Annotated in this window: 47 protein-coding genes; 23 read left to right on the top strand and 24 right to left on the bottom strand. The window is 70.5% G+C overall.

Features of this window, described 5'->3' with window-relative positions; all coding sequences use genetic code 11:
* The first annotated feature begins 175 nt into the window (after positions 1–175).
* Positions 176–379, top strand: a complete 204-nt coding sequence (locus tag AB0G15_RS36820) for a hypothetical protein (RefSeq protein WP_362849287.1) — start codon at positions 176–178, stop codon at positions 377–379.
* Here AB0G15_RS36820 and AB0G15_RS36825 read toward each other — a convergent pair.
* Complete coding sequence (locus AB0G15_RS36825; RefSeq protein ID WP_362849289.1) at positions 360–1,472, bottom strand: recombinase family protein; 1,113 nt, start codon at positions 1,470–1,472, stop codon at positions 360–362. The two genes, AB0G15_RS36820 and AB0G15_RS36825, sit on opposite strands and share 20 nt — an antisense overlap.
* A 282-nt stretch (positions 1,473–1,754) precedes the next feature.
* Here AB0G15_RS36825 and AB0G15_RS36830 point away from each other — a divergent pair, with 282 nt between their 5' ends.
* From AB0G15_RS36830 to AB0G15_RS36850, 5 genes are all read left to right on the top strand, one after another.
* Positions 1,755–2,303: an RNA polymerase sigma factor gene (locus AB0G15_RS36830; RefSeq protein ID WP_362849291.1), complete on the top strand. Its 549-nt coding sequence runs from the start codon at positions 1,755–1,757 to the stop codon at positions 2,301–2,303.
* Positions 2,300–3,241, top strand: a complete 942-nt coding sequence (locus AB0G15_RS36835) for a hypothetical protein (RefSeq protein WP_362849293.1) — start codon at positions 2,300–2,302, stop codon at positions 3,239–3,241. The genes AB0G15_RS36830 and AB0G15_RS36835 overlap by 4 nt, the downstream gene beginning before the upstream one ends.
* A 483-nt stretch (positions 3,242–3,724) precedes the next feature.
* On the top strand, positions 3,725–4,336 hold the full coding sequence (locus AB0G15_RS36840) for a type IV secretory system conjugative DNA transfer family protein (RefSeq protein WP_362849296.1): 612 nt from the start codon (positions 3,725–3,727) through the stop codon (positions 4,334–4,336).
* 6 nt (positions 4,337–4,342) lie between these two features.
* Positions 4,343–4,870 (top strand): hypothetical protein, encoded by a 528-nt coding sequence (locus tag AB0G15_RS36845; RefSeq protein WP_362849298.1) that lies wholly within the window; start codon positions 4,343–4,345, stop codon positions 4,868–4,870.
* A 54-nt stretch (positions 4,871–4,924) separates the two neighbouring features.
* Positions 4,925–5,146, top strand: coding sequence for a hypothetical protein (locus AB0G15_RS36850; RefSeq protein WP_362849301.1), 222 nt, complete (start codon positions 4,925–4,927; stop codon positions 5,144–5,146).
* Positions 5,147–5,348: 202 nt separating this feature from the next.
* Here the strand turns inward: AB0G15_RS36850 and AB0G15_RS36855 are convergent, their stop codons facing one another.
* Positions 5,349–6,821, bottom strand: a complete 1,473-nt coding sequence (locus AB0G15_RS36855) for a hypothetical protein (RefSeq protein ID WP_362849304.1) — start codon at positions 6,819–6,821, stop codon at positions 5,349–5,351.
* Positions 6,822–6,907: 86 nt separating this feature from the next.
* On the opposite strand from AB0G15_RS36855, the gene AB0G15_RS36860 reads away from it, so the two are divergent.
* The 5 genes from AB0G15_RS36860 (at position 6,908) to AB0G15_RS36880 (ending at position 10,485) form a co-directional block, all read left to right on the top strand.
* Positions 6,908–8,038, top strand: coding sequence for a HAMP domain-containing sensor histidine kinase (locus AB0G15_RS36860; protein ID WP_362849307.1), 1,131 nt, complete (start codon positions 6,908–6,910; stop codon positions 8,036–8,038).
* Positions 8,035–8,691, top strand: a complete 657-nt coding sequence (locus AB0G15_RS36865; protein WP_362849310.1) for a response regulator transcription factor — start codon at positions 8,035–8,037, stop codon at positions 8,689–8,691. The genes AB0G15_RS36860 and AB0G15_RS36865 overlap by 4 nt, the downstream gene beginning before the upstream one ends.
* 124 nt (positions 8,692–8,815) lie before the next feature.
* The gene (locus tag AB0G15_RS36870) at positions 8,816–8,971 is read left to right on the top strand and encodes a hypothetical protein (protein ID WP_362849313.1); all 156 of its coding nucleotides are present in this window, start codon (positions 8,816–8,818) and stop codon (positions 8,969–8,971) included.
* Positions 8,972–9,662: 691 nt separating this feature from the next.
* The gene (locus tag AB0G15_RS36875) at positions 9,663–10,247 is read left to right on the top strand and encodes a DUF6461 domain-containing protein (RefSeq protein ID WP_362849315.1); all 585 of its coding nucleotides are present in this window, start codon (positions 9,663–9,665) and stop codon (positions 10,245–10,247) included.
* 25 nt (positions 10,248–10,272) lie between these two features.
* Positions 10,273–10,485, top strand: coding sequence for a plasmid pRiA4b ORF-3 family protein (locus tag AB0G15_RS36880; protein ID WP_362849318.1), 213 nt, complete (start codon positions 10,273–10,275; stop codon positions 10,483–10,485).
* Between the two features lie 320 nt (positions 10,486–10,805).
* On the opposite strand, the gene AB0G15_RS36885 is transcribed toward AB0G15_RS36880, so the two are convergent.
* On the bottom strand, positions 10,806–11,546 hold the full coding sequence (locus AB0G15_RS36885) for a putative dsRNA-binding protein (RefSeq protein WP_362849321.1): 741 nt from the start codon (positions 11,544–11,546) through the stop codon (positions 10,806–10,808).
* Between the two features lie 340 nt (positions 11,547–11,886).
* On the opposite strand from AB0G15_RS36885, the gene mobF reads away from it, so the two are divergent.
* The 3 genes from mobF (at position 11,887) to AB0G15_RS36900 (ending at position 16,522) form a co-directional block, all read left to right on the top strand.
* Entirely contained in the window at positions 11,887–14,280 is a 2,394-nt protein-coding gene (gene mobF, locus AB0G15_RS36890) for a MobF family relaxase (protein ID WP_362849324.1), read from the top strand.
* A 415-nt stretch (positions 14,281–14,695) separates the two neighbouring features.
* Complete coding sequence (locus AB0G15_RS36895; RefSeq protein WP_362849326.1) at positions 14,696–16,111, top strand: FGGY-family carbohydrate kinase; 1,416 nt, start codon at positions 14,696–14,698, stop codon at positions 16,109–16,111.
* Positions 16,112–16,138: 27 nt separating this feature from the next.
* Complete coding sequence (locus AB0G15_RS36900; protein ID WP_362849329.1) at positions 16,139–16,522, top strand: hypothetical protein; 384 nt, start codon at positions 16,139–16,141, stop codon at positions 16,520–16,522.
* 400 nt (positions 16,523–16,922) lie between these two features.
* On the opposite strand, the gene AB0G15_RS36905 is transcribed toward AB0G15_RS36900, so the two are convergent.
* Together AB0G15_RS36905 and AB0G15_RS36910 are read right to left on the bottom strand one after the other, a co-directional pair.
* The gene (locus AB0G15_RS36905; RefSeq protein WP_362849331.1) at positions 16,923–17,804 is read right to left on the bottom strand and encodes a hypothetical protein; all 882 of its coding nucleotides are present in this window, start codon (positions 17,802–17,804) and stop codon (positions 16,923–16,925) included.
* A gap of 23 nt (positions 17,805–17,827) precedes the next feature.
* A complete protein-coding gene (locus AB0G15_RS36910) occupies positions 17,828–18,760 on the bottom strand; it encodes a SigE family RNA polymerase sigma factor (RefSeq protein ID WP_362849334.1) in 933 nt (310 codons plus the stop codon).
* 403 nt (positions 18,761–19,163) lie between these two features.
* Here AB0G15_RS36910 and AB0G15_RS36915 point away from each other — a divergent pair, with 403 nt between their 5' ends.
* Positions 19,164–19,373, top strand: a complete 210-nt coding sequence (locus AB0G15_RS36915; protein WP_362849337.1) for a hypothetical protein — start codon at positions 19,164–19,166, stop codon at positions 19,371–19,373.
* 296 nt (positions 19,374–19,669) lie between these two features.
* Here the strand turns inward: AB0G15_RS36915 and AB0G15_RS36920 are convergent, their stop codons facing one another.
* The gene (locus AB0G15_RS36920; protein ID WP_362849339.1) at positions 19,670–20,533 is read right to left on the bottom strand and encodes an NAD(P)H-binding protein; all 864 of its coding nucleotides are present in this window, start codon (positions 20,531–20,533) and stop codon (positions 19,670–19,672) included.
* 376 nt (positions 20,534–20,909) lie between these two features.
* Complete coding sequence (locus tag AB0G15_RS36925; RefSeq protein WP_362849402.1) at positions 20,910–21,302, bottom strand: DUF4158 domain-containing protein; 393 nt, start codon at positions 21,300–21,302, stop codon at positions 20,910–20,912.
* Between the two features lie 225 nt (positions 21,303–21,527).
* On the opposite strand from AB0G15_RS36925, the gene AB0G15_RS36930 reads away from it, so the two are divergent.
* A complete protein-coding gene (locus AB0G15_RS36930; RefSeq protein WP_362849342.1) occupies positions 21,528–21,698 on the top strand; it encodes a hypothetical protein in 171 nt (56 codons plus the stop codon).
* Between the two features lie 192 nt (positions 21,699–21,890).
* Here AB0G15_RS36930 and AB0G15_RS36935 read toward each other — a convergent pair whose 3' ends face one another.
* The 3 genes from AB0G15_RS36935 to AB0G15_RS36945 form a co-directional block, all read right to left on the bottom strand.
* Positions 21,891–24,479: an MXAN_6230/SCO0854 family RING domain-containing protein gene (locus AB0G15_RS36935; protein ID WP_362849344.1), complete on the bottom strand. Its 2,589-nt coding sequence runs from the start codon at positions 24,477–24,479 to the stop codon at positions 21,891–21,893.
* Positions 24,480–24,794: 315 nt separating this feature from the next.
* On the bottom strand, positions 24,795–25,013 hold the full coding sequence (locus tag AB0G15_RS36940) for a DUF2277 domain-containing protein (RefSeq protein ID WP_362686632.1): 219 nt from the start codon (positions 25,011–25,013) through the stop codon (positions 24,795–24,797).
* A gap of 251 nt (positions 25,014–25,264) precedes the next feature.
* Positions 25,265–25,612 carry a helix-turn-helix transcriptional regulator gene (locus AB0G15_RS36945; protein WP_362849346.1) on the bottom strand — a complete coding sequence of 116 codons (348 nt, stop codon included), beginning with the start codon at positions 25,610–25,612 and terminating at the stop codon, positions 25,265–25,267.
* Between the two features lie 137 nt (positions 25,613–25,749).
* Here AB0G15_RS36945 and AB0G15_RS36950 point away from each other — a divergent pair, with 137 nt between their 5' ends.
* Complete coding sequence (locus tag AB0G15_RS36950; protein WP_362849349.1) at positions 25,750–26,850, top strand: NADH:flavin oxidoreductase/NADH oxidase; 1,101 nt, start codon at positions 25,750–25,752, stop codon at positions 26,848–26,850.
* A 275-nt stretch (positions 26,851–27,125) separates the two neighbouring features.
* On the opposite strand, the gene AB0G15_RS36955 is transcribed toward AB0G15_RS36950, so the two are convergent.
* A complete protein-coding gene (locus tag AB0G15_RS36955; RefSeq protein WP_362849353.1) occupies positions 27,126–28,433 on the bottom strand; it encodes a glycine hydroxymethyltransferase in 1,308 nt (435 codons plus the stop codon).
* A gap of 162 nt (positions 28,434–28,595) precedes the next feature.
* Here AB0G15_RS36955 and AB0G15_RS36960 point away from each other — a divergent pair, with 162 nt between their 5' ends.
* The 3 genes from AB0G15_RS36960 to AB0G15_RS36970 are packed head-to-tail and all read left to right on the top strand — an operon-like array spanning position 28,596 to position 31,300.
* Positions 28,596–29,666 carry a helix-turn-helix domain-containing protein gene (locus AB0G15_RS36960; RefSeq protein ID WP_362849355.1) on the top strand — a complete coding sequence of 357 codons (1,071 nt, stop codon included), beginning with the start codon at positions 28,596–28,598 and terminating at the stop codon, positions 29,664–29,666.
* A 29-nt stretch (positions 29,667–29,695) separates the two neighbouring features.
* On the top strand, positions 29,696–29,854 hold the full coding sequence (locus AB0G15_RS36965; RefSeq protein ID WP_362686646.1) for a hypothetical protein: 159 nt from the start codon (positions 29,696–29,698) through the stop codon (positions 29,852–29,854).
* Between the two features lie 3 nt (positions 29,855–29,857).
* Positions 29,858–31,300, top strand: coding sequence for a wax ester/triacylglycerol synthase family O-acyltransferase (locus AB0G15_RS36970; RefSeq protein ID WP_362849358.1), 1,443 nt, complete (start codon positions 29,858–29,860; stop codon positions 31,298–31,300).
* On the opposite strand, the gene AB0G15_RS36975 is transcribed toward AB0G15_RS36970, so the two are convergent.
* The 4 genes from AB0G15_RS36975 to AB0G15_RS36990 form a co-directional block, all read right to left on the bottom strand.
* Positions 31,187–31,714, bottom strand: coding sequence for an ATP-binding protein (locus AB0G15_RS36975; protein ID WP_362686652.1), 528 nt, complete (start codon positions 31,712–31,714; stop codon positions 31,187–31,189). The genes AB0G15_RS36970 and AB0G15_RS36975 overlap by 114 nt on opposite strands.
* Before the next feature lie 213 nt (positions 31,715–31,927).
* The gene (locus tag AB0G15_RS36980) at positions 31,928–32,473 is read right to left on the bottom strand and encodes a type 1 glutamine amidotransferase domain-containing protein (protein WP_362849361.1); all 546 of its coding nucleotides are present in this window, start codon (positions 32,471–32,473) and stop codon (positions 31,928–31,930) included.
* A 32-nt stretch (positions 32,474–32,505) separates the two neighbouring features.
* The gene (locus AB0G15_RS36985; protein WP_362849364.1) at positions 32,506–32,823 is read right to left on the bottom strand and encodes a DUF4031 domain-containing protein; all 318 of its coding nucleotides are present in this window, start codon (positions 32,821–32,823) and stop codon (positions 32,506–32,508) included.
* Positions 32,820–33,371 carry a helix-turn-helix domain-containing protein gene (locus AB0G15_RS36990; protein WP_362849367.1) on the bottom strand — a complete coding sequence of 184 codons (552 nt, stop codon included), beginning with the start codon at positions 33,369–33,371 and terminating at the stop codon, positions 32,820–32,822. The genes AB0G15_RS36985 and AB0G15_RS36990 overlap by 4 nt, the downstream gene beginning before the upstream one ends.
* Positions 33,372–33,495: 124 nt before the next feature.
* Here AB0G15_RS36990 and AB0G15_RS36995 point away from each other — a divergent pair, with 124 nt between their 5' ends.
* Positions 33,496–35,070: an MDR family MFS transporter gene (locus tag AB0G15_RS36995; RefSeq protein ID WP_362849370.1), complete on the top strand. Its 1,575-nt coding sequence runs from the start codon at positions 33,496–33,498 to the stop codon at positions 35,068–35,070.
* Positions 35,071–35,197: 127 nt separating this feature from the next.
* Positions 35,198–36,151 (top strand): GNAT family N-acetyltransferase, encoded by a 954-nt coding sequence (locus AB0G15_RS37000; RefSeq protein ID WP_362849372.1) that lies wholly within the window; start codon positions 35,198–35,200, stop codon positions 36,149–36,151.
* A 15-nt stretch (positions 36,152–36,166) separates the two neighbouring features.
* Here the strand turns inward: AB0G15_RS37000 and AB0G15_RS37005 are convergent, their stop codons facing one another.
* From AB0G15_RS37005 to AB0G15_RS37020, 4 genes are all read right to left on the bottom strand, one after another.
* Positions 36,167–37,462 carry an AAA family ATPase gene (locus AB0G15_RS37005; protein ID WP_362849374.1) on the bottom strand — a complete coding sequence of 432 codons (1,296 nt, stop codon included), beginning with the start codon at positions 37,460–37,462 and terminating at the stop codon, positions 36,167–36,169.
* Positions 37,463–37,547: 85 nt separating this feature from the next.
* Positions 37,548–39,017 carry a hypothetical protein gene (locus AB0G15_RS37010; protein WP_362849376.1) on the bottom strand — a complete coding sequence of 490 codons (1,470 nt, stop codon included), beginning with the start codon at positions 39,015–39,017 and terminating at the stop codon, positions 37,548–37,550.
* A gap of 169 nt (positions 39,018–39,186) precedes the next feature.
* Positions 39,187–40,314 carry a hypothetical protein gene (locus AB0G15_RS37015; protein WP_362849379.1) on the bottom strand — a complete coding sequence of 376 codons (1,128 nt, stop codon included), beginning with the start codon at positions 40,312–40,314 and terminating at the stop codon, positions 39,187–39,189.
* A 28-nt stretch (positions 40,315–40,342) separates the two neighbouring features.
* On the bottom strand, positions 40,343–41,119 hold the full coding sequence (locus tag AB0G15_RS37020) for a hypothetical protein (RefSeq protein WP_362849383.1): 777 nt from the start codon (positions 41,117–41,119) through the stop codon (positions 40,343–40,345).
* A 246-nt stretch (positions 41,120–41,365) separates the two neighbouring features.
* On the opposite strand from AB0G15_RS37020, the gene AB0G15_RS37025 reads away from it, so the two are divergent.
* Positions 41,366–41,971 carry a TetR family transcriptional regulator gene (locus AB0G15_RS37025; protein ID WP_362849385.1) on the top strand — a complete coding sequence of 202 codons (606 nt, stop codon included), beginning with the start codon at positions 41,366–41,368 and terminating at the stop codon, positions 41,969–41,971.
* Between the two features lie 94 nt (positions 41,972–42,065).
* On the opposite strand, the gene gndA is transcribed toward AB0G15_RS37025, so the two are convergent.
* The 5 genes from gndA to AB0G15_RS37050 form a co-directional block, all read right to left on the bottom strand.
* A complete protein-coding gene (gene gndA, locus AB0G15_RS37030; RefSeq protein WP_362849388.1) occupies positions 42,066–43,496 on the bottom strand; it encodes an NADP-dependent phosphogluconate dehydrogenase in 1,431 nt (476 codons plus the stop codon).
* Positions 43,497–43,831: 335 nt separating this feature from the next.
* Positions 43,832–45,556, bottom strand: a complete 1,725-nt coding sequence (locus AB0G15_RS37035) for a protein kinase (protein WP_362849391.1) — start codon at positions 45,554–45,556, stop codon at positions 43,832–43,834.
* Positions 45,557–45,622: 66 nt separating this feature from the next.
* Positions 45,623–46,894 carry a glycosyltransferase family 4 protein gene (locus AB0G15_RS37040; RefSeq protein ID WP_362849394.1) on the bottom strand — a complete coding sequence of 424 codons (1,272 nt, stop codon included), beginning with the start codon at positions 46,892–46,894 and terminating at the stop codon, positions 45,623–45,625.
* A gap of 237 nt (positions 46,895–47,131) precedes the next feature.
* Positions 47,132–47,950, bottom strand: a complete 819-nt coding sequence (locus AB0G15_RS37045; protein WP_362849397.1) for an ABC transporter permease — start codon at positions 47,948–47,950, stop codon at positions 47,132–47,134.
* Positions 47,947–48,666, bottom strand: coding sequence for an ABC transporter ATP-binding protein (locus AB0G15_RS37050; protein ID WP_362849400.1), 720 nt, complete (start codon positions 48,664–48,666; stop codon positions 47,947–47,949). Before AB0G15_RS37050 ends, AB0G15_RS37045 begins: the two co-directional genes overlap by 4 nt.
* Positions 48,667–49,109: the final 443 nt, after the last annotated feature.

Here is a 49,109-nt window from a genome sequence, read left to right on the forward strand (position 1 = left end):
GTCTGCCTGGCCGACTGAGCGGCGCCTGGCACGCCGGGGATAACGCGCCTCATCCCAAGTTCACGTCCCGGGTTTCCTCGTCGGGTGCGACTTGGGGTGCCGGTAAGAACGCTGTCATGAGCCCCAAACCAGGGTGATCTTGTTTTGTTGCCTGTTTCGTTAATGCTGAGCGGTCATGGCGCGCGCTCCGACAGACATCGACGAACTGGTCGAGCACTGGACGATCCTGGACGAGGAACGTGATCTGATCACGGGAGAACGTGGTGGACCGGCGAAGGTCGCCGCGTTGTTGGCGACGTGCGGGGTCGAGGTGAAGCGACGCGTCGGCGGACTTGAGGAGGCGCAGCGCGAGCGGCTACTCACAGCGTTTGCGGGGTAGTTCCTGATCCTCCGCCGGGGTCGGCCCGATGGGCAGGATGCAGGACCTGGTCCTGCAGAGGCTGTCGAAGCTCGGCTTCCTCGGGGGTGAGCGGATCGTCCGGGCGCCGGATGCGGGCTCGACGGGGGCGAGGGATGTCGTCGGCGTCGTGGATGCCGGCGAAATCGGCGTGCGCCTGGGTGACGGCCTCGGGGTAGGCCTCCTGCTTCTCGTGCTCGGCGAGCGCGCGGTAGATGCTCGCGACGCTGGGGGCCTGACCCTTGCGCTTGCCGGTGGGGATGATCAGGTCGGGCTGGATCTGCTCGACCGACTCACCGTTCGCGCGGCGCCGGAGCACGGTGTGCAGCATGTCGTCGGTGATGACGGGTGGCCGGCCGCCATGCTTGCCTTTGCGGGCCGCTGCGTCGAGTCCTTCGAGGGTCGACTCGCGGATGTTCTCGCGCTCGGTCTCGGCCATCGCCGCGAAGAAGGCGAATAGCAGGCGGCCGGGCCCGCTGGGGTCGTACATGCCGGGCAGGGGTCCGGCGAGCATTTCCAGGACCAGGCCGTGGACGGTGAGGTGGTCGGCGAGGGCGGTGAGTTCGGCGGCGTCGCGGCCCAGGCGCTTCATCTCGTAGACGGTGAAGATGACCCGGCAGTGCGGGGCGTGGGCCTTGATCTGGCGGGCCGGCGCGAGCGCGGCTTCGAACTGGGGCCGGACGCGCACCCGCGTGCTGATCTTCTCGGAGAAGATCTTCTCGCGGCCGATGCCGTGCGCTGACAGCGTGTCCAGTTGCGATTGCAGCTCCTGAGTGAGCGAGCTACACCGTGCGTAGCCGATGCGGATGTCGGCGGTCGGGGTGTCCGGCGCGAGGGCGGGCGGGACCGGGGTGCCGGGGCGCCACGGCTGGCCGGGTCCACGGTCGGCGGGTGTGGGCACGCGCAGGAGCTTGGCCAGGCGGCCCACCTTGGTGAAGCGGCCGGTGTGGTAGGTGCCGGCGACCGCGCCGGAGCGCGCGCGGCACGGCGAGCCGGGCTCGGCCGTGCAGCGCGGGCAGGGGTGGCGCTCGATGTCGTCGGCGTCGCTCGGGACAGTCTCTTGAGGGACGGCCATGTCTGCGGATGCTGTCGCAAACGATTCTCAGAAGTACTCCGAACCCATCTTTGCGTGAGAACGGGTTCTGCGAACCGATTCAGGACTTCGCGATCTCTGGACCACCCTTTTTGATCTTGCTCTGAGAATGGAGCGTTTCCGAGAACCCGAGGTACACGGCTTCTGTGCTACACCAACACGCTGAAACTTCTTTAGGTTGGCGCGTAATGATGGGCTCGCTCGACACATAGGAGGCATGTCTGTATTTCGTGCTGACTAAGGAATCACTCATGGGAACCGCTCGTGCCTGACGAACGGCTGGCCAGATTCGAGGCCGTCTACCGGGAGACATATGGCCAGATCACAGCGTATGCCGTGCGCCGCTGCGACTCGCCGCAGGATGCTGCGGACGTGGTGGCGGAGACCTTCACGATCGCCTGGCGGCGGATGGACGATCTGCCGTCAGGGGAAGAGGCCACGTTATGGCTCTACGGCGTGGCACGCAACGTGCTGGCCAACCACCACCGTAGCGAGAGTCGCCGCAAGGCCCGCAGCGCCGAGCTCGATGTAAAGATGGCCGACCGTTACGCCGATTCTCCCGATAGCAGGCTCCAACGGGAAGCGATCGCCCAGATCTTTCGGGCCCTGCCCGACGGCGACCGGGAATTGCTGGCGCTGGTCGCCTGGGAGGGCCTCGACCACAAGGACATCGCCACGGCGCTGGGCCTGTCGCGCAACGTCGTACGCGTCAGGCTCCACCGCGCTCGCCGGCGCTTTTCCCGCGCGCTGACCGAGGCGGGCATCCGTTCAACCCCGGAAAGCCGGCTTGCCCCGGCGGAGAGGTCGCTGTGAAGAACACCGACGAGATCGACGCCATGACGAGGGCGCTGGCCCGGGTCGCGCCCGGACAGCCGGGAGGCCACCCTTCCGACGCGGAGGCACAAACGCTACTCATCTTGATCACAGCTGAGGACCCCGCCACAGCCGCTCCCCAAACGCGTCCTGTCCGTCCCCAGGGTGTCCGGCGCCTGCCGTGGCGGGCAGGTGCCGTCGGGCGCCACGGCCGGCTCCTGCCGGTGCTGGGCATGGCGGTCGCCGCCGCAGCGGCCGTCGCCGTGATCGTTACCAACCTGGTTCCGCCCGCCGCCACGCCGCTCTCGGGCAGGGACGTCCTACTCATGGCCGCGGCCAGCGCCGAGCACATCCCCCAGGGCACGGGGACCTATTGGCACATCACACGTACATTCCAGGGCCCGGACGGGCCCCAGATGCAGGAGAGCTGGACCACCCGCGACGGCCACCGCTGGTCCAGGAACGAGCCGTACGCCGCTCCCGGCGCCGTCGTCGAGGACCCGGCCCCGTTCAGGCTCATGGGCGCCGAGATCGGTTTCGAGGAGCTCGAAGGGCTTCCATCGGATCCGGAGAAGCTGAAGGAGCGCATCGCCGGGCTTCCCCGGAATGACAGCGCCATGTTCCCCGCCGATCGGCAAGGCGAGCTCGTCTCCCCGCTGATCACCCTGATCACGGAGCTGCCGACGCCGGCGCAGGTCCGTTCGGCGGCATTCGAGGCCCTCGCCGCGACGCCGGGGGTCAAGAACGCGGGGCCGGTCGAGGGCGGGCAGGAACTGCTGATCTCGCTCTCCGGGAGCCTGGAGATCAAGATGGTCGTCGATCCCGAGGCCGCCCGGGTGGTGCGTGCCAACATCTTGCTGACCGCCGAAGGGGGCGGGACGATAAGCGACTCCTACACCTCGGTGACCACCGAGTGGACGGACGAACTCCCGCGGTGAAAACCCCGCTGGACGGGCCGGGGTACTTGTCGAGCAGGACATGGGCGCGGTCGTAGCCGAGGCGGGCGCGGGCGGTGTGCGGGCCGCAGGAAAGGCAGCGGCCCCTGACCAACGATCGAACCCCCTTAAACGCCGGATTTCGGTCCGACAGTACTGATCCCCGAGATCCCGGGAGCAGTCAGCGGATGCTCGATCGCCACCGCCCTATCCCTGGAAGGCTCCTTCGAGGCCCGCGACCCTCGACGTTTCCTCGCCCGCGTCTTCACGCCCGAGGCCGCTACGTAGACGAATCCCCACCACGGCAGGTGATCACGACCGGCGTGAGAATGGCACAATTCACCACGTAATTAATCATATTGATGCAAACCGATCGAGATCCTCACCCGCCATCAGGCGGCGGCTCAGTTCGCGGCCCGGACACTGCGCGAGTTCTACGACCTCAACCAGCGCACCCGCGACTCCATCGCGACCACCTGCACCCAAGTGCTCGCCTTCATGCTGTCGCCGGACATCGTCACCGCGCTCACGCCGCGCACCCATGATGATGAGTTCCGCATTGTCGACTTCCTGCACTCGCGCGACACGCTCTATCTGGTCGCCTCGGCGGAGGCGGGCAGTACGATCCCGCCGCTGCTGTGCGCGCTGCTGGCCGAGCTCAAACATGAGGCGGTGCTGATCGGCTCGACCTCTCCGGCGGGGCGCCTGGATCCGCCGCTGAGCATGGAGCTCGATGAGGTCGCCAACGTCACACCCATTCCCATTCCGTCGTGGGCGTCGTACGCGGCGGGCTCCGGGATCCGGCTCGGCCTGTACTCGCAGTCCTGGGCACAGCCGATCCGGCTGCCCGGGGTGATCGAACGCGAGATCGCCGTACCGGACCCAAACCTCTTGCGCGAGTCGCGACGGCCAGCGGCCGCGGTGCAGCCGACGCGCGATGAGCTGGCCGCCCGGCGCCGCCAGCCGCCGAACACCGCCACCGCTCCGCCGCTGCCCGGGTTCGCTCGTCCGGCCCGGCCGGCGGCTACCGGCGAGATTCCCCCGATCAAGGGCCGGCCGGTTCGCCCGTGGGACATCCCCCCGCAGGAAGGAAGATAGGTAGCGATGAGACCGGGCAGCGATCGTGACACCCTGGCCGTGCTCGCGGTCGAGATGGGCAAGGTCGCCGAGCAGGTGAGCATGCTCGCGGCCCGGGTCGACGACCTCGGCCCGGCCGTCGCTACGGCGGCCGAACTCGCCGAGCAGGTCACCGGCCGGTCTGATGTGGTCGAGCAGCTGACCGCGCTGCGCACCGCGGCGGGCCCGGTGCCCACCTGGGCCGTGGTCACCGTGCGCGGCCAAGAACGGCACGCCCGGCTGAATGAGTTGCACGGCTGGGTGATGGAGATCCTCGTCGCCGAGTACTCCGATTACCTGCCAGAGGGGCAGATGCCGGACTGCTGGACACAGCACCGGGCGATCATTCACGAACTGGCCTGGCTCTACAACGAGTGGCACAACGCCTACCTGCCCGAAGATCGGCGGCCGCGCGATGCCGCCGACTGGCATGACCGCTGGCTGCCCGGGGTGCTCCGCCGGATGGAAGCGATCGTCAAGGAATGCCCGCACCGAACAGACGAAGAGGATTACTGACCTGATCTACAGCAGTGGGCCCGGACACCGATCGGTGTCCGGGCCCACTGTCATGTGACAGATGACATCGAAGGCGCCTATGAAGAAGCTCGGAAACTCGGCTACGAGATCGTGCACCCGATGACCACTGGTTTTGTTCGCCACGTCCGGCGCCAGATGTCGCGGAGTTCCGGCGCCGGCAAGATCTTGCCCATCCCGATCTTCATGAGCTTCGGTGCCACCCCGGTTGGGACGGCTTACCCGCCGCCGACTGGGCTCTCCATTCACGTATGGTGACGATCCGTGGAGATCCTCGTGGGCGTTGTCCGCGGCATGAGAGTGCCGTGCTCTGCGGCTTGGGTGGCTGGCTCGGACAAGCTCCGCCAGCGGCGCCGCGCGAACCGGTCTGCCCTTGGTCGTGGGTGCCTCCTGACGCTGACGGCGTAGTCGTCCTATGGAGTCTTGGACGCGGTGCGGGGCCTGCTGCCTCGCACGTCCGCTATCGCCAGTCGGTGTCCGCGACTGGTTTCCGGCCGAGGGCGATCCACATGACGATCAGTGTGTAGGCGCCGAGTAGGGCGAGCCCGGCCCACCAGGGGAGCGGGAAGTAGCCTGCCGACAGCGCGTAGTGCGCGGTCACGTGCGGGTACTCTGTCATCGTCTGCTGGACGGCGAAACCGGCGGCGGGGGTGAGCCGCAGCAACCATTGCGAGAAGGGGTCGGGCAGCAGCGGGAGCGTGGCGATCGTGTAGGGCAGGGCGATCAGTGACAGTCCGATGAGGATCGCTGTCCAGCCGCGGCGCAGCCGCAGACCGAGTCCGAAGGTGAGGATCGCGCAGAGGGCGAGCGCGACGGCGAGGCCGGCGACCACGCGGGTGCCGGTCAGGAAGGGCAGCGGCGATACCGCGATGCCGTTGCCCTTCAGGATCGCCATACCCGTCGGCACGAGGATACCGACGGCCACGAGGCCGGTGGCGAAGGTCGCCGCGCCGAGGATGGTCGCCCGTGCGGCGATCACTCGCCGGGATGGCGTCTGGCGGGCTGTGCGGGTGCCGTGGCGGGCCGCGACGATGAGCACGATGATCAGGCCGATTGGGAGCCCGAGCAGGAGGGTCTTGACACTTTCGTCGCTGTGCGGCCTGATGTCGCCGCTGCCGCTGACCGTGATGGCGCCGTCCTTCTCCACGGCTCCCGACGGGTGCTGTCTCTCCCAGTCCGTTTTGATCTCGCCGCCGACCGGTTCGCTGTGCCACTTGCCAGTGGCGGCACCGTCGACGGTGACGTTGTCGAAGACGCCGACGGCTTGGGTGTGCCGGGCCTGCCCCATGGTGGCGCCAAGACCGACCTTGCGGAGTGTGAGGTCGTTGGGGGAGGTGGCGAAGAGGCCGACCTGGACGTTTTCCGGCAGCCCGTGGAGCTTCGACGTGGCGACGTTGTGCCATTGCTTGCCGTCGGTGGACTCGGCGCCGGTGATGTTGTCGCCCGAGCGGGTCAGGCGCAGCCAGCGAGGGGACTGCTCCGAGACGCCACCGGCGCGTCCGGCGAGGTCGTGCGTGTAGTTGTACTGGAACCGTACGCCGTGGCTGCCGGTCATCAGGAGCGCCGCGTACTGCGAGCCCGGCCGCACACCGTCCTTGATGAGGATGCCGGCTTTCGCCCACGGCACCAGCCCGGGCACGATCTGGTCGTGGTTCGGCGGCGGATAGGTGATCGTCCCGGTCATCGAGGTGAGCCGGACCGTGATGCTGCCCTCGCGACCCAGGTCGCGATGGAGGAACGAGAACTTGTCTCTGACGACGACTCCGCCGCCAGAGACAAGTTCCGGGCAGGGACCGCCGCAGTGCGAGCGGTTGCCGGCGGCGAGCAGCAGGCCCACCGCGATCACGATGAGCCCGGCGGCGGCCAGGGCGATCAGCCTGCCCGGGCGACGAAACGCGGTCCACTCGGATCGCATGGGTTGGGTCGTTGACATGGCGTCGGTTCTACAGATCGGCCCATAACGCGGCCCGAAGCGGCGTTGTCATGCTGTTGTTAAGTCCTCCAGGGCATGCTGGAGGCGTGATCGGGCTGCGCAGCGGGACCGTCGGGCTACGGTTCACCATCTTGTACGCCGTCGTGTTCCTCCTTTCGGGCTTCGGCCTGCTGGGCCTGACCTTCCTGTTTTCCCGTGACCGCAAGAGCAACGGCCCCGCTGGGGATCCCTCCGGCCAGGCGCAGCAGCGCATCTGGCAGCTGGAGGAGCAGCTGGCCGCCGTGCACGAGCAGCAGACCCGCCAGCTCCTGGCCGGCGCGTTGATTGCGCTGGCCGTGATGGCGGTCGTTTCGCTGCTGCTCGGGCGAGTGCTGGCCAGGCGCGTGCTGAGGCCGTTGCGACTCATCACGAGCGCCACGCGGCGCATCTCCGCCGACAGCCTGGACCGGCGGCTGGCCGTCACCGGCCCTGCCGACGAGGTGAAAGACCTCGCCGACACCATCGACGAGCTGCTCGAACGGCTGGAGGCGTCGTTCGCCGCGCAGCGCCGCTTCGTCGCCAACGCCTCCCACGAGCTGCGCACGCCGCTGGCGACGATGCGCGCGTCGCTGGACGTCGCGGTCGCCAAACCCGACCCGGCCGCCTCGACGGTGACGCTTGCGGACCGGGTGCGTACGCAGCTGGATCGGGTCGATCACCTGCTCGACGGGTTCCTCGTGCTGGCCCGGGCGCAGCACGGCGCGCTTGCGGACACCGTCCCGGTCGAGCTTGGCGACCTCATCGGCGCGGCGCTGCGCGAAAGGTTTGCCGACATGCGGGCCAAAGGGCTGAGCGTGACGGTGGACGTGCCACCGCGGATGGCGATCCAGGGCAGCCCGGCACTGCTGGCGCGGCTTGTGGGCAACGTCGTGGACAACGCCGTGACGCACAATGAGGACGGCGGATGGATCGAGATCACTGGGTCCGCGGGCGAGGCGCAGAGGGTGTTGGCCGTCGAGACCGGCGGGCGCCTCCTCGACCAGCGGGAGGCCGACCGGCTGACGCAGCCGTTCGAGCGGCTCGGGGTCGAACGTACCGGCTCCTCCGGACTGGGTTTGTCCATTGTGGCCGCGGTCGCCGCCGCGCACAGGGGCCGGCTCGTGCTGCTCGCCCGACCCGGGGGTGGCCTGCGCGTGTCAATCATGCTTCCGGTTGCCAGGGTGCCGGTGGCGGCATGAGGGTCCTCGTCGTCGAAGACGATCACGCCCTGGCCGAGGTGATCGCCGAAGGGCTGCGCGACCAAGGGATGGCCGTCGACCTCGCCCACGATGGGCTGGCCGCCGCAGCCAAGCTCGACCTCGCCTTGTACGACGTGGTGGTCCTGGATCGGGATCTGCCCGGCCTGCACGGTGACACAGTGTGCCAAATGATTACGGACCGGGCGGCCCGGCCGATGGTGCTGATGCTGACCGCGGCGAGCGCGCCCGGCGACCGGGTCAGCGGGCTGACCCTCGGCGCGGACGACTATCTCGCCAAGCCCTTCCACTTCCCGGAACTCGTCCTGCGCGTCCACGCCCTGGCCCGCCGCAAGCCTGACGCGCGGCCCCGGACGCTGCGCGCGGCCGGGATCGAACTGGACCCGGTCCGCCGCATCGCCGTTCGCGACGGGCGACAACTGGTCCTCTCGGTGAAGGAGTTCGCCGTGCTGGAGGCGCTGCTACGGACCAGCCCTGGCTTTCTGAGCGCCGAAACCTTGCTCGAACAGGTATGGGACGAAAACGCCGACCGGTTCACGAACACCGTCGCGGTGACGATAGGCCGGCTGCGGCGCAAACTCGGCGACCCGCCGGTCATCGCGACAACGCCCGGAATCGGCTACCACATCGCCTAGTCGATGCACACTCATCTCGGCAGAAGGGCGCATCGGCCCAGGCTGCGTTGGCGCGACCTCTATCTACGGAGAGCGACCTGATTAGCTGTGCTGACCTCGGCACAACTCCGGCCATGGTCAACAAGTGGCGCTCTTTCCCGCCAACATTCGCGTGCGGCGTGCCTGGGAAGTGGCGCCGGAAGTGGCGAACATCTGGCTCCCGTTCTCGCGAACGAAATCAGATGGCTACGTCACTGACTTCGAGAGCCAGATGTCGACGACTTTGAAAGCCACTTGGTGATCTGCCTCGTTCAGAAATGTCGGTGAGATCGGGAGCCGGCGGCCACTGCCCGTCAGCGGTCGGCGGACGTGGTCGAGCCCGACGTGCTCGACGGACCATGACCGGCGAGCCGGAGACCTGCCGCTCCGCTCCGGCCGGGGCAACGAGTCAACGAGGAGAGACGCGAGCCTGGCGCCGCCGAACAGCTCGGCGAGGTGGCTCCAAAACTCGTCGATACGAGCCCACGCTTCGGCTGAGGTGGCTCTCCGCTCGCGAACATGTGGCTCCGGATCTCACCTACAAAGTCACCAGCGAAGACAGGGACGATGAGAACCGGGATCAGTCGAAAATCTACTGTGCTCAGATGCTCAGGACACTGAATTTGCCCAAGCCGTCCGGTCACGACTGTGACGAGTATCCCTTTGCCGCGACACACGAAGGATCGGCGGGGGACGACACGGATCGCAACGTGGCAGTCGAGTACGTGCTCGCAGGCCACAACCGGTCGGTCGGCAGCAAGCTCGGATGGGTTCTTCCAGGACTTCCGCGTCTTCGGCTACCACGCCGAGACGGGTGCGGATGAGCAGCACCCGTTCGAACGCTTCTATGTAAAGATTCCTGAATAAAAGCCTCGGCGTCGGCCGGTCTTCCGCGAGACATCGGTGTCATTCCCGCGGGAGCCGGCCGCCGCTCCCTTTCATTGGAGGAAGCAGTGCCCGACGCGGTGGAATCCTCCTACCGACACCTGCTCGAATCGTACGACTTCCAGATGCGCAACATCTGTGTCACATGGGTGCCGGGTACGGACGCCGACGAGCTGGCGGAGATCCTCGGCGCGGATCCGTCGACGGCCGCATCGAGAGTCCTTGAGGACGCCTACGACGAGTCCTACGAGCGGACGGTCTCAGGCGAAGGGCCGAATCCGCTGCTCATCGGGCAATCCGGGGCGTGGCTCGTCGTCCTGGAGCCGCTGGCCTCAGCAGGACGCCGCAAGCTCGAAACGCTTTCGGTCGCAGGGGAGGCCTGTTGCCTCACCGTGGGCCACGGGTCGTACTGCTCGTTCTTCTACGCGCGCGACGGCGAGCTCGTGTGCCGTCTCGTCCGGCACGACGACCCTGAGGGGGACACGCGCCCTCTCGAACGGCATCTCGCGGGCCTCGGTCTGCTGGACAAGGTCACGTTCGGGGTCTGGCTGACACATGCCTTCCTCCTGGCCGAGCGGATCACCGGCGTTCACTTGGGAGAGGACTGGTTCACCGACGAGCACACCCGCTACTTCTACCGCGCCGCCAGGTAACGAGGCCAACGCGACCCTGGCCGCCTTGCTGCCGCAGGTCGGAGAACGGCTGGCTTATCGGTATGACTTCGGCGATTGCTGGGAGCACGACATCGAGGTAGAGAAAATTTACCAGGGGGCGCCCACGACGATTTACCCGCGCTGCACGGCGGGCAGCCGGACCTGCCCGCCAGAAGACTGTGGTGGCCCGGACGGGGTCGTCGAGCACCTGCGAGCGCTGAAGCATCTCAAGGGTTGAAAGTACCAGCGGGCCCGTCACCTGTTCGGCTCCGCCACGTGGGACGGCGCCGCGTGGGACAAGGACGCGGTCAACACGGAGTTGGCCGAACTCGCCGTACACCTGGCCGAACGAGCCGTGGCCCGCCGCGCGGAGGAGGAGGCGCTGCAGGAGCGGTTGTGGGCCTTTGCCGCCCGGCAGGCGGCTCCGGCGGACGCCCCGGCCATCGAGGCTGGCGGACTGCCTGTTGTCGACGGCGGGCGCTTATGCGTCGCCGCATGCCGATACGGTGCGGAGCCGGTACATCTTCCCTGATCAGCAGCGTTATCCGGCCACGGCCGTCACATCACGTCGAGGCGGGCCAGCAGCGCGGCCGCAGCCGCCGACCGGGCGGTCGCCTTACTGGCCCCGCTCCCCTCAGCACGCACGGGCGTGCCGGTGGCGAGCAGGCGGGTGGCGGCGGTCGCGGTGAACGCTGGCGCGTGCGACGGGCCGGTCGACTCCAGCGTCCAGGCGACCGCCTCGATGCGGCTCTGCTGGGTCAGCTCGTTCAACACGCTCACCGGATGACGCTCCCCTGAACCCGTCCCAGCCGACGACCCTGGCGAGCCCGCCGTCACCGGCGCGGCCACGGCTGGGCTGATCTGGATGCCGGCTTCCTTCAGCCACGTCTTCAGGGTGAAGGTCTCCACGTTCAAGCTCTCGGCGGCCTGGCGGATCGTCAGCCCCCCTGAGAGCAGCGTCTGGGCGACCTCGACGACGCGGGCGCGTTCGCGGCGCCGGTCTTCTTCGGTGGGCAGGTCCATCCGGGCCGCGTGCTCGGCCGCCCCGGCCTCCAGCATCTCCCCGGCGCGCACCAGGCAGGCGACGCTGCAGTACAAGCCAAGGCGGATGTGGCGGCCCTTGCCGCCCGGCGCGCGCTCGAGGAGATACCAGCCCGCCGGCACCCACACCCCGCGTTCGGCGCGCTGGCAGATCCGGCAGAAGAACGACCGCTCGCTCTCCTGGTGGCCACCGCGGGTGGCGGCCAGGCCGCCGCGGCGACGCGAGGCCGGAACCAGATGCTGCTCGTCACTACTCACGGCCCCCCACCCTGCCAGAGCGGCCCCACCACCGAGCGCCGCACAAGCCCGGCGAGCGGTACGGCGAAGGCAACCAGTCCGACACTCGACATGACAAGAGCCATGACAACGACCAACGATCAAGAGCACAACAACAGCATCAAGCAATCAGTAAAACACCATCAGAGCAGGACAACCCGTAGACACTATATGAACCATTTGTCAGACTCATCGCCACAACACAAAGATCACAGAAAAAAGGATCTTGGGCCCAAGGTATCTGGCGATACGGACGGCCTGCGGCCGCAGGAACCGGCGCCGAGCTGGGCGGACGTGAGGGGGGTGATCCGAGGTGGCGTGGGTGAGCACGCTGGGCCCCGACCAGGCGCAGGTCGACTACCGCCTGCAGGAGGGCGCCGGCTGTCAGAGTCACCACCTCGTGCGCGGTCAGAAGGGCGGGCAGATCTCCTACCGGCTGGCCGGGGATCGTCCCTTGATGTGGATCGGCGACGGGTTGCGCGAGGTCGGCCTCACTCCCGGCACCACGCTCACCGCCGACCAGCACGAGGCAGCCCGCGCCCTCATGGACGGCCGCCACCCGCACACCGGCCAGGTGCTGATGAAGGCCAAACAGGCGGTCGACCCGCGCGCGATGCTGCCCGGCGGCCCGCTGGTCGACGCGCTGGAGAAGGTCGCGGCTGAGCGCGGCGTCGCCGCCCTGGTGGCCGGTAACAAGGAGATGGCCAAGCGCGCGGTGCGGCTGGCGCGCGGGGTACGGCGCAAGGGCGAGGCTTATGTGATCCCCTACGACGACGCGCGCCGCCTGGCCAAGGCCGCCGGGGTGGACCTGGCGGCCGTCTATGACTCCGAGCAGCTGGCCGAGGCGCGACGCTGGCGCGAGGCGCGGGTGCGCGTCGGCAACCGCGGATATGACCTCACCTTGGACCTTGCCAAGAGCGTCAGCGTGCTGCACGGCCTGGGCGACCCAGTGGCCTCCGCGGTCGTCGACGAGGTGTTCACCGCCTCGGTCATCGAGACCGTCGGCGCGGTGCAGGAATGGGTCGCCTACGGCCAGCGTGGCCACCAGGGCGACGGCCGGCTCGCCGACCGCGCGCCCACGGGTGGTCTGCTGGGGTGGATGATGTGGCACCAGACCGCCCGCCCCGTCGGCGACGCCATGCCTGATCCGCACCTGCACGCCCATGTCTCGATCGCCAACATGGTGCGCGGAGTCGACGGCAAATGGTCGGCCATCGCGGCCGGCGGCAAGGACCTGCACCACCACGCCCACGCCGCTGATGCCTTCCTCAAGGCCCGCTTGCGACGCCGCCTGACCGTCGACCTCGGGGTGCGCTGGGAGCGCGACGCGCACACCGGGGCATGGGAAATCGTCGGCATCGACGAGGAGATGCGCACCCGCTTTTTCAAACGCGACGGCCAGATCAAGGAACTGCTCGCCGAACACGGCCTCACCTACGACGAGGCGCACCCGCACGCGCGCAAGGTGGCCAGCGCCACCAGCCGCCAAGCCAAGCACCGGCTACCGGACGGGGACCGGCGCGCTGACTGGCACGCTCAGTGCGCCGCCGACGGCATCGACGCCACCAGCACGCTGGCCCGCTGCATCCACCACGGCGAAGGCCTCCCGCCCCGGCCCAGCGCGCAGCAGATCGCGGAGTGGATCTGGCGCCCCGGCGGCGGGCTGACCGCGCACACCAAGGCCGTCAGCCACGCCGATGTCCTGGCCGCCGTCGCCGACGCCTGCCCTGATGGTGTCGCCGATCTGGCCGACCTGCAGGTGCTCACCGACGCGGTACTGGCCCACGAGCCCGCCGTGCACCTGGCCGACGCGGGGGCGCGGCACCTGGTGAACTCCGCCCGCTACACCTCCACCGACATCCTCGAAGCTGAGCAGCAGGTGCTGGGCATCACCCGGCAGCGCTACGCCGAAGGCGCCGCCCTCCTGGACACCGCGGCGATCGCGTTGTCGCGCGAGGCCTTCGAGGTCGCCCACAACCTCACCTTCTCTCCCTCCCAGCGCGCTGCCCTGGACCGCCTGCTCGGCGACGGCCACGGCGTTGATGCGCTGATCGGTGTTCCGGGCGCGGGCAAGACCATGCTGATGGCCGCCGCGCGGGCCGGGTGGGAAGGCCGCGGCCTGGTGGTAGCCGGCGCCGCGACGGCGGCGGTGGCGGCCGCGAACCTGACCGCCGAATCGGGCATCGGCGCGTACACCCTTGCCACCTGGATGCAGCGCATCACCGACCCCGAGGGTTCCGGCGGCCGCGGCTTGGACGGCGTCGACGTCCTGGTCGTCGACGAGGCCGCGATGGTCGATGACCGCGACCTGGCGGTGGTCTTGGGTGAGGCGCACCGTACCGGCACGAAGGTGGTGGCGATCGGCGACCCGTTGCAGCTGCGCGCGATCGGCGCCGGCGGCACCTTCGCCGCCCTCCACCGGCAAGTCGACGGCCTGGTGCTCGGCGAGAACCGGCGTCAGCGCGACCCGATCGAGCGCCAAGCCCTGGCCCACTGGCGCGATGGCGACCGCGCCGAGGCGCTGCGTACGTGGAGTCGCGGCGGCCGCGTGCACGCCGGACGTGACGCGACCGACACCCTGGCCGCGCTGCTGGCCGACTGGGCCACGGTGCGCACCGGCTACCGCGACGACGTCCACGTGGCAGGACGGGCCGCGCTGGACGCCGCCCGACAGATCCGGGCGCGGTGGATCCCGGACGCAAACGACCTTCCGTAGCCGTGTCCGGTGCGTTCATCTAACGACCGTTAGATGAACGCCCTTGAGCCTGAAGACGGGGAACCCCGGCCGATGGCCGAGGTTCCGTGAGGATCAGGGGCGGTTTTTCGTCGTCAGGAGCAGGGGCCGGGGGGAGCACGGCATGGGGGATGGTGATCGGAGCGCGTCGCTGGTGATCGACTTCGGTGGCCCGCCACGGACTGCGTCGTGATCTTGACAACGCACCTGGCGCAGCCGAGATAATTCAGCCAGTCAACAAATAAATTAAGCGTTCTAGAGTTTCGCCCCTGGACACGGTCGGCGCCGAGGGCCTCGGATTCATCCGCTCGACCGGCTCGCGGCCGGCCATCTGGTCCGCGTCCCCTGCCGGCCAACCGCGCCACCTGAACCGCACTCGACAACCCCTGGAGGACCGGTGCCCCTCGTCGCCGGGGTCGACTCGTCGACCCAGTCGTGCAAGGTCGTCATCCGCGACGCAGAGACCGGGAGGCTGGTGCGCGAAGGTCGCGCACCGCACCCCGTCGGCACCGCCGTGCCGCCGGCCGCGTGGGAGGCCGCACTGTCCGACGCGGTCGCACAGGCCGGCGGACTGGACGACGTGGCGGCTGCCTCGATCGCCGGGCAGCAGCAGGGCATGGTGTGCCTGGACGAGGGCGGCGCGGTGGTCCGGGACGCCGTGCTGTGGAACGACACCCGCTCGGCCGGCGCCGCCGCCGACCTGATCTCGGATCTCGGCGGTGGCGAGGCGGGACAGCGAGCATGGGCGGAGGCGGTCGGCCTGGTACCGGTGGCCAGCTTCACCGTCACCAAGCTGCGCTGGCTGGCCTCGGCGGAGCCGGGCAACGCCGCCCGTACAGCCGCGGTGTGTCTGCCGCACGACTGGCTGACCTGGCGACTGTCCGGCGCGCCGGGCCTCGATGCGCTGCGCACCGACCGCAGCGAGGCCAGCGGGACCGGATACTGGTCGGCCGCGACCGATGAGTACCGCCTGGACCTGCTGCGGCTGGCGTTCGGCCGCGACGATGTGCTGCTGCCGCAGGTGCTCGGGCCGACCGGTCAGGCCGGGCACCTGCGCACCGGCGCGCCGCTGGGCCCCGGCGCCGGCGACTGCGCCGCGGCGGCGCTGGGTGTCGGTGCCGAGTCGGGTGACGTGATCGTGTCGATCGGCACCTCCGGCATAGTGTCCACCGTTTCCGAGGTGCCGGCCGCCGACCCGAGCGGGATCGTGGCCGGGTACGCCGATATGACCGGCCGGTTCCTGCCGCTGGTGTGCACGCTCAACGCCGCCCGGGTGCTGGACGCGGCCGCGACCATGCTGGGAGTGGACCACGCGGGGCTGTCGACGCTGGCGCTGTCCGCACCGCCGGGCACCGACGGGCTGGTCCTGGTGCCCTACCTGGAGGGCGAGCGCACACCGAACCGCCCGCACGCCACCGGAGCCGTGCACGGCCTGACCCTGCGGACCTCGACCCCCGCACACCTGGCCCGTGCGGCGGTGGAGGGCATGCTGTGCGCCCTCGCCGACGGGCTGGACGCGATGATCGCGCAGGGCATGACGGTCAACCGGGTCATCCTGGTCGGAGGCGGCGCCCGCTCGGAGGCGGTGCGCCGGATCGCTCCCACGGTCTTCGGCCGCCCCGTGCTCGTCCCGCCGCTGGGGGAGTACGTCGCCGACGGTGCCGCCCGTCAGGCGGCCTGGGTGTTGTCGGGCGGGCAGCGACCGCCGTCGTGGACGATCGGGCAGGTTGAGACGCACGAGGCGGACGCCGTGCCGGCGATCCGCGAACGGTACGCCGTGGCCTGCGCGAACATCCTCGACCGCGCCAGCTGACGGCGGCGGAGACGTTTTCTTCACCGAATGCTCGGGTTCAGCGCCTGCACGATCACCGACGCCACCGCCGCCGTCTGCGCCGGGCAGATCGGCGCCCTGGACGCCGAGCGCCTGCCCTATCTCAACAGCCCCGAGCGGGTCCGGACGCTCATGGCCAGCGGCAACCAGGACGGCGCCGGCCACGACCTCGCCGACGACCCGGGCGCCCTGGCCGACCTGATCGGCGAGGCGGTCGACGACGACCTCCAGGAGAAGAACGTCTCGGCTTCCCCGGGCCGCGGCCGCGACGGTGCCCGGTTCGCTGTGGTCTGCGGCTGTGAGCCGCCCCGGCGGCTGCAGGTCACCCCGGCGACCTGGGAGCGCGGCACGATCGGCTGCGGCGCCTGCGGTGAGGACTTCACCCGCGCCTGAGGTCTCCCGCGCCCGCGCGTAGGACCCCTCTCAAAACTTTTAAACCGGGGGTCCGGTAGGAGCAGAACGGTGAGCCCGGATTGGCGTCACGTCCGTGGACAGGATCGCCGCGAGCCGGTGTGTCGCCAGGCGCAACAGTCGTGTTTCCGGAAGCTCTCCGTGGGTTCCGCGCTACGTCTTCAGGCGCGTTTCCAGAAGCCGGTGGCTGACCTACTTCCGGAATCGAGTGATTCCGGAAGTAGGTCCTGACGTGCTGACGACGCCTTCACAACCGGCGATCATGCTTTGAGCGTCAACGGATGTGACACCAACCCGGACTCACCGTTCCGTTCCCACCGGACCCTCAGCTTCTGCCGGCGCCGAGAACCGATACGTGGCCAGCGGGTGCCGGACGGGGCGGTCAGGGGTTCTTGACGATCGGCTCATCGGCCGGATTGCGGTCCGGCGTGCCCGCCGGTACCCGGTCCACCTTGTGGTCCTGCTTGCCGGCCGGTAGCTGCTCCACCTGGTCGGCGGGCGGGGCCGTGACCGTCACCGGGGTTCCGAAGTCCTCGAAGTCCAGGACGTTTCGCTGGCCGGTGTCGCCGAAGGCGACTTCCAGACGCCGGACGCGTCCCTGGTCGTCCACGTTCACGGCTCCTGTGATCTCCGCCGACGTGTCCACGGCCTCCAATCCGGGTTCGCCGTCATCCTTCAGCGAGAACGTGAACCTTTGGCCGGTCCAGCCCTGACCGGAGGTGGAGCCGTTCTCACGGACGTCGGTGGCCGAACGGAGTCGTTGCAAGGCCGCCTGAGGGTCCAGTGGAGCGAGTTTGACCAGGGCGACGGCCTGCGGAGCGCTCTTCAACTCCTCCTCGATGCGCGGGGAGACCATCCACTTGGCCTCACGCTGTTGGCGGACGTACATCAGGTCGCCGACGAACCGGGTCTCGGCCCCGTCCCCGGCCCTGGTGATAACGCCCACGCGCTGGGCAGGGTCGAAGGCGCCGTCGAAGGTCTTGGCACCGCTGGTGCCGTGGATCCGGTAGCTCTCCCGGCTGGTGTTTTCGGCCGCGGCGGCCACCTGGGCCTGCGCCGAGGGCTGACCCGCCGGCAGGAGCAGCGCGATCACCCCCACCGCGGCCGCGACGCCCACCGAGGCGATCGAGACCAGGACCCGGACCGGTCCCCGCCTCTGCGTCGCCGGTGCCGATACCGCCGGTATGGCCGGCATGAGGTCGATGCCCGCCGGGCGATCCTCGGTGGCCCTGACGAGCAGTGCCCGGATTTCCTTCTCGTTCATGAACGGCTCCTCGTGGTGGTGTCTCACCGGATCTCACTCCCCTGCGCCTCGGTTCGGTTGACCACGATGTCTGGCGAGATCATCTGGCGCATCGCCCGCAGGCCGCGATGCGTGTGGGTTTTGACCGTTCCCGCCGAGCAGCCCATCAGCTCGGCGACCTCCGTCTCCGACAGGTCCACAAAAAAGCGCAGCACCAGAGCTGTCCGCTGCCTGACCGGCAGCCTCGCCAGCGCATTGCGGACGTCCTCGGCCACCGCCCGGGTTTCTCCCACGTCCCCGAGACCGGGCAGGTCGGGCAGATCGGCGCGCGGGACCTCACGGCGCCACCGGGCACGCCACCAGGATCGATGGGTGTTGACCAGGATGCGGCGCAGGTAGGCGTCCGGTTCGCTGCTGGTATCCAGCCGATGCCACACCCGATACAGCTTGCCCAGGCAGGACTGCACCAGGTCCTCGGCCGTGTGCCAGTCCCCGGTGAGCAGGACCGCCGTTCTCAGATGGTGCTCACCCCGGTGCCGCACGAAGTCCACGAAATCCTCATCCACCCGGTCTCCTCTCGTCGGTGAAAGCCACCCCTGACACTCCCTGGGCCACACCCCCGGTTGACCGGAAGAACATGAAGTATCAAGAAATTTCCGCTCGCGGTCGGCGCGGACACCCGTCATGGTCACGCGACGGCCACCGGGCGGGGAGGGGGTAGCTCGGGTGGCGGCCGCGTCGCGCTGCATGCGCAGGTGAGCACGAGCGGTTTGGTGGTCGGCGCGGCCGCGGTGGTCGCGCGGGCAGCCGGCCCGGTCCGCGTGCGAGGGAGCCCCGGCCAGGATCAGCCGGCCCTGGCCGACGATCGTGACGTTGCGGCGGCATTCACCGGGGGTGCACATCCGCTCATGCTCGGCCGGCCACCAGGCGTAGGCGTCGCGCTCGACGTTGTAGGCGCGCACCCTCCGCTTACGCACACCAGTCGCACCGATGCGGCTGGCCCCGGTCCGACCCAACCCGACACCCCCTTGTCTCGCCCATCGAGGCGAGGGTGTCGCCCGCCCCACCCCACCACGCCCGCCGTCGCGCCCGGCCAGCGGGCGATGCCCTCGCGGGGCGGGGGTTCGGGGTCGGCAGCCTCCGAGACCACAGACATTCCGTCTCATCCAGGCGGACATAGCCCTGTTGATTCGATGCGTCTAAAGATCGTCCTGTTATCCCTGTCATGAAGGAATTGCCAGGTGCGTTGCGGAGTTGGGCCGGCAACGGCAAGATCAGGACATGACCGAGTACTCGTGGCCGGATGACGGCGTCGAGATCGGGAGAGGGGCCCGGGCATCCTGGTCCGCTACGTGTCGAGCCTTGCCTATCGGGACTCGGGTGACCGGGATGGTTATCGGCCGGCAGCCCTTCGGCGTGTTTCTTCGCATCGATGGCACGCCCGAGGCGATCGGCCTTGCTGAGATCACCGCTATGCCTCCAGATTTTGAGCTCCCTCGCTTGGGCGCCTTCGTGACCGGCGAGGTCATCTGGCATACCGAGCACAACCATCAGGTGCGGATCAGGCTCACCGAACATGCAGAGAGCTGACACGGTCCCGCTGGCCTGATACATCCCATCGGGGTGAGGCCATTTCAAGCCGTCGCTTCTTCACCCAGTGATCAACAAATGGGTCCAGGTCAAGCCGTCAAACGGGGCCACCTGAAGCCGTCCTAACCACTGGTCAGCCCTCGGCCGCCGCTGCGGCGGCGTGCTCGCGGAGCATGCGCAAGACGGTCACCGCCGAGGGGTGGCGGCCCTTCCCCGACGGTCGCACACGCGGTCGGATCATCTCGGAGGTGGGCGTCCCGTTCGAGGGGAGGGGACGTGAGGCAGGTCGATGACGGTCAGCGAAAGTCGGCGAGGTGGTCGCGGGCCCATTCGGCGTAGCTGCGCGGGGGGCGGCCGATGACCTGCTCCACGTCCGGCCAGACCCGCATCAGCGCCGACCAGTCCTGGTCGGCGTAGCCGTCGTCGCCGGTCGCGGCGTCGCCGCTGTACTCGACGAAGCCCAGCATCAGGTCGGCCGACTCGGCGGCGAACCCTCCCTGTGCCTTCATCAGCTCACGGGCGCGCTCGCGGCTGACCTCCTCGTAGCGGACCGGTTCGCCGAGCGCTTCGCCGATGGCCGTCACCTGCTCGCGCACGGTGACCAGCCCCGGCCCGGTCAGGGTGTACGCCCTGCCATGGTGGCCGTCCTGCAGCAGCGCGGCGACGGCGACCGCGGCGATGTCGGCCTCGTGGATCAGGTTCATCGGCTCGTCCGCGTACGGGTAGCGGACCACACGCTCGGCCCGGATGGACGGCGCCCAGATCTGCAGCATGTTCGCCATGAACCCGCACGGCCGTACGTGCGTCCATTCCAGCCCGGACTCCTCCGCCGCCTGCTCCACCCCGCTGGTGTGCAGGCCGGCGGTTACCGACGCCGCCGACAGCACCACGACGCGCTTCACTCCCGCCTGCCTGGCCAGCGCGAGGATCTCGCGGGCACCCTCCTCCACCGAAAACAGGTACATCCGTTCCACGCCGTCCAGCGCGGCGGCCACGCTCGCGGGTGCGGTCAGGTCGCCCTCGACCACCTCAACCTGGGGCGGCAGCTTGGCCCCCGCGGGGTTACGGGTCAGCGCCCGCACGCTCACACCCGCCTGCACGAGCTGTTCCACCACGTGGCGGCCGACGATTCCCGTCGCCCCGGTCACCAAGATCTTCATCTGCGTTCTTTCCGCTGTGTCGTTCACGAAAGCAACGCTAGAGTCAATTCCGGTCACTTCCTGACCGGAATGTTGGGGAGCCTGGAATCATGGCGAACATGAGCTCACGGCCCGGCGCTCGTGTCGTCACGAAGTGACGGCACTTAACGACTTCCGAAGGGGCTCGCGAGTCCTGGAGCCGGCTCTCCTGATTGACGCCTATGTGCCTAGCACTCTGTGGTGATCTTCTTCTCTGTGTTGCCGGTGATGCGATGTTCGCTTCGTGGTTTGTTGCTGATCTTTTATGCTGATCTGTTCTCGGTCTGCGGTGTGGTGCCGGCTGCTCGTTCCTTCGCGGTCTTCCAGTCGTCCTGGTGGTCATCGCCGGCATTGCAAATCATGCGCGCAGGGTCAGGAAGGTTGCGCGCACGGACAACGTTTCCAGGTTCGGGCTTGACGCCATGCGAGGGGTGCCGGCAGTGAGGGCGCTCCCATAGTCGGCAGGACGGCTCCCGCTCGACCGGACACGAACGCCACAGGAAGCGCAGCCACGAAGCCACGACGCAAAGCTGGAGAAACCCAGCCCGAGCTCCGACGCATGGACCTTGACCTGCTTGGCGACGTGCTCGATGGCCTCATCGGGCAGCTCAGAGCGCCCTCGCGGGAACCGGCTGTGCCGCGTGTAGAACTTCAGCAAGATCCCGAACGCGAGCCGCGTTGCGCCGCGCTTTCCGGCGATGAGCTCGCGTTCCTCATCCAGGATCGTCCAGTGCTCGAGGAGTCCGTCGATATGAAGCGGGGGGCGTGTCGTGCCCGGTCAGCGTCACCTACGCAGGTCACAACAAGATCAACGCCGCTTGGGGCTCATGACAGCGTTCTTACCGGCACCCCATCATGGAAAACCCCGCCTCCGGCCCTCGGAGGGCGGGGCGGTCATGAGGGAAAACCCTGGCTTGTCCCTGGCATCGGAGCTCCGGCCCGCCGCCGGGCCCGGCGGGGGTCTAGCGTGGAACGCATGGGACGAATTCTTCTGATCGTGGCGGCCGTGTTGATCGGCTTCCTCCTGCTGGGCTCGGTTCTGGGCTTCCTCTTCACGCTCCTCAAGTGGGCTCTGATCATCGGACTGGTGGGTGTGGTGGTCATGTTCGTGAGCAGGCTCTTCCGCTCCTCGACCACGCGCGACTGACCGCCGCCGAGGGGCGGGAGCGGCGTCCGGCGACACGACCGCCCGAGGCGGGACCGCCCGGTGCGACCGGGCACGGCGGGGCCGGTCGCCGGTCCGGGCGCCCGGCCGCAGACGGTCGCCCGAGGCCTGGGCGCCGGAACCGGGGGGCGCCGGAGCCCGGGCGCCGGAACCGGTGGACGGCCGGACCGGTGATCAGCCGGAGGTGTCCGGGGCCAGGGCGCCGACCAGGTCGGCGGCGTCCAGCAGCTCCACCCGGCTCGCGTCCGCGCTCCACGGGTAGAGCGCGCAGAGCCGGGACCCCTCGGGCAGGTCCAGGTCCGCGTGGACGAGCACGGCGAGGTCCACATCGCCCACCGGCTCCTGCCGGGGACCGTCGTGATCGTGTGTCATCAGCCTGGTGACGAGACCGGCGACGTCCTCGCCGGCCCGGCGCGCGTAACGGGAGACCGAGCCGTCCAGGCGGCGGACCAGCACCTCGCCGGCGCGGGCGGCGGCGTGCCAGCACGCCACCTCCCACAGGGTGACGTGCCCGGCCCGCAGGTAGGAGTCCTCGATCGCGGCGTACATCCTGGCCAGATGCGAGCCGTAGCCCAGCGCGTCGTGCCCGTAACCCTCACTGGCCTGGCCGAGATCGATCCAGCGCATCGTGCGTGACCACAGGTCGGCCACCAGCGGAGACCGGATCTTGTCGGAGCCGGTCAGATCGAAACGCTGCTCGACCGCCCGGGGGTCGAACAGGCCCTCCGGCCGGTCCATGAACCCGGCGAAACCCCGCAAGAGATCGTCGAACGGCACGTCGTTGTAGCTGAAGACGATCGGTGTCGCGTAGCGCCCGCCGAGGGCCCGCAGCGCGGCGAGGTCGAGGTCGACGAACTCCGAGGCTCCGAGCGGCTCGGGGGCGGAGGTCAGGTCGCCGGAGTGCACGGCGGCGGCCCCGCCCAGGCGCAGGTTGGTGTAGTCGCAGTGACCGACGTACTGCCAGTGCGTGTCGTAGAGGATCACCGACAGGTCGAGGTCGATCCGCTCGCCCGGCGGCTCGGCCCAGTGCAGGAACAGGCGGATCCGCTCCCCGCCGGGGAGCGGCTGCACGCTGCCGCGCGGGATCCTGACCAGGGAACCGGAGGCGGACCGCTCGGAGGTGGGCGCGACCAGGTCGGCCAGCCCCTCGTCCAGTAGCACCCGCCCCAGCGGGGGCAGCGCGCCCGCGCGGCGCAGCATCTCGCCGGTCAGCGCCGCGACGACCGGCACGACCTCGTCCTCGGGCAGCTGGGGGCGATCGTCCGGCCGCACCCAGGCGCGCGCGGTGTCGCCGCGCGGAAGGAAGGCGCGCGCCCCGCCGACCGGCGTGCGGAGCCTGCCGAGGGCGGCGATCAGCACCCCGGGCGCGACCCGGGGCGCGGCGGCGGTGGTCGCCTCGGCGACGCCCTTCTCCCCGCTGGACAGGAGCTTGAAGAGTCGCCGTACCAGCTCGCCCGGCCTCGCGGCGAGCAGCGGCAGCGCGGGCTCGCCCGCGCGCAGCGCCGCCTCCACCCGGCTCGCGAAGGTCTCCGCGCGCAACCGCCCGCCGTCCACGCGCAGCACGTCGGGATGCCCGGCCGCATGCTCCAGCATCGCCCGTCCGAACGCGCCGGTGAGCGGGGTGCCACGCAGCGCCGCGAAGGCCAGCGCCGCCGTGGGGTGGCGCCGGTGGAACTCGTGCGGGTGCAGCGTCTCCGCCATGTGCTTCCACGCCTCGGGGTGGCGGCGCAGGTCCTCCACGAGGTACCGCAGGGGCAGCGAGTCGAGGCGGGCCAGCAGCACGCGGCGTACGGGGCGGGGCAGGGAGACGCGGCGCGGCGGCCTGGTGCGCAGGCCCGGGTCGCCGCCCATGAGCGCGTACAGCAGGCGCAGCACGTCGGTCGCGGTGTCCGCGTGCAGGTCGAGCAGGTCGCGCGCGGCGGCGGGGGAGAGGCGGGGCAGCAGCGTCGCCAGGACGGCCGCCCTGGTCTCGCGGACCGGGATGCTCTCCGGCAGCCAGCCCGCCGCCTCCGGCAGGTGGTCGCCGACGAGCACGGTGACGTCCTCGCGGTCGGCCGCCGACAGGGGGGTGCGGCGCTCCAGCAGCGAGACGGCGACCTCCCTGGCGGCCGCGGCGACGTCGTCGCGGAACGAGAGCAGGCCGAGGGGGCGGCGGGTGAGGGCCGCGTCGGGCGCGGCGGCCGCGGTCCGGGCCGCGGGGACGTCGGCCGGGCGCAGGAAGGGGTCGTCCGGGTCGATCCTGCGGTGGCAGATCGGGCAGCCCGCGTAGTCGGAGCCGTCCCAGCAGGCGTGGCAGACCAGGTGGGCGCAGGGGGAGACCGCGTGCACGGTGTCCTTTCGCCCGCACAGCGCGCACGGCTGCTCGGGCTCCTGCAGCAGGACGGTGAACACCCTGCGGACGTAGAGCTCGGCGGTGTCGGCGGGGACGCTCTCGGGGAAGTGGCGGAAGAGCGGCACGTGCTCCACGTGGTCGCCCGCCTCCTTCCGCAGCGCGTGCAGGAGCCCGCGGCCCGCCAGGCCGAGGCCGGTGGCCGTCATCCGCCCGAACTCGGCCCTGAGCGCGGCCGACATCAGGAAGCCGTGCTGCAGGAGCTCGGTCTCCAGCACCTGCACGCCGAGCGCGAGGTCGGGCCCGGCGATCCACCGCGAGCCGCGGGGCTTGCGGAAGTAGCGTCTCGGAGGGATCGCGGCCTCCCCGGGAGGGAGGAGGGCGGGGAGCACGAGCCGGCGCCGCCGCAGCAGGATCTCGGCGGTCCTGTCCATCGTGTCCCCTCCCTGTCGGAGTTCCCTGCCGGACATCCCTGCCCGAAGAACGCGAGGAGGGGCGGAGAGCGGACGCGCTAAAGCCCTATGCATGAGAAGAAGGAAGCACGTCCAGGAGCCGCCCCTCGGGGGTAAACCTACTGTCCCCCGGGACTCTTTGTCGTCCCGGTTTCCCGGTGCGGGCGCGGTCCCCGCCCCCACCGCGGGAACGTACGTGCCCCGCCTTCACCGCGGGAACGTACGTGCCCCACGGCGGGGCGTCCTCGTTTCCCGCCGTCCTCGCCGGCGCCTTCCGCCGTCTCCGGTCGCCCGAGGTCAGTCCCGGGAGACGTGCTTCAGCTGGAGATCGTCGAGCAGGGTCCGGGTCGCGGCGGCCACCGCCTCGACGGCCCGCTCGAAGGCCTCCGCGTTGCGCGTCGACGGGGAGCGGAAGCCCGATACCTTGCGGACGTACTGGAGCGCGGCGGCTCGCACGTCGTCGTCGGTCACGTCGCTGGCGTAGGGCTCACGAAGGGTCTTGATACTCCGGCACATGACAGGACGGTACTCCGTCTCGAGGTCTTTCCGCCCGTCCGATCCGATCGGTCTGGCCGGAACCGCCCGGCGGGGCACGTCCCGCCCTGCCGGAACCACCCGGCTCGACCGCCGGATCACGCCGGAACCGCCCGATCCGGCCGCCGGATCGCACCGGAACCGCCCGATCCGGCCGCCGGATCGCACCGGAATCACCCGATCCGGCCCCCGATCGCGCCGGGGCCGGTCGCCGCCCGCCGGGGCGCCGGTGGTCAGCCGTCGCGCTCGCACTGGAGCGCGTCGGCGGCCAGGACGGCGCCGAGAAGCCCCGGGAAGAGCGTGTCGAGGTCACGCCGGCGCAGCGCGTTCATCTTGGCCGTGCCCCGGTAGGCCTGGTTGATCACGCCCGCCTCGCGCAGCACCCGGAAGTGGTGGGTGGTGGTCGACTTGGTGACCGCCAGGTCGATCGCCGAGCAGGGGGCCTCCTCGTCCTCCTCCAGCTGCCACAAAAAGCGCACGATCCGAAGGCGCATCGGGTCGGACAGGGCGTGCAGCACGCCCTCCAGACGGATCTCCCCGCACGCGGGGTGCTCCAGAGCCCTGGCGGACGCGGTCGACACGATGAGTCCCTTCTGTGGGTCGGATCGATTGTACGAAGATGGTCGTAGTTTGACATCTGTCGTAGTACGTAGACTATCGTATTAGTTGTGAAGCCGGGGCGCCGTCCCCGAGATCCCTCCCGAGAAGGAGTACGGCCGTGAGCGCCCTGTTCGAGCCCTTGACGTTGAGGTCCGTCACCATCCCCAACCGGGTCTGGATGGCTCCGATGTGCCAGTACTCCGCGGCGGTCGAGGGACCGGAGCAGGGAGTGCCGACCGACTGGCACCTGTCCCACCTGGCCGCCCGCGCGGTGGGCGGCGCCGGGCTCATCCTGACCGAGGCCACCGCGGTGGCGCCGGAGGGACGCATCAGCCCGGCCGACCTCGGGATCTGGAACGACCGCCAGCGGGAGGCGTTCACCCGTGTCACCCGCTTCCTGCTGGAGCACGGCGCCGTGCCCGGCATCCAGCTCGCGCACGCGGGGCGCAAGGCCTCCACCCGCCGCACCTGGCAGGGCGGCGCGCCCACCGGCCCCGGCGAGCACGGCTGGCAGCCGGTCGGGCCGAGCCCGATCCCCTTCAGCGACGTCCACCCCACTCCCACGGAGCTGGGCGCCGGCGACATCGACCGGATCGTGGACGACTTCGCCGCCGCGGCGCGGCGGGCGCTGGAAGCGGGCTTCCAGGTGGCCGAGATCCACGGCGCGCACGGCTACCTGATCGCCGAGTTCCTGTCGCCCTTCAGCAACCACCGCACCGACGCGTACGGCGGCTCGTACGAGAACCGCACCCGCTTCGCGCTCCGGGTCGTCGACGCGGTCCGCGCGGTCTGGCCGGACGAGCTTCCCCTCTTCTTCCGCATCTCGGCCACCGACTGGCTGGCGGAGGACCCCGCGGACGACCGCGAGGGCTGGAGCGCGGACGACACCGTCCGCTTCGCCAAGGACCTGCTCGCCCACGGCGTCGACCTGCTCGACGCCTCGACCGGAGGCAACGTCGCCAGGGCGCGCATCCCCGCGGGGCCCGGCTACCAGGTGCCGTACGCGGCCAGGGTGAAGGCCGAGACCGACCTGCCGGTGGGCGCGGTCGGTGAGATCACCCGGCCCCGGCAGGCCGAGGAGATCATCGCCTCGGGCCAGGCCGACGCCGTCCTGCTGGGCCGCGAGCTGCTCCGCAACCCCTACTGGCCGAACCTCGCCGCCCGTGAGCTCGGCTCCGCCGGAGCCCGCTGGCCCGACCAGTACCACCGCGCGGTCTGACCCGGTTCCGGCCGCCATCCGCGCGTTCCCCCGGGGTCAGCCGGTCCCCAGGTGTGAGCCGGGCTCGCAGGTTCCGGCCGCCACCCGCGCGCGTCCCCGACGCCGGGCGGGGAGGTGACCCGTCCGGAGGAGGCGACGCGCGCGGGTGGGGCGGAAGGCGGCGAACCGGTCCGCCAGGGGGGACGCGGGCCGGTCCGCCTGTCAGGGGGAGTGGCGATGGGCGGACCGGCCCGCCAGGGGGCGGACCCCCGGGGGTCGAGCGGGCCGGTCCGTGATCATGGGGTGGCGCGGCGCAGGGCCACCGTGTCCCGGTGGACCGTGGCGGGGGCCTGGCCGTCGACGAGCAGGCGGCGCATCAGGACCGCCACCTCGCCCATGGTCTCCGGGCCGAAGCCGCGGCGGGTCACCTCCTGGGTGCCGATCCGCAGGCCCCGCGCGGGCTCACCGGGAGGTTGCCCGGGAAGGTGGACGCCGCTGAGGTAGACGCCGCCCTCGGCCAGCAGCCGGGCGGCCTCGTCCCCGCCGCCGAACGCGGCGGCGTCCACCGCCACGTGGTGGGAGACGGTCCAGCCCCGGTGGGCGGCGGCCACGGTGAAACCCTCGCCGTCCAGCGCCGCGGCCAGCGCCACGGCGTTGGAGACGCAGCGGTCGGCGTACCCGGAACCTCCCGCGGCGTGCTCGGCGGCGGCCAGGGCCAGCGGTGCCAGCCGTGAGGCGTCGTAGTTGGCGGTCAGGCCGGGATGGGCGGCCGCCGCCACCTGGCGGGCGAGATCCTCGTCGCGGGTCACGACGGCCGCCCCCGGCGGGCCGCCGAAGGACGCGTAGGTGGACATGGTCACCAGGTGCGCGCCCTCGTCCAGCGGCCGCTGGAACCGGCCGCCCGCGATCAGCCCGGCCACCTGCGAGGCGTCGTAGACCAGCAGGGCCCCCACCTCGTCGCACGCCGCCCGCACTCCCGCGACGTCGTACGGGAACAGCATCAGGCTCGCACCGATCACCACCAGCGCGGGCCGGTGCTCGCGCAGGAACGCCGGCAGGGCCGCGTGGTCGACGTCGAGCCGCCCGGTGTCGTAGGGCAGGTCGGCCACCCGCAGGCCCCGGATCCCGGCGGCGCCCTGGGCGTGGTGGCCGGCGTGGCCCCCGGCGGTCTCCGGCAGCACCGCGACCGTGTCGCCGGGGCGGGCGAACGCGCTGTAGCAGGCGAGGTTGGCCAGGGTGGCGCTCTGCAGCCGCACCTCGGCGAACTCGCCGCCCATCAGCGCCGCGACCTGGAGCGGGGCGAGCACCTCCAGCACGTCCAGCTCGTCCAGGCCTGTCTGGTACTTGTCCCCCGGCCAGCCCATCGACGGGCGGCAGCCCAGGGAGATCTCGTGCGCGGCCCTCGCACGCGCGCTCATCGTGTTGGTGCCCGCGTACAGCACCACGCCGTCCTCGTCGAGGCGGCCGCGGTGCTCGGCCAGCACCGCTTCGACCAGCCGGGCGACCGCGTCGAGTCCCAGCCCGTCCACCTCGGCCTCGATCTCGGCCAGGCGCAGCTGTGCCCGCGGGGGCGCCCACGGGGCGACGCGGCTGCGCTCCTCCACGAGGCTCCTTTCACCGGGCGATCGGACGGCTCTCACGAGACGGACTTCCCGACTCTCGCGAGGCGGATTCCCCGAAATGAACAAGTGCGACGCTACGGCTCGCGCCAGATCGAGTCATCGTTCCGACGCCGGAGATACTTCCTACATATGTAGGATCAGACCGTGATAGCGGATGATGTCCAGGACCTGCTGGAATCACTGGCCGTGGCGGTGGGCCGGGGCATGTCCGTGGACGACCTGGAGGGCCGCGTCGTCGCGCACAGCGCCCACCACGGGGAGGTCGATCAGGTCAGGGCCCAGGCCATCCTCTCGCGGTCCGTTCCCGCGGAGGTGAGCGCCTGGCAGGAGGCGCACGGGGTGACCGCGACCCGCGATCCGGTGCGTATCCCGAAAAATCCTGACCTGGGGATGGCGGCCCGGCTCTGCGTGCCCCTGCTCCACCAGGACCGCCGCGTCGGCTACCTCTGGATCATCGAGGGGCACGGCCCGCTGAGCCCGCAGGAGCGGGACAGGGCCGTACGCGACGCCGCCGCGATCGCCGCCCTCCTCGACGACGGAGGCAGCTCCCACACCCTGAGCCAGCTGCTCACCGGTGAGATCGGCGTGCGGCGTGCGGCGGGCGTGCTCGGCGAGGGGCCGCTGCGCGTCCTGGCGCTGCGCGGCGACCCGGACGGCCTGCGCGAGGCGGTCGGCGCCGAGCTGGCCAGGGTGCGCCGCCCGCCGGCCTTCACGATCCTGGACCGCCACGCCGTGCTGCTGCTGAACCGCGGAGAGGACGCGACGGCGCTGGGGGAGCGGCTGGCCGCCAGGATCAAGGTGGGCGTCGGGGTCAGCGCGCCGCACCCGGGGCTGGAGTCGGCCGTACGGGCGCACGAGGAGGCGCTGACCGCGGCCAGGGCCGCCGCGGCGGAACGCGCGCTGCGGCCGGTCGCCCACTGGCCGGACCTGGGCGTCTACCGGCTGCTCGCCGAGCCGCTCACCGGCCGGCCGGGCGCGGCGGGCGGCCCGCTCGACACGTTGCGCGAGCATCCGGCGCTCCTCACCACCCTGGAGACCTATCTGGACAGCGGGGGAGACGCGCAGGAGACCGCCGGGCTGCTGCACCTGCACCGCACCAGCCTCTATTACCGCCTCGCCAGAATCGAGCAGCTGACCGGCCGTAACCTCAAGAACGGAACCCACAGGTTAGAACTCCATCTCGCGCTGAAGCTCTGTCGCTGGAACGCGGTGTAACGGCCCGGTAATCAGGGCACAGCTCTCCGGTGCCGCAGTTGATCAGCGAGATCATGACCGTCGTCGTCGTGCTCGTGCTCATCCCGCTGTCGTTGATCCTTGTGTCCGTAGTCTTCCTGGTGGCGCTGGCCGCGTTGGCTCTGGGGACCTCGCGGGAGCAGGATGGGAGAACGACATCCCGGAGGTAGACGGTGCGGCAGCTCAGTGCGGTGGACACGCAGTTTTTGAATTTCGAGACCTCGACGAACGTCGCGAACATCGGGGGACTCGCGATCCTGTCCGGTGGGCTGTCGCGCGGTGACCTGGTGTCGCTGCTGGCCCACCGGCTCCACCTGGCCGCGCCCTTCCGGATGAGGCTCGCCTTCGTCCCGCTCGGACTTGACCACCCGTACTGGACCGAGGACTCCAGGATCGACCTCGACTACCACGTGCGCGAGATCGCGCTGCCCCGGCCGGGCAGTGACAAGCAGCTGGGCGAGCAGGTGGCCAGGCTGCACGCCCGCCGGCTGGACCGGCGCCGCCCGCTCTGGGAGATGTACCTGATCCACGGCCTCCGCGGCGACCGTACGGCCCTCTACATGAAGGTCCACCACTCCGCGGTCGACGGCGTCACCGGTGCCGACGTGCTGGCCAGCCTGCTGGACACCTCACCCGAGCCCGCCGAGGTCCGGCTGGCGCCCGCGGCCGAGCCCGAGGAGGAGATCGACACGGGGGAGATGGTCGTCAGGGGGCTGGCCAAGGCCGTCGTCAACCCGGCCAACACGATACGGTTCCTGATCAACGCCGTCCCGCACCTCGACGAGATCCCGCTGATCTCCCAGGTGCCCGGGGCGGGGCTGGTCTCGCGGCTCACCAGGGACCTGGCCACCTATCTGTCCGGGTCCGGGGCCGCCGAGGTGCCCGCGATGCCCCGCATGACCGTTCCCCGCACCCCCTTCAGCGGCAGGATCAGCGCGCACCGGCGGTTCGCGTACACCACCCTGCCGCTGGAGGACGTCAAGCTGGTCAAGAACGCCTTCGGCGTCACGGTGAACGACGTGGTGATGTCCCTGTGCGCCGGGGCGCTGCGCCAGTGGCTGCTCAAGCACGACGCGCTGCCCGAGCAGCCCCTCGTGGCGGGGGTGCCGTTCTCGCTCCGCGTTCCCGGCGACCAGAGCGCGGGCAACCAGGTCAGCATCATGATCACCACTCTGGCGACGCAGATCGCCGACCCGGTGGAACGGCTGCTGGCGGTGCGGGACGCCATGCGCCTGATCAAGGACCGCTCGTCGCTCGCCCCGGCGCGCTGGCTCCAGCAGCTCAGCGACATGATGCCCTCCGCGCTGACCGGCCTGGCCTCCCGCGCGGCCTTCAACCTGTTCGCCGGCAGTGCGGGCCCGATCAACGTGGTGATCTCCAACGTGCCCGGCCCGCAGCTCCCCCTCTACGTGAGCGGCGCCAGGCTCCTCTCGTACCACCCCGTCTCCGTCGTGACCGACGCCAGCGGCGGCATCAACATCACGGTCTTCTCCTACGACGGCTCACTTGACGTCGGCGTGATCGCCTGCAGGGAGATGGTTCCCGACGTGTGGACCGTCACCGACTATCTCAGGGACGCCCTCCTGGAGCTCAAGTTCCTCGTTGAGGAGCAGTGACAGCCCGGGGGCGTCCTCGACGAAGCGCAGGGTCTTCTCCAGGCAGACGATCGAGCCCCGCTCCTGCCGCTTGACGAACCGGATGTCATCGGCCAGGGCCTGCATGATCAGCAGTCCCCGGCCGTGCTCGGAGGTGGGGGCGGGGGAGGTGGTCTCCGAGAAGTCGAAGCCGTTGCCGGCGTCCACCACCTTGATCACGCAGCGGTCCCTGGTCAGCTCGGTGCTGACCATGTAGTCGTCACTGGGGGTGGCATGCTGGATGACGTTGGAACAGGCCTCCGAGAGCATGAGCTGGATGTCCTCGCGAATCTGCGGCACCACGCCCAGGGCCTGGAGCGAGGAGTCGAGAAGTTGCCTGATCACGGGAACACTCGCGGCGTCACGCGGCAGACGCAACGCGATCGTGGCCTCCACGGTCCCCTCCTTTCGCAGTGATGTGTAGGAGCTTTGCCCTGGGCGACCCGTCCTAATCGAGGATGGGTGATCGTGTCCCTGGAATACGGCAACACATGGCAAAGTGCCGCGTACGTGGCAGGCAATCGGATGTGCGGAGGATTCGCTCCGGGCGCGGAACGTCCGCCGGGCGGGGGTCGCAGACCCCCCCCCGGCTCCGGTGATCGAAGGACGCTAGCCCGAGAAGGCGTCCGTCGCGGCCTGGCAGAAGGCCTTGAGGTCGTCGGGCTTGCGGCTGGTGATCAGGGTGTTCGGGCCCGAGGAGCAGATCACGACCTCGTGGTCCTCCCAGGTCGCCCCGGCGTTGCGCAGGTCGGTCCGCAGGCTCGGCCAGGACGTGACCTTCCGGCCGCGCACGACGTCGGCCTCGATCAGGGTCCAGGGCGCGTGACAGATGGCCGCGACCGGCTTGCCCGCGTCGAAGAACCCCTTCGCGAAGCCGACGGCCTCCGGCACGGTCCGCAGGAAGTCGGGGTTGGCGACGCCGCCCGGCAGCACCAGCCCGTCGAAGTCGGCGGCGGAGACCTCCTCGACCGTCGCGTCCACCGGGAAGGTGTCGGCCCTGTCGAGGTGGTTGAACCCCTGGACCCGGCCCTGCTCGGTGGAGATGAGCCTGGGGGTCCCTCCCGCCTGCTTGACGGCCTGCCAGGGCTCGGTGAGTTCGACCTGCTCGATGCCCTCCGGGGCCACGAGGAACGCGATCGTCTTGCCGTTCAGCATGTCGTCTCCTCCGTTGACGTGCGGTGATGTCATCAAAGGGATGCCATGCCCGAAGGATCGGGATCCATGCGAGAACCGGCGGTACCGGGACGGACCTTGCGCCGGCGGAGCCCGGAGGCGATGAGACGGGTGACGATCTCGCGAGAGGACACGGCCTCGGCGCCCAGCGCGACGGCCCGCTCGTAGACGGTCTCGGGAACGTCGTAGTGGTCGCGGTCGAACGCCCGGCGCGGCACGCCGAGCGACTCCGCGAAGGCGTGCAGTTCCTCGGTCGAGCTGTCGCTGACCAGGTGTGACCAGAGCAGACCGCGCGGACCCGGCCAGTTGGGCGGGTCGATGAGCACGCTCACCGGCGGGCGAGGTCGAGCGCGACCTCCAGGGCGGCGGCCTGGCGCTCCTCGTCGGTGATCGACTCGTCCCTGAGCATGAACAGCGAGGCGTGCAGCGCGAACAGGGCCATCGAGTGCCTGAGCTGGGCGGGCAGGGGATCCTCCGGGTCGACGAGGAAGGCGAGCAGCTCGAACATCCGCTCGCGGGTCTTCTCCATCGTCGGGTGGTTCTTGAGCGAGGTCTGGTTGCGCTCGAAGAAGCGCATGACCTCGCGGTGCCTGCCCCGGTACAGGTCGTGGGAGTAGCGGCGGATCAGCTCCTCGCGCATCTCGTCGGTGCGCGGCCGGGACCGGGCCCAGGTGACGAGTTCCTCGATCGACCTCACCCGGTCCTCCGCCAGGCTGGCGATGATGTCGTCCTTGGTTTTGAAGTGGTAGTAAAGCGCCGCCTTGGTCACGCCGAGGGCCTCCGCGATCTCGCGGAGCGAGGTGGCCTCGTAGCCCTGCTCGGTGAAGAGCTTCAGGGCGATCTCCTGGATGCGCGTCCGTGTGTCGGCGTGTTCCCTCATGGTTCCCTTACCGAGAAATTAACTTGACGGCCGGCAAGTAAGCGGCTTACATTCCAGCATAGCCGATGCTAGCCGGTCGGCAAGTAAGCAAGATCTACAAGGATTTCTCAATGGGGGGCAAGAAGTGAAGGAGACCGCGGCCGCGCCGGCGCGGCGTCGCGAGGTCATGGTGGTGCTGCCGGGCCTGATGCTCGCGATGGTCCTGGCCATGCTCGACAACATGATCGTCAGCACCGCGCTGCCCCGCATCGTCGGCGAGTTCGGGGGGCTGACACACCTGTCCTGGGTGGTGACCGCCTACGTGCTCGGCACCACCGTCTCGACCCCCATCTGGGGCAAGATCGGTGACCTGTACGGCAGGAAGAGCATCTTCCTCACCTCCATCGTCATCTTCATGATCGGCTCCGCCCTCTGCGGCATGGCCGGCTCCGGGATGCTCGGCGGGCCCTCCAACGGCATGACGCAGCTCATCGCCTTCCGCGCGCTCCAGGGCCTGGGGGCCGGGGGCCTCATGGTCAACGCCATGGCGATCATCGGCGACCTCGTCCCGCCCCGCGAGCGCGGCCAGTACCAGGGCATCATGGCCGCCGTGATGTCACTCGCGATGATCGCGGGCCCGCTCGTGGGCGGGTTCATCACCGACCACCTCGACTGGCGCTGGGCCTTCTACGTGAACCTGCCCGTCGGGTTCGCCGCCCTCGCCCTGCTCGTGGTCAAGCTGCGGCTGCCCAAACTCCGCACCGAGCACCGCATCGACTGGCTGGGCGCGGCCCTGCTCTCGGTCGGCATCACCGCACTGGTCCTCATCACCACCTGGGGCGGCAACGACTACGCGTGGGGATCGTGGCAGATCATCGGCCTGGCCGGGCTCGCCGTCGTCACGCTGGTGCTGTTCGTCCTGGTGGAGCGCCGCGTGGCCGAGCCCATCATGCCGCTCAACGTCTTCCGCGACCGCAACTTCAGCCTGATCTCGGGCGTGGGCTTCCTGCTCGGCTTCGCCATGTTCGGCGCGATCAACTTCCTGCCGCTGTTCCAGCAGACCGTCCAGGGGGCGAGTGCCACCAACTCCGGCCTGCTGCTGCTCCCGATGATGGGCGCCGCCATGGTGGTCTCGCTCTTCGTCGGCCGCGCCATCACCAAGACCGGCAAGTACAAGATCTATCCGATCGTCGGCGGCGCGGGCATGGCGCTCGCCATGTGGCTGCTCTCCCTGATGGACGTCCACACCCCCGCCTGGCAGACCGGCGTGTTCATCGCGGTGCTCGGCCTCGGCATGGGCTTCCTGATGCAGACCACCATGCTGATCGCCCAGAACAGCGTCGAGCAGAAGGACCTCGGCGTCGCCAGCAGCGCCTCGACCTTCTTCCGTTCCATCGGCGGATCGTTCGGCGTCTCGCTGTTCGGCGCGGTCTTCAACAACCAGCTCACCTCGAGCCTGGAGAGCAAGCTGGGCGCCGCGGGCGAGAAGCTCGCCTCCGGCGGTGCCCAGTTCAACCCGGCCGCGCTGCACGAGATGCCCGCCAACGTGCGGGTCGGCTTCCTGGAGTCGCTGGCCGAGTCCGTCTCCAGCGTCTTCTGGTGGGCGATCCTGTTCGCCGTCGTGGTGCCGCTGCTGGCGGCCTTCATCAAGGAGGTCCCGCTGCGCGGCGGGCCCGAGACCTCCGAGGAGGCCCAGACCCCGGTCCCGGCGCTCGACTGACCGGCCGACCGGCTCGAGGCCCAGTCCCAGGTCCAGGTCCAGGTCCTGACTCTGGTCCCGGTGCCTGGCCGACGGGCCCCAAGTCCCGGCCCAGCGATCCCCAAGCCGCCCCCGCCACGATGGCGGCATGAAGACAACCATCCCCGCCGCCGGGTACGTCACCCGGCGGCCCCTGGCCCGCGACGCCCGCGAGATCCACGAGCTGATCTCGCTCTGTGACACCCAGGTGATCGGCAAGGCCGACATGACCCTGGACGACGTCGCCGACCAGCTGAACGACTCCGCCTTCGACGCGGAGTCCGACGGCTGGCTCGTCCACGACGAGACCGGGCGGCTGGTGGCGTGGGCCTGGGCCTGCCGCAAGGGCGGCAGCGACAACGTCGACGTCGACGTCGTCGTGCACCCCGCCACGCCGGACCTGACCGGCCCGCTCTGGGACACCGTGACCGAGCGGGCCGGGCAGATCACCGCCGAGCTCGGTCACGACCGGGCAGTGGTGGACATCGGCCTCTACCGCGAGGACAGCGGCAAGCGCGCCGTCGCCGCCGCCCGCGGCTTCGCCGCCGCCACCGGCTTCATCCGGCTCCGCGCCGACCACGAGGGGACGGTGCCCCGGCCCGAGCTCCCGGCCGGGATCACGGTGCACCACGGGCTCACCGAGGAGGTGCGCCGCCAGGGCCACGCCGTGGAGCAGGCCGGTTTCGCCGAGCACTTCGGATTCGTCCCGAAGGACTACGACGAGTGGCACGGCGAGCTGGACTCCTCGGTCAGCACCGACTGGGCGCAGCTGGCGGTCGCCCGCCTCGACGGCGAGCCCGTGGCGATGCTGCTGGGGACCAACGCCTTCCTCGGCGACGAGAACTGCGGTTACGTGCGCCGGCTGGCCGTACTCCCCGCCTTCAGGGGCCGGGGCCTGGGCCGGTTCATGCTGCGCGGGGCGTTCGCCGACGACGCCCGCCGCGGGCGGGCCGGCACCTGTCTCCACGTCGACGCCGACAACAGCACGCCCGCCCTCGACCTCTACCTCTCGGTGGGCATGCGCCAGGTGCTGGCGATCGACGTCTGGCGGCGCACGATCTGACCGCGCGGAGAGCGCTCATCCGTCCGGGGTCACCCGGTGCTTGGAGAGATGGGCCAGGACCGCCTGGTTGGCCTCCCAGCCGTCGGGGAACTTCACCGGCACGCCGAGCTGGACCGGCTCGGACGACGGGTGGGCGTCCAGGAGTTCGGGAATGCCCGCCCTGGCCACCACGACGCAGGCGTGGCGGTGCCGGGAGGTGAGCACGCACAGCCGCCCCGACTCCAGGTGGAACGCGGTGGCGTCGCGGCGCCCGGAGAGCGGGTGGAGGACGATCGTCACGTCGTACTCCCGGCCCTGCAGGCGGTTGGCGGTGTCCACCGTGATCTCCGGCGGCACCCCGGCGGCCCTGATCGCGGCGACCTGGTCGCGGTGCGCGGCGCCGATGGCGATCCGGTCGGCCGTGACGGGATGGCTGCCGCGCTCGGAGTGCGCGACCGGGCCCCGCTGGAGCAGCCGCGTCGCGAGGAACGCGGTCGCCGCCACGGCCTCCGCGTCGGTGCGCACCGTGTGGCGGCTCGGCAGCTCGTACAGTGCCCAGCCCGACACGGCCGCCTCCTCCAGCGCCCGGTCGTGGGAGGTGCGCATGCCGTTGACGGTGAACTCCAGCGACCGGTCGTCGGGGCCCGTCCCGGCGCGGAAGCCGGTGAACGGGTAGAACGCCTCGGAGACCACCGGCGCCGCCGACGCCGGCAGCCGCCAGGAGACCGGCAGCCGGTGCACCGGCAGGTCGGGGTTGTGCCGCAGCAGCACCGAGACCGCGCTCTGCACCGGATCCCACGACAGGCCCGCCCAGCGGTCGCCGTCCACGATCGAGAACGGGTCGAGCTGACCGGGGTCGCCCACGAACAATGCCCGCTCGAACAGCGAGGCGATGCGCAGCAGCTTGTCCGAACGCATCTGGTACGCCTCGTCGACGATGGCCCACGGCCAGGTGCGGTCGCCGATCCAGGCCCACTTGTCGGCGGTGGCGATCACCACGGCCGGGTCTCCCAGGTCGGGCAGCTTGCCCGCGACCGAGACGTTGGGGCGGGCGAGGATACGGGCGGGCGTGATGTAGCCGCTCGCCGACAGGCGGCCGATCGGCAGGTCGGGGTGCTCGGCCGCGAGCCGCTCCACCAGGTCGTCGACCTGCTCGTTGGTCTGGGCGACGATCATCAGCGGCTCGCCGGTCTCCGCGATGTGCCCGGCGGCCCTCACCACCAGCGTGGACTTGCCCGCGCCCGGCGGCGAGTCCACGACCACGCCGCGGTGGCGGGGCAGGTCGGCCAGCACGGCCTCCACCACGGCCGCCGCCTCCTGCTGCGGGGTCATGCCGCACCCCCTTCACGGCCCGCCCCGCGAGGAGCGCGCGCGACCGGCCGGGACACCGCCCGGCGACGCGGGATCCGGTGAACGCTCACAGCCATTCCTCCTGCGCGTCGTCGTCACTGGGCTCGTACTCCTGCGGGGGCCCGCCGTGGGTCCACGGCGTCTGCTCCGGGTCGGGCAGCGCCGCCGACGACTGGAAGTCGTCGGTCAGTGAGGTGTACGAGACCCGCTCGCCCGGCTCGGGCACCGAGCCGGGGGCCGGTGTCCTGCCCCGCCCCATCCCCTTGGTGACCTTGAGGGTGATCTCGCCGTCCGCGATCTCGACGATCTCGGCGGCGTGGCCGCGCCGGTCGGGGCTGCCGACCGTGGTGCCGGGAGCGAGCCGCACCGGGTCGCCGGTCCGCACCGTGATCAGGGGGCGAAGCTTGCGTGAGCGGCCCTCGCCCTCGCTGTGCTCGGGGTCGGCGGACGTCACCGTCCCGGCGAAGGCCTCACCGCTCAGCCGGTACTCGGCCATGAGCAGCGGGTCGTCGTGGGCCCGCTGCACGTCGTAGCTCGCCCGCGCCCGCTCCAGGCCCGCCAGCCGCGCGGCGGCGCCGACCGCCCCGTCCCTGCGCGCCTGAGGCGGCCCGCCCTCGGCGATCCGCTCGACGAACCGGGTGAACGACCCGCGGTCGATCTCCCAGCGGTCCTTCACCCGCGACCCCTCGGGCAGGGAACGCAGCAGGTCCACGCTCCGCCACATCAGCCGCCAGGTGGGGTCGAGCTGGGTGCGCAGCGCCTGGGCGATCCGGTCGACGGCGCGATCGGTCGGCGCCTCCTCGTAGGCGCGTATCGCGGGGCCGAGCACCTCGTTGTCGAAACCGGGGTCGGTGGCGGGACCGGCCGGAGGCCAGAGCAGCGGGTCCTCGGCCTCCTCGGCCGCCCGGCGTCCGGACATTCCCGGCGGCGGGTCGATCCACCCCAGCAGTGCCGCCAGGTTGGCGTCCTCCAGCCCGCTCTGCCCGGTCGCCCAGTGCAGGCTCAGCGCCTCGGTGGCCGCGAGCAGCACCGAGGAGCCCGGCTGCCGCGACCGGTCGCCGAAGTAGGTCAGCCACCGGCCGAGCAGCGGCACCGAAGGATGCACCGGGTAGGGGCCGTCGGCCCGGCGGAACCGGGTGGACCGGCCCAGCAGCCCGGCGAACGAGGCCGCCGGCCGGTTCGGCACCAGGATCTGCGGCGCGTCCAGACATCGCTCGTACGGCTCGCCGCCCCTGCGCTCGACCGTCTCGGTGCTCTTCTCGAACCCCTCGATGTACGGCAGCAGCACCTCGGCCAGCCCGGCGGCGAAGGCGAACCGCAGGTCCCGGTTGCGAGGCTGGGGAACGATGAGCAGCCGGGGGTGAGCCGGGTCGGTGCCCACCATGGCGGCCAGCGGCGCGGCGGCCTCGCCCGCGAGCTTGAGCGGGATGAGCACCATCGGCTGGGCGGAGATGTGGCAGTGCCGGACCGTGGTGATCCGCTGCGCGATGCCGTCCCTGACGGCACGCAGCTGCGCCAGCGCCGTCAGCGTGCTCACCTGCCGGCCTCCGTCCGCCGCGAGGACCCGGCCGGGCCCGGTGTACCGGTCCTCGTCGCGGCGACGTCCCGCGCGGCCGGTTCGCGGGTCTCCGCCATGGTGACGGCTCGTGCGGCCGGTGTGCCGGTGTCCGTCGCGGTGACGTCCCGTGCGGCCGGTGCGCCCGTCCTCACCGCAGCGACTCCTCGCGCAGCCGGTTCGCCAGCCGGAGCAGGCGGGCGATCTCCTCCTGCCCCTCGGCCGGTTCGCGGGTGCCCTCGGCCAGGCCGAGCGCCTCGTCCATGCCGGAGACGCCGCCCAGCTGGTCGCGCACCTGGCGCCCGAGCAGGTCGGTGGACCCGCAGGCGCGGGCCTCGTGACGGCAGAACATGCACAGGTCGCAGGTGGACAGGCAGTCGGGCGCGTAGCGGGCGGGCACCTGGAGCAGCGCCTGGGCGAGCTCCTCCGCCGAGCGGGTCGGCACGCCGTCCTCGCCGGGGGCCAGATCGAAGGTGAGATCGCCGGGCAGGCCCTCCAGCAGGTGCTCGACCCTGGTCATCCGGGTGAGCTGACGGGTGAGCACCGAGAGGTGCTTGCGCACGTCGACCAGTGCCGCCGTCGGGCGGTTGGCGAAGTTCTCCGGGCAGACGAGGACCACGTCGTGGGAGACACGCTGCGGGTCGTGGCCGAGGTCGGCCATGAGCGTGCGCAGCGCCAGGACGTAGACCGCGGCCTGCCGCGCCGCCGCCGCGACCTTGTCCGGCTCGGCCTGGCCGTCGATCACACCGAACGACTTGATCTCGACGATGTGGAAACGCCCTCCGATCTGGAAGGCCACCACGTCCGGTTCCAGGTAGGAGGTGTGCCCGGCGATCTGCAGGCTGAACAGCGGATGGTCGTAGAACACCGCGGTCCCGTCGTCCTCGCGCGCCGCGCGGTCGATCAGCGCCCGGGTGTGCGAGTGGCGCAGGTGGGAGCCGACGCTCTCCACGTCCTGGTAGCCGACCTGGGCGACGGCCAGGCCGAGCAGGTCGCGCAGCAGCCGCAGCAGCTCGGCGCAGCCGTTCTCCTTCACCAGCGCCTCGAACACGTTGCCACGGCTGATCGCGAACTGGGACTGGCCGAACGGCGCGGGGAATCCGACGTGCCGGGCCGTGAGGTCCTTGTCGACACCGGCGGCGTCCATCAACGCCCGGCGCGCGCAGCCGGGGTTGGCGGCGAGCGCCGCGATGGCCCTCGCGTCGTGCGGGCGGGACGGCATCGGCCCGCGCAGCTCGTCAAGCCTGTTCGGGAAGGACCTCTCCCTGAGCTTGTTCATGAGCCGGTCTCCCCGTCCAGCCTGGTCTTCAACAGGCCCCCCTCAAGGTGTTCATCGCGGTGGCGCCGAACAGGCGCTCCACGTCCGGTAGTTGCCTCGTCGCCCGTGCCGCCACCTCGGCCCGCTGCGCGGAGTCGGCGGCCAGGTGCACCTCCAGCTCGGCCCGCGCCGCGCGGATCGCGGTCGCCGGGTCGGCCGGGGCGAACCCCTCGACGGCCCCCGGGATGTTCTGCGCCATCCGCGACAGCAGCCGCACCGCCCCCGGGGGCGGCTCCGCCAGCCGGGTCAGCTGCTCGGCGACGCGTACGGCCGAGGTGAGGAAGTCGACGCGCGGGCTCAGCGGTCCCAGCACCCGCAGCTCGGGCGGCCACGTGCTGTCGGCGAGCAGCCCCCGGGCGGGGGAGAGGCGGTCGGTCAGCGCGGCGCACAGGTAGTACGGCCTGGCGTAGGGGTCACCGCGGAACGAGCGCTCCTCGTCGCGCCGCAGGCTGGTCAGCTGGGAGCCGCGCAGCTCGCGGGAGAAGAAGGCGTCGTTCACCGCCACGATCAGCCTGGCCGGCGTCGGCACGCCCAGCATGGTCAGCGCCTGGTGCACCTGCTCCCTGATGGGCAGCAGCGAGGTCTCGGGTTCGTTCGCCGGTGCCGGGGCCTCGGAGGCTATCGCCGCGTCCCACGCCTGCTCGGCCCTGCGCAGATCCCCGCGCAGCGACCGGGCGAGCGAGTTCTCCCTCGCCTTGACCGCCCGCCGCACCTCGGCGCGGAGGTCGGCTATTCGCCGTTCCAGCGCGTCCAGTGGATCACTCACGGCTCGGAGCGTAACAGGAGTTCCACCAGCCTCCCCTGAATTCCAGCGAATTCCAGCATTAAAGTGCAGGTCATCGAATGTTGATAACGGGCAAAAGGTGCATTTAATGCGAAAACCGCCGCATCGCGCTCCGCCGGACAGGTCCGCTCGCCGTCGAGTCCCGTGCCGGTCGTGGCACCTCATCCTCAAAAAAGCTTAACTTGGTTAAGATATTGACCGAGTTGTGCTTCTGTTAGGTTGGAACGCGTGACAGGACTCCGGGAACGCAAGAGACAGCAGGTCCACGAGGCGATCTCGGCGGCGGCGATCACGCTCTTCCTGGAGCGCGGCTTCGACGAGGTGTCGGTCGCCGAGGTGGCGACGTCGGCGGGGGTCTCCAAACCGACCCTGTTCAAGTACTTCCCGACCAAGGAGGACCTCGTCCTGCACCGCATCTCCGACCACCAGGGAGAGGCCGCCCGGGTCGTCCGCGAGCGCGGGGCGGGCGAGAGGCCGCTGGCGGCGCTGCACCGGCACTTCCTGGCCGGGCTCGATCGGCGCGATCCCGTGACGGGGCTCAACGACCATCCCGAGGTGCTCGGCTACCACCGGATGGTCTTCTCCACGCCCAGCCTGGCGGCCCGGGTGCTCCACTACATGGCTCTCGACGAGGGGGCTCTCGCCGCCGCGCTCGCCGAGGACACCGACGAGCTCACCGCGCTGCTCGTCGCCGGTCAGGTCCTCGCCACGCAGCGGGTGCTGGCCCGGCGCAACTGGCTGACCCTGGTCGGGGGGGCGACGGCCGAAGGGACCTACCCGTCGGCCGTCGCCGCCGCCGACCACGCGTTCGCCCTGCTCCCCGAACTCTCCTGAACACGCGGCGCCGGGCCGGGGCAGGACAGACGGGGCATCCAGGGGAGCGGGACAGGGCCGGGGGCGGAACTCCGCCGCCCCCGGGGGTTGCCGGCTAGCCTTCGACCTCCGTGCGGTCGGCCGACCACAGGGTGTGGAAGGAGCCCTCGCGGTCCACCCGCTCGTAGGTGTGCGCGCCGAAGAAGTCACGCTGGCCCTGGATCAGGGCGGCGGGCAGGCGCTCGGCGCGCAGCCCGTCGTAGTAGGCCAGCGCGGTCGAGAAGCCGGGCGCCGGGATGCCCAGCTCGGCGGCCTTCGACACCACCCGCCGCCACGAGTCCTGCGCCAGGGTGAGCGCGTCGGCGAAGTACGGGGCGGCGAGCAGCGTGACCGGCTTTTCCCGCGCCGCGTACGCCTCGCGGATGCGGTCGAGGAAGACGGCGCGGATGATGCAGCCGCCCCGCCAGATCGTGGCCAGCGCGCCGAGGTCGAGGTCCCAGCCGTACTCGGCGCTGCCGACCCTGAGCTGGTCGAACCCCTGGGCGTAGGCGACGATCTTCGAGGCGTACAGCGCCCGCCGCACGTCCTCGGCGAACTCGTCGCCGACGGCCCCCGCGGGCACGCCCGACGGGCCCGGCAGGCCGCGCGCGGCCTCCCTCAGGTCCGCGTGGCCGGACAGGGAGCGGGCGAACACCGCCTCGGCGATGCCGCTCACCGGAACGCCCAGGTCCAGCGCGATCTGCACCGTCCACCGGCCGGTGCCCTTCTGCTCCGCCCGGTCGGCGATCACGTCGACGAGCGGCTTGCCCGTGGTCGCGTCGACCTGGCGCAGCACCTCGGCGGTGATCTCGATCAGGTACGAGGACAGCTCGCCCTCGTTCCACTCCGCGAAGATGTCCGCGAGCTCCGCCGGGGTCCGGCCGAGTCCCTGCCTGAGCAGGTCGTAGGCCTCGGCGATGAGCTGCATGTCGGCGTACTCGATGCCGTTGTGCACCATCTTCACGAAGTGCCCGGCGCCGTCGGGGCCGATGTGCGTGCAGCAGGGCACGCCGTCCACCTTCGCCGCGATGTCCTCCAGCAGCGGGCCCAGCGCCTGGTACGACTCCTTCGAGCCGCCGGGCATGATGCTCGGCCCGAGCAGCGCGCCCTCCTCGCCGCCGGAGACCCCCGCGCCGACGAAGTGGATGCCGCGCTCGCGCAGCGCGGCCTCGCGCCTGCGCGTGTCGGCGAAGTGCGCGTTCCCACCGTCCACGAGCATGTCGCCCGGCTCCAGCAGGGGGGCGAACTCCTCGATCACCGCGTCGGTGGGCGCACCCGCCTTGACCATGATCAAAATACGCCGGGGCCGCTCCAGCGCGGCGACGAACTCCTCCGGGGTCTCGCAGGGGACAAAGGTTCCCTCGTCCCCGTGTTCCTCGATCAGTGCCTTGGTCCTGTGCTGGGACCTGTTGTGTACCGCTACCGAGTGCCCGTGCCTGGCCAGGTTGCGGGCGAGGTTCGCCCCCATCACGGCCAGTCCTGTCACACCGATCTGAGCCTGGGTCATCTCTGACACCCCTTTGTCGTGTCCAAGAATGCCAGTCTGCACCCACCGCCGATCAAAGCCGTCAAGAGGTCCCGGGAGAGAGGGCCCCGGCGCCGTACGGATCCGCGAACCGCCCGTCCCCACGAGGTTCCCGCGTCCGGCGGGAGCGGGGAGGAGGCGTCCGGCACCCGGCGCGAAGCCGCGGGCTGCCGCGGGGGCGATGGCCGGGCAGGATTCCGGAAACCCGGCATTCCGGAAACCCGGCACGGAGCCGTGAAACGCCTGGAGGATCACCTGAGAACCGGCGGCGGAACAGGATTCCCGGCGGGGCCTTGGAGGAGCAGAGGGGCAGAGGGTCAGTGGCGGAACAGGGTTCCCGGAGCGTCCGAGCCGAGGACTCCGCCCAGGCAGCGATAGGTCCGCGCGCCGCCCTGGAACTGCTCCTTCGAGGGCGGCAGTACCATGCTCCGCCACCTGGCCTGCCCGATCCTGCGGGCGTCGCCGTACCGGGAGGCGAGCATGATCCGCGTCGTGCACACCTTCTTCACCGTCGGATGCCGCTCCAGGGCCGCCAGATCGTGGGTGAGGGAGTCCTGCGGCAGCGGGGCGATCGCGAACGTCTCCCACAAGTGGGACTTCGCGCAGCCGGTCCGCTTGGTCGTGGCGTCGCTCGTGATCGCGGCGAGGCTGCCCCAGCACTCGGGCTCCGCCACGCACGCGGCTCCCGCGCCCGCCACCGCCGCGGCGGGGCAGGCGGCCGTGACCGTGGCGACCTCGGGAACCCCGCGGGCCGCGGACGCGGACGCCTCCGGGGCCGCGCTCCCGTCCTCGCCACCACCCTGGAGGGCGCCGGAGCTCTGGAGGGCCCGCGAGCCGGACGGCTGCCCGGTGGACGGGGTCTGGTCGCGGTTCTCGACGTACATGAGCCCGACCCCGGCCATCAGCAGGATCGCGAAGGCCACGGCCACCGCGACGAAGACCCGCACGTTCGACGACGAGGGATGCGCCGGGGCCGCCGCGGGCGACCGGGTACTGGAAAGCCCCTTCAGGCCCGGCGACGTCAGATGCGACCGCACCACCTCCCCGCCCGGCCCGCCCCGCGCCGCCGGCGCGCCGTACGACGACGCGTACGGGGGCTCCGCGTACGGCGGCGTGCGTGCCGGGCCCGCGGCCGGAGCCGAGGGAGAGGCAGGAACCGGGGCAGAGGGAGGAGAGGCGGCGGGACGCGATACAGGGGACCGGCGGGCCGGACCACCCCCCTCCAGGCGCAGGTCCGTGAGGGCGTCGCGCAGCGCGGACACCGAGGGGGTGCGGCGCGCCGGGTCGGTGGCCATGGCCTCCCTGAGCACGGCGGTCAGCTCCGGTGGCACCCCCGGGATCTCGGGGACGGGCAGGCGGTGCAGGGCCATGATGACCGCGATGTTGACCACGCCGCTCTCGGGGAAGCGCGGCGGGCGCCCGGAAAGCAGCGCGTACAGCGTCGCGGCGAGAGAGTAGACGTCGCCCGCGGCGGCGGGTTCGGTCAGCTCGAACGCCTCGGGCGGGGCGTAGGCCGGGGTGAGGGACTCCCTGGTCACCGACGCCTCGCCGCCCGAGGACGGCATGGTGGCCAGGCCGAAGTCGGAGAGCACCGCATTGCCGTACCGGTTGATCAGGATGTTGGCGGGCTTGATGTCGCGGTGCAGCACCCCGGCGGCGTGCGCGGCCGACAGCGCGTCGGCGATCTTGATGCCGATGTCGGCGACCTCGGCCGGCGGCAGCCGCTTCTCGGCCCGCATCCGGTCCAGCAACGACCCGCCGGGACACAACTCCAGGACCATGTACGGCCGGCCGTCGGGCAGGACCCCCGCGTCGTAGACATGGGCGACGTGCGGGTGACCGGAGAGGGCGCCGGCCGAGGTCACCTCACGCATGAAACGGCGCCGGTCCCGCTCGGAGACCAGCACCCGGTTGTCCACCTTGAGCGCGACCTCGCGCTCCACCGCCAGCTGCCTGGCCCGGTAGACGATCCCGAAGCCGCCCTGGCCGAGCACCCCGGACACCTCGTAGCCCGGTACCGCAAAGGCGCCGGATTCGGCCACCTGCCACCTCCTGAAGATGAGCGGCAGATTACCGGAGTTTGATCGGTTAATTGGGTACGTATCCTCTTATGCCTGGTCAGGAGAATGACGTTCGTGACCGGTGGAATGCTTGTCGCCGAGCTCCGCCAGGAGCGCGTCCCAGCGGGCGCCGATGGTGTCGAGACCGTAGCCGGAGGCCGTGAGCACGGCGTTCCCGCCGAGCTCGCGGCGCAGCTCCCGGTCCTCGATCAACCGGCGGAGCGCCTCCGCGAGCGCCGCCGGACTCCTCCCCGGGACCAGCAGCCCGTTGTGCTCGTGGACGATCACCTCCCCGGGACCGTGCGGGCAGTCGAAGCTCACCACCGGCACGCCCTTGCTCATCGCCTCCAGGATCGTCATGCTGAACCCCTCGTAGCGCGAGCTGACGACGTGGATGGACGACCTGGCCAGCTCCACGCCGATCTCCGGCGAACTGCCCATGAGCAGCATCGTGTCCGACAGCCCGGCCTCCTCGATCCTGTCGCGGAGCCTTCGCTCGGCCCCGGGCCTGCCGCGCCCGTACAGGCGCAGCACCCAGTCGGGATGTGCCTCCGACACCGGCTTCCACGCCTTGACCAGCAGGTCGAAGCCCTTGGCGTGCACCATCCTGCCGATGGCGATCACCACCTTCTCGTCCAGCTTCGAGATGTCACCGGCCAGCGCGGTCACGGCGTTCGGGATGCGCAGCAGCCGTCCCGGGGGCGCCTTCAGCGCCCTGCGGTAGTGCTCCAGGTCCGTCTGGGTGAGGGTGACGAAGGCGTCGAACCTGCCGTAGCGCCGCTTGATGAGCCGGACGACCTCCGGGGCGTGCAGGTCGAGGGCCACGTGCTCCTGGCCGACGGTGATGACGCCCGGCGGCGCGAACAGCGCGGTGATCAGGTTGAACCCCGGCCGGGTGGAGATCAGCACGCCGGAGCGCATGGACCGCACGAAGCGGACCATGAGCAGGTCCGTCCTGAGCGAGACCGCCCGATGGATGTTCTCCTGCCTCGGGATCAGGACGCTCGGCAGCCGCGACAGCAGCCGTGCCACCGGCCCCCGCCGCCCGGTCCTGTCGTCGAGGAACGACACCCGCACGCCCGGCGGGATGGGGAAGAACGGTTCCTTCGCCGTCCGGACCACGCTGACGATCTCCACGTCGCGCTCGCGCGCCAGATGCCCCGCCAGGTTGAGCACGGTCCTGATCGTGCCGCCCATCCCGTACGCGTGCTGCAGCAGGATGCGGACCGTTCCGGTGTCGGGGGCCGGAGCGCGCCGCGCCCGCCTCGCGTTGCGGGCCCGCAGCAACCGGAGCGCCGCGCGCCTGGCGTGTCCGCGCATCTTCGCCGACGTCCCCGAGATCCCCGGCATCCTACAGAGCCCCCGCCCCTCGCCTCCCTCCCTCACTTTCCCGGAGCGGCTTTCCCCGAAGCGCGCGTGTCACGACATCCTGCTCACTGTCCGGTGAGCTGTTTGTCCTCCCCGTGCTCTTGATTTATCGTCGCCTGTCGCCTGTCGCCTGTCGCCTGTCGCCTGTCGCCTGTCGTTCGCTGTTCGTTGTTCGCCGCTTGCCGTTCGTCATTCGCCGAAGCGAGACAGCCGGCCGCGTACGCGAGCATGGCGCAGCGCCCACGCGAACAGGCCGAGCGTGGCGAGGAGGTAGACGGCGTCCAGCAGCGCCGCCCAGGCGAGGCTCTCCCAGGGCACGGTGCCGCCGTTCAGCACGGTTCGCATGCCCGTGAAGACGTGGGTCGCGGGTATGAACCCCGCGATGGCCTGGAGAGGGCCGGGAAGCGTCTCGACGGGGTAGAAGATGCCGGCCAGCGGCTGCACCACGAAGACCAGGGACCAGGCGATCACCTGGGCGTTCTCGCCGAACCGCAGCACCGCGCAGATTCCCACCAGGCCGAGGGACCAGCCCATCACCAGCAGCAGCGCCATGAACGGCACCATCCCCGCGCCCATGCTCGTCACGCCGAACCCGTAGAGGCCGAGCGCCAGCCCCGACATGATCGCGACTGCGAAGACGACCTTGCCGAACGAGAACACGATCAACCCGATCACGTACTCGACATTGGAAAGCGGGCTGACCTGGACGTTCAGTAAGTTCCTGCTCCAGATGTCCTCGAGGAACGCTATCGATATCTCGTTGCTGGCCTTCTGGAGCACCTGCCACAGCAGGACCGCGCCGAGCAGGAAGACGGCGACGAACGGCACGCGCTGCGACTGCAGGAACAACGTCACGAAGCCCCAGACGAACAACTCGATCGTGGGCCAGAAGACGATCTCGAACATCCGGACCGGGCTGCGGCGCAGCGCCGCCAGGTCGCGGAAGACCACACCGCTGATCCGCCGCCTGCGTGCGGCCAGGCTGAGCGGAGGAAGGGCTATCGTCATGATCGCGCCACCTTGAGAAAGACCTCCTCCAGATCCTGCGCGCCGTAGACGCCGGTGAGTTCGGTGGTGCTTCCGCTGGCCACGATCCGACCCTCGGACATGAAATGGATGCGGTGACACATCCGCTCCACCTCCTGCATGTTGTGGGACGTGATGAGCATCGCGCGCCCGCTCTCGGTGGCCACCCGGACGAGCAGGTTGCGGATCCGGTCGCCGGCGTCGGGGTCGAGGTTGGCGGTGGGCTCGTCGAGGATGAGCAGGCTCGGCTCGTTGATCAGGGCCTTGGCCAGCTGCACGCGCGTGCGCTGGCCGGAGGAGAGTTCCATCACGCGGCGCCTGCGCAGGGGGCCCAGGTCCAGCAGCTCGATGACCTCCTCCACCCGGACCTTCGGCTTCCGCACTCCGTACAGCCGGGCGAAGGCGTCGAGCACCTCGCGCACGTGCAGGACACCGGGGAGGTCGACGTAGCTCGCGGCGAAGTTGATCTGGCTGAGCACCTCGGTCCGGTTGCCGGCGAGGTCCAGGCCGAACATGCGGATGCTTCCGCTGTCGGGCGTGATCAGCCCGAGGAGCATGTGCAGGGTCGTCGACTTGCCCGCGCCGTTGGGGCCGAGCAGGCCGACGATCTGGCCCGCTTCCACGCTGAGGCTCACCTCCCGGACGGCGGCCACCGAACCGAACCTCTTCGCCAGCGCCACGGCCTCAAGAATCACCACCACGCCAGCGTGCGGTCCGCCGCCCTCTCCGGGCAATCGGTTTTCCCCCGGACGGCGCGGTTGATTTGACGACGGGGGTCGGGGTTCATAAAGTTCACCAGCACCCGAGGGAGACGGCGGTGACGCCGGGGCCTCGGAACCCTCTCTGACGATCTTTATCCTGACGGGATCTTTGTCCCCAAAGGGGCCCGATTCGACACGAATCGGACGATCGAGTAAGTTAGACGGGTTGCCCCGAAAGGGGAGGCTGTAAATTCTGAAACAGGTAAGCCGGATCGGGTCGGTTTGACACGAAAAAGCGGGCCTGAAAGAATAAAGGCACAACGAAAGAACAGAATAAAACAAAACGAACGCCCCGGAGTTGTGGCCGGACCGCTTGGTCGGGTCAGGGCGATGGTGTACGCGTCCGTTTCTTTAGAACTCAACAGTGTGTTAAAAGCCAG

The sequence above is a fragment of the Streptosporangium sp. NPDC023825 genome (assembly GCF_040639575.1).
Classification (GTDB): domain Bacteria; phylum Actinomycetota; class Actinomycetes; order Streptosporangiales; family Streptosporangiaceae; genus Streptosporangium.

Bases quoted from the DNA above. Each gene is read 5' to 3' on its own strand.
- AB0G15_RS36820 (WP_362849287.1), top strand. From the start codon at position 176: ATGGCGCGCGCTCCGACAGACATCGACGAACTGGTCGAGCACTGGACG.
- AB0G15_RS36825 (WP_362849289.1), bottom strand. From the start codon at position 1,472: ATGGCCGTCCCTCAAGAGACTGTCCCGAGCGACGCCGACGACATCGAG.
- AB0G15_RS36845 (WP_362849298.1), top strand. From the start codon at position 4,343: ATGAGACCGGGCAGCGATCGTGACACCCTGGCCGTGCTCGCGGTCGAG.
- AB0G15_RS36855 (WP_362849304.1), bottom strand. From the start codon at position 6,821: ATGTCAACGACCCAACCCATGCGATCCGAGTGGACCGCGTTTCGTCGC.
- AB0G15_RS36865 (WP_362849310.1), top strand. From the start codon at position 8,035: ATGAGGGTCCTCGTCGTCGAAGACGATCACGCCCTGGCCGAGGTGATC.
- AB0G15_RS36900 (WP_362849329.1), top strand. From the start codon at position 16,139: ATGCTCGGGTTCAGCGCCTGCACGATCACCGACGCCACCGCCGCCGTC.
- AB0G15_RS36905 (WP_362849331.1), bottom strand. From the start codon at position 17,804: ATGAACGAGAAGGAAATCCGGGCACTGCTCGTCAGGGCCACCGAGGAT.
- AB0G15_RS36920 (WP_362849339.1), bottom strand. From the start codon at position 20,533: ATGAAGATCTTGGTGACCGGGGCGACGGGAATCGTCGGCCGCCACGTG.
- AB0G15_RS36930 (WP_362849342.1), top strand. From the start codon at position 21,528: ATGGGACGAATTCTTCTGATCGTGGCGGCCGTGTTGATCGGCTTCCTC.
- AB0G15_RS36935 (WP_362849344.1), bottom strand. From the start codon at position 24,479: ATGGACAGGACCGCCGAGATCCTGCTGCGGCGGCGCCGGCTCGTGCTC.
- AB0G15_RS36940 (WP_362686632.1), bottom strand. From the start codon at position 25,013: ATGTGCCGGAGTATCAAGACCCTTCGTGAGCCCTACGCCAGCGACGTG.
- AB0G15_RS36980 (WP_362849361.1), bottom strand. From the start codon at position 32,473: ATGCTGAACGGCAAGACGATCGCGTTCCTCGTGGCCCCGGAGGGCATC.
- AB0G15_RS36990 (WP_362849367.1), bottom strand. From the start codon at position 33,371: ATGAGGGAACACGCCGACACACGGACGCGCATCCAGGAGATCGCCCTG.
- AB0G15_RS37000 (WP_362849372.1), top strand. From the start codon at position 35,198: ATGAAGACAACCATCCCCGCCGCCGGGTACGTCACCCGGCGGCCCCTG.
- AB0G15_RS37005 (WP_362849374.1), bottom strand. From the start codon at position 37,462: ATGACCCCGCAGCAGGAGGCGGCGGCCGTGGTGGAGGCCGTGCTGGCC.
- AB0G15_RS37015 (WP_362849379.1), bottom strand. From the start codon at position 40,314: ATGAACAAGCTCAGGGAGAGGTCCTTCCCGAACAGGCTTGACGAGCTG.
- gndA (WP_362849388.1), bottom strand. From the start codon at position 43,496: ATGACCCAGGCTCAGATCGGTGTGACAGGACTGGCCGTGATGGGGGCG.
- AB0G15_RS37040 (WP_362849394.1), bottom strand. From the start codon at position 46,894: ATGCGCGGACACGCCAGGCGCGCGGCGCTCCGGTTGCTGCGGGCCCGC.
- AB0G15_RS37045 (WP_362849397.1), bottom strand. From the start codon at position 47,950: ATGACGATAGCCCTTCCTCCGCTCAGCCTGGCCGCACGCAGGCGGCGG.